53 protein-coding genes (1 of these 53 running past the window's edge) are annotated in these 54,929 nt (G+C 68.6%); 29 read left to right on the forward strand and 24 right to left on the reverse strand.

Annotated features, from left to right (window positions below):
- The coding region (locus LRH25_RS12605; protein ID WP_510591024.1) for an ABC transporter ATP-binding protein C-terminal domain-containing protein at positions 1–87 on the forward strand (87 nt) is incomplete at its 5' end.
- Between the two features lie 116 nt (positions 88–203).
- Here LRH25_RS12605 and LRH25_RS12610 read toward each other — a convergent pair.
- Complete coding sequence (locus LRH25_RS12610; protein ID WP_231011255.1) at positions 204–1,178, reverse strand: lipase secretion chaperone; 975 nt, start codon at positions 1,176–1,178, stop codon at positions 204–206.
- A 2-nt stretch (positions 1,179–1,180) separates the two neighbouring features.
- A complete protein-coding gene (locus LRH25_RS12615; protein WP_141291876.1) occupies positions 1,181–2,128 on the reverse strand; it encodes an esterase/lipase family protein in 948 nt (315 codons plus the stop codon).
- 378 nt (positions 2,129–2,506) lie between these two features.
- Between LRH25_RS12615 and imuA the strand changes: the two genes are divergently transcribed.
- Genes imuA through LRH25_RS12630 form a run of 3 tightly spaced genes read left to right on the forward strand, consistent with a single transcriptional unit; the run spans position 2,507 to position 7,997 of the window.
- A complete protein-coding gene (gene imuA, locus LRH25_RS12620; RefSeq protein ID WP_231011265.1) occupies positions 2,507–3,448 on the forward strand; it encodes a translesion DNA synthesis-associated protein ImuA in 942 nt (313 codons plus the stop codon).
- Positions 3,384–4,832 carry a Y-family DNA polymerase gene (locus LRH25_RS12625; RefSeq protein WP_231011267.1) on the forward strand — a complete coding sequence of 483 codons (1,449 nt, stop codon included), beginning with the start codon at positions 3,384–3,386 and terminating at the stop codon, positions 4,830–4,832. The genes imuA and LRH25_RS12625 overlap by 65 nt, the downstream gene beginning before the upstream one ends.
- 3 nt (positions 4,833–4,835) lie before the next feature.
- Positions 4,836–7,997: an error-prone DNA polymerase gene (locus LRH25_RS12630; RefSeq protein ID WP_141289102.1), complete on the forward strand. Its 3,162-nt coding sequence runs from the start codon at positions 4,836–4,838 to the stop codon at positions 7,995–7,997.
- A 276-nt stretch (positions 7,998–8,273) separates the two neighbouring features.
- Here the strand turns inward: LRH25_RS12630 and ftsH are convergent, their stop codons facing one another.
- The 6 genes from ftsH to LRH25_RS12660 form a co-directional block, all read right to left on the reverse strand.
- On the reverse strand, positions 8,274–10,100 hold the full coding sequence (ftsH, locus tag LRH25_RS12635; RefSeq protein WP_141289106.1) for an ATP-dependent zinc metalloprotease FtsH: 1,827 nt from the start codon (positions 10,098–10,100) through the stop codon (positions 8,274–8,276).
- A gap of 10 nt (positions 10,101–10,110) precedes the next feature.
- Positions 10,111–10,422 (reverse strand): chaperone modulator CbpM, encoded by a 312-nt coding sequence (locus LRH25_RS12640; protein ID WP_141289100.1) that lies wholly within the window; start codon positions 10,420–10,422, stop codon positions 10,111–10,113.
- Between the two features lie 15 nt (positions 10,423–10,437).
- Positions 10,438–11,385, reverse strand: a complete 948-nt coding sequence (locus LRH25_RS12645) for a DnaJ C-terminal domain-containing protein (protein WP_231011271.1) — start codon at positions 11,383–11,385, stop codon at positions 10,438–10,440.
- A gap of 96 nt (positions 11,386–11,481) precedes the next feature.
- Complete coding sequence (locus LRH25_RS12650) at positions 11,482–11,673, reverse strand: DUF2867 domain-containing protein (RefSeq protein WP_170201005.1); 192 nt, start codon at positions 11,671–11,673, stop codon at positions 11,482–11,484.
- Positions 11,673–12,056, reverse strand: coding sequence for a metalloregulator ArsR/SmtB family transcription factor (locus LRH25_RS12655; protein WP_231011274.1), 384 nt, complete (start codon positions 12,054–12,056; stop codon positions 11,673–11,675). The genes LRH25_RS12650 and LRH25_RS12655 overlap by 1 nt, the downstream gene beginning before the upstream one ends.
- Before the next feature lie 35 nt (positions 12,057–12,091).
- A complete protein-coding gene (locus LRH25_RS12660; RefSeq protein WP_141289799.1) occupies positions 12,092–13,138 on the reverse strand; it encodes a hypothetical protein in 1,047 nt (348 codons plus the stop codon).
- Positions 13,139–13,474: 336 nt separating this feature from the next.
- Here LRH25_RS12660 and LRH25_RS12665 point away from each other — a divergent pair, with 336 nt between their 5' ends.
- Positions 13,475–15,265, forward strand: a complete 1,791-nt coding sequence (locus LRH25_RS12665) for a serine hydrolase domain-containing protein (RefSeq protein ID WP_231011275.1) — start codon at positions 13,475–13,477, stop codon at positions 15,263–15,265.
- Between the two features lie 13 nt (positions 15,266–15,278).
- On the opposite strand, the gene LRH25_RS12670 is transcribed toward LRH25_RS12665, so the two are convergent.
- Positions 15,279–15,596: a bacteriocin gene (locus LRH25_RS12670; protein WP_231011278.1), complete on the reverse strand. Its 318-nt coding sequence runs from the start codon at positions 15,594–15,596 to the stop codon at positions 15,279–15,281.
- Positions 15,597–15,806: 210 nt separating this feature from the next.
- Between LRH25_RS12670 and LRH25_RS12675 the strand changes: the two genes are divergently transcribed.
- The gene (locus tag LRH25_RS12675) at positions 15,807–16,442 is read left to right on the forward strand and encodes an NAD(P)H-dependent oxidoreductase (RefSeq protein ID WP_141289589.1); all 636 of its coding nucleotides are present in this window, start codon (positions 15,807–15,809) and stop codon (positions 16,440–16,442) included.
- A 28-nt stretch (positions 16,443–16,470) separates the two neighbouring features.
- Here LRH25_RS12675 and LRH25_RS12680 read toward each other — a convergent pair whose 3' ends face one another.
- Both LRH25_RS12680 and LRH25_RS12685 read right to left on the reverse strand, forming a co-directional pair.
- Positions 16,471–17,904: a DUF2867 domain-containing protein gene (locus LRH25_RS12680; RefSeq protein WP_141289590.1), complete on the reverse strand. Its 1,434-nt coding sequence runs from the start codon at positions 17,902–17,904 to the stop codon at positions 16,471–16,473.
- Between the two features lie 56 nt (positions 17,905–17,960).
- Complete coding sequence (locus LRH25_RS12685) at positions 17,961–18,287, reverse strand: metalloregulator ArsR/SmtB family transcription factor (protein ID WP_141289591.1); 327 nt, start codon at positions 18,285–18,287, stop codon at positions 17,961–17,963.
- A 169-nt stretch (positions 18,288–18,456) separates the two neighbouring features.
- Here LRH25_RS12685 and LRH25_RS12690 point away from each other — a divergent pair, with 169 nt between their 5' ends.
- Genes LRH25_RS12690 through LRH25_RS12700 form a run of 3 tightly spaced genes read left to right on the forward strand, consistent with a single transcriptional unit; the run spans position 18,457 to position 21,639 of the window.
- Positions 18,457–19,572: an acyl-CoA dehydrogenase family protein gene (locus tag LRH25_RS12690; RefSeq protein WP_141289592.1), complete on the forward strand. Its 1,116-nt coding sequence runs from the start codon at positions 18,457–18,459 to the stop codon at positions 19,570–19,572.
- Between the two features lie 11 nt (positions 19,573–19,583).
- Positions 19,584–20,453, forward strand: a complete 870-nt coding sequence (locus LRH25_RS12695) for a phosphate/phosphite/phosphonate ABC transporter substrate-binding protein (RefSeq protein ID WP_141289593.1) — start codon at positions 19,584–19,586, stop codon at positions 20,451–20,453.
- Positions 20,419–21,639, forward strand: a complete 1,221-nt coding sequence (locus LRH25_RS12700) for a ferritin-like domain-containing protein (RefSeq protein WP_231011280.1) — start codon at positions 20,419–20,421, stop codon at positions 21,637–21,639. Before LRH25_RS12695 ends, LRH25_RS12700 begins: the two co-directional genes overlap by 35 nt.
- Positions 21,640–21,779: 140 nt before the next feature.
- On the opposite strand, the gene LRH25_RS12705 is transcribed toward LRH25_RS12700, so the two are convergent.
- Positions 21,780–22,085, reverse strand: a complete 306-nt coding sequence (locus tag LRH25_RS12705; protein ID WP_141286092.1) for a hypothetical protein — start codon at positions 22,083–22,085, stop codon at positions 21,780–21,782.
- Positions 22,086–22,284: 199 nt separating this feature from the next.
- On the opposite strand from LRH25_RS12705, the gene LRH25_RS12710 reads away from it, so the two are divergent.
- From LRH25_RS12710 to LRH25_RS12725, 4 genes are all read left to right on the forward strand, one after another.
- Positions 22,285–25,011: a TonB-dependent receptor gene (locus LRH25_RS12710; RefSeq protein ID WP_231011282.1), complete on the forward strand. Its 2,727-nt coding sequence runs from the start codon at positions 22,285–22,287 to the stop codon at positions 25,009–25,011.
- 73 nt (positions 25,012–25,084) lie between these two features.
- Positions 25,085–25,891 (forward strand): hypothetical protein, encoded by an 807-nt coding sequence (locus tag LRH25_RS12715; protein WP_141286096.1) that lies wholly within the window; start codon positions 25,085–25,087, stop codon positions 25,889–25,891.
- A 25-nt stretch (positions 25,892–25,916) separates the two neighbouring features.
- Entirely contained in the window at positions 25,917–26,975 is a 1,059-nt protein-coding gene (locus tag LRH25_RS12720) for a hypothetical protein (protein ID WP_141286098.1), read from the forward strand.
- 200 nt (positions 26,976–27,175) lie between these two features.
- Complete coding sequence (locus tag LRH25_RS12725; protein WP_141286100.1) at positions 27,176–29,080, forward strand: hypothetical protein; 1,905 nt, start codon at positions 27,176–27,178, stop codon at positions 29,078–29,080.
- Here the strand turns inward: LRH25_RS12725 and LRH25_RS12730 are convergent.
- Positions 29,073–29,987 (reverse strand): LysR family transcriptional regulator, encoded by a 915-nt coding sequence (locus tag LRH25_RS12730; RefSeq protein WP_141286102.1) that lies wholly within the window; start codon positions 29,985–29,987, stop codon positions 29,073–29,075. The two genes, LRH25_RS12725 and LRH25_RS12730, sit on opposite strands and share 8 nt — an antisense overlap.
- Before the next feature lie 117 nt (positions 29,988–30,104).
- Between LRH25_RS12730 and LRH25_RS12735 the strand changes: the two genes are divergently transcribed.
- Together LRH25_RS12735 and LRH25_RS12740 are read left to right on the forward strand one after the other, a co-directional pair.
- Complete coding sequence (locus tag LRH25_RS12735; protein ID WP_170200766.1) at positions 30,105–30,263, forward strand: hypothetical protein; 159 nt, start codon at positions 30,105–30,107, stop codon at positions 30,261–30,263.
- A 35-nt stretch (positions 30,264–30,298) separates the two neighbouring features.
- Positions 30,299–31,312 carry an aldo/keto reductase gene (locus LRH25_RS12740; RefSeq protein WP_141286104.1) on the forward strand — a complete coding sequence of 338 codons (1,014 nt, stop codon included), beginning with the start codon at positions 30,299–30,301 and terminating at the stop codon, positions 31,310–31,312.
- 63 nt (positions 31,313–31,375) lie between these two features.
- Here the strand turns inward: LRH25_RS12740 and LRH25_RS12745 are convergent, their stop codons facing one another.
- Together LRH25_RS12745 and LRH25_RS12750 are read right to left on the reverse strand one after the other, a co-directional pair.
- Positions 31,376–31,768 carry a response regulator gene (locus LRH25_RS12745; protein WP_259372427.1) on the reverse strand — a complete coding sequence of 131 codons (393 nt, stop codon included), beginning with the start codon at positions 31,766–31,768 and terminating at the stop codon, positions 31,376–31,378.
- A gap of 4 nt (positions 31,769–31,772) precedes the next feature.
- Complete coding sequence (locus tag LRH25_RS12750; protein ID WP_141286108.1) at positions 31,773–34,976, reverse strand: PAS domain S-box protein; 3,204 nt, start codon at positions 34,974–34,976, stop codon at positions 31,773–31,775.
- Between the two features lie 440 nt (positions 34,977–35,416).
- Between LRH25_RS12750 and LRH25_RS12755 the strand changes: the two genes are divergently transcribed.
- A complete protein-coding gene (locus LRH25_RS12755; RefSeq protein ID WP_170200767.1) occupies positions 35,417–36,445 on the forward strand; it encodes a hypothetical protein in 1,029 nt (342 codons plus the stop codon).
- Complete coding sequence (locus LRH25_RS12760) at positions 36,442–37,323, forward strand: aldo/keto reductase (protein WP_231011284.1); 882 nt, start codon at positions 36,442–36,444, stop codon at positions 37,321–37,323. The genes LRH25_RS12755 and LRH25_RS12760 overlap by 4 nt, the downstream gene beginning before the upstream one ends.
- Positions 37,324–37,341: 18 nt before the next feature.
- Here LRH25_RS12760 and LRH25_RS12765 read toward each other — a convergent pair whose 3' ends face one another.
- Positions 37,342–38,871, reverse strand: a complete 1,530-nt coding sequence (locus tag LRH25_RS12765) for an alpha/beta hydrolase (RefSeq protein ID WP_170201156.1) — start codon at positions 38,869–38,871, stop codon at positions 37,342–37,344.
- A gap of 167 nt (positions 38,872–39,038) precedes the next feature.
- Positions 39,039–39,839, reverse strand: a complete 801-nt coding sequence (locus LRH25_RS33090) for an AraC family transcriptional regulator (RefSeq protein ID WP_231011289.1) — start codon at positions 39,837–39,839, stop codon at positions 39,039–39,041.
- A 177-nt stretch (positions 39,840–40,016) separates the two neighbouring features.
- On the opposite strand from LRH25_RS33090, the gene LRH25_RS12775 reads away from it, so the two are divergent.
- The 4 genes from LRH25_RS12775 (at position 40,017) to LRH25_RS12790 (ending at position 42,498) form a co-directional block, all read left to right on the forward strand.
- Positions 40,017–40,412: a DUF3224 domain-containing protein gene (locus LRH25_RS12775; protein ID WP_141288016.1), complete on the forward strand. Its 396-nt coding sequence runs from the start codon at positions 40,017–40,019 to the stop codon at positions 40,410–40,412.
- An 84-nt stretch (positions 40,413–40,496) separates the two neighbouring features.
- On the forward strand, positions 40,497–41,153 hold the full coding sequence (locus LRH25_RS12780) for a PRC-barrel domain-containing protein (RefSeq protein WP_141288017.1): 657 nt from the start codon (positions 40,497–40,499) through the stop codon (positions 41,151–41,153).
- Between the two features lie 14 nt (positions 41,154–41,167).
- Entirely contained in the window at positions 41,168–42,130 is a 963-nt protein-coding gene (locus LRH25_RS12785; RefSeq protein WP_141288018.1) for a DnaJ C-terminal domain-containing protein, read from the forward strand.
- A 2-nt stretch (positions 42,131–42,132) separates the two neighbouring features.
- Positions 42,133–42,498, forward strand: coding sequence for a MerR family transcriptional regulator (locus tag LRH25_RS12790; protein ID WP_141288019.1), 366 nt, complete (start codon positions 42,133–42,135; stop codon positions 42,496–42,498).
- Here LRH25_RS12790 and LRH25_RS12795 read toward each other — a convergent pair.
- Genes LRH25_RS12795 through LRH25_RS12810 form a run of 4 tightly spaced genes read right to left on the reverse strand, consistent with a single transcriptional unit; the run spans position 42,435 to position 47,172 of the window.
- Positions 42,435–43,457 carry a GGDEF domain-containing protein gene (locus LRH25_RS12795; protein WP_141288020.1) on the reverse strand — a complete coding sequence of 341 codons (1,023 nt, stop codon included), beginning with the start codon at positions 43,455–43,457 and terminating at the stop codon, positions 42,435–42,437. The genes LRH25_RS12790 and LRH25_RS12795 overlap by 64 nt on opposite strands.
- Positions 43,458–43,494: 37 nt before the next feature.
- The gene (locus tag LRH25_RS12800) at positions 43,495–45,108 is read right to left on the reverse strand and encodes a diguanylate cyclase domain-containing protein (protein ID WP_211361402.1); all 1,614 of its coding nucleotides are present in this window, start codon (positions 45,106–45,108) and stop codon (positions 43,495–43,497) included.
- The gene (locus tag LRH25_RS12805) at positions 45,101–46,663 is read right to left on the reverse strand and encodes a DUF7125 family protein (protein ID WP_141288021.1); all 1,563 of its coding nucleotides are present in this window, start codon (positions 46,661–46,663) and stop codon (positions 45,101–45,103) included. The genes LRH25_RS12800 and LRH25_RS12805 overlap by 8 nt, the downstream gene beginning before the upstream one ends.
- Positions 46,660–47,172 (reverse strand): hypothetical protein, encoded by a 513-nt coding sequence (locus tag LRH25_RS12810; RefSeq protein ID WP_231011290.1) that lies wholly within the window; start codon positions 47,170–47,172, stop codon positions 46,660–46,662. The genes LRH25_RS12805 and LRH25_RS12810 overlap by 4 nt, the downstream gene beginning before the upstream one ends.
- A gap of 421 nt (positions 47,173–47,593) precedes the next feature.
- Here LRH25_RS12810 and LRH25_RS12815 point away from each other — a divergent pair, with 421 nt between their 5' ends.
- From LRH25_RS12815 to LRH25_RS12830, 4 genes are all read left to right on the forward strand, one after another.
- Entirely contained in the window at positions 47,594–47,815 is a 222-nt protein-coding gene (locus tag LRH25_RS12815; RefSeq protein ID WP_141288023.1) for a hypothetical protein, read from the forward strand.
- A gap of 154 nt (positions 47,816–47,969) precedes the next feature.
- Positions 47,970–48,275, forward strand: coding sequence for a CrpP-related protein (locus tag LRH25_RS12820; RefSeq protein WP_231011291.1), 306 nt, complete (start codon positions 47,970–47,972; stop codon positions 48,273–48,275).
- Entirely contained in the window at positions 48,259–48,495 is a 237-nt protein-coding gene (locus tag LRH25_RS12825; protein WP_141291986.1) for a hypothetical protein, read from the forward strand. The genes LRH25_RS12820 and LRH25_RS12825 overlap by 17 nt, the downstream gene beginning before the upstream one ends.
- Positions 48,496–48,593: 98 nt before the next feature.
- Complete coding sequence (locus LRH25_RS12830; RefSeq protein ID WP_141291985.1) at positions 48,594–49,361, forward strand: Crp/Fnr family transcriptional regulator; 768 nt, start codon at positions 48,594–48,596, stop codon at positions 49,359–49,361.
- Here LRH25_RS12830 and LRH25_RS12835 read toward each other — a convergent pair.
- Both LRH25_RS12835 and LRH25_RS12840 read right to left on the reverse strand, forming a co-directional pair.
- Entirely contained in the window at positions 49,336–50,427 is a 1,092-nt protein-coding gene (locus tag LRH25_RS12835; protein ID WP_231011292.1) for an extracellular catalytic domain type 1 short-chain-length polyhydroxyalkanoate depolymerase, read from the reverse strand. The two genes, LRH25_RS12830 and LRH25_RS12835, sit on opposite strands and share 26 nt — an antisense overlap.
- Positions 50,428–50,470: 43 nt before the next feature.
- Positions 50,471–50,899 (reverse strand): ribbon-helix-helix domain-containing protein, encoded by a 429-nt coding sequence (locus LRH25_RS12840; protein WP_141291665.1) that lies wholly within the window; start codon positions 50,897–50,899, stop codon positions 50,471–50,473.
- A 143-nt stretch (positions 50,900–51,042) separates the two neighbouring features.
- Between LRH25_RS12840 and LRH25_RS12845 the strand changes: the two genes are divergently transcribed.
- The 3 genes from LRH25_RS12845 to LRH25_RS12855 are packed head-to-tail and all read left to right on the forward strand — an operon-like array spanning position 51,043 to position 53,401.
- Positions 51,043–51,402 (forward strand): hypothetical protein, encoded by a 360-nt coding sequence (locus tag LRH25_RS12845; protein WP_141291667.1) that lies wholly within the window; start codon positions 51,043–51,045, stop codon positions 51,400–51,402.
- 41 nt (positions 51,403–51,443) lie between these two features.
- Positions 51,444–52,664: a helix-turn-helix domain-containing protein gene (locus LRH25_RS12850; protein ID WP_231011294.1), complete on the forward strand. Its 1,221-nt coding sequence runs from the start codon at positions 51,444–51,446 to the stop codon at positions 52,662–52,664.
- A 47-nt stretch (positions 52,665–52,711) separates the two neighbouring features.
- Positions 52,712–53,401, forward strand: coding sequence for a Vgb family protein (locus tag LRH25_RS12855; RefSeq protein ID WP_141290549.1), 690 nt, complete (start codon positions 52,712–52,714; stop codon positions 53,399–53,401).
- A 22-nt stretch (positions 53,402–53,423) separates the two neighbouring features.
- Here the strand turns inward: LRH25_RS12855 and LRH25_RS12860 are convergent, their stop codons facing one another.
- The gene (locus LRH25_RS12860) at positions 53,424–54,398 is read right to left on the reverse strand and encodes an alpha/beta fold hydrolase (RefSeq protein ID WP_375140616.1); all 975 of its coding nucleotides are present in this window, start codon (positions 54,396–54,398) and stop codon (positions 53,424–53,426) included.
- Between the two features lie 184 nt (positions 54,399–54,582).
- Between LRH25_RS12860 and LRH25_RS12865 the strand changes: the two genes are divergently transcribed.
- Positions 54,583–54,929: the 5' portion of a helix-turn-helix domain-containing protein gene (locus LRH25_RS12865; protein WP_141290551.1), read on the forward strand. 181 nt of this gene lie beyond the right edge of the window; the window shows 347 of its 528 coding nt (coding positions 1–347); it begins with the start codon at positions 54,583–54,585; its stop codon lies beyond the right edge, outside the window.

A 54,929-nucleotide genomic window follows, 5' to 3' on the forward strand; every position in this document is an offset into this window, starting at 1 on the left:
ATGGAGAGCGGCGAGGTGACGATGGATGGGCCGGCCAGTCAGCTCTTGAATGATCCGAAGGTTCGGGCTGCTTACCTCGGCGAGTGAATGGCGCACCCGGCTTCGCGAGTATGCGAAGCCACCCGCCGGGCGGGTTGCGCAGGCCGCTTGGGAGCGGCCCGGCGCTGGCCTGCGGGAGTGGGGGCCCGGCTTCGCGGCCCGGTTCAGCGTACCGGATTCAGGCCCAGCACCGCCTGCGCCCGCAGGCGTTCGTCCGCGCTGAAGTTGCTTTCCACATAACGCGCAATCGCCTCGCTGCGCTGTGGTGCCGAAAGCTCCGGCGCCTGGCTCAGGCTTTGCACCTGCGCCCGCGCCTGGGCAATGCGGCTGGCCCAGCGGGTTTCCTCTTCGTCCAGCTGCTGCAGGCGTTGCGCCGCTTCCAGGCCCAGTGCGGCCTGGCGGCGCTGGAACACCAGCTGCGGGTCTTCGCCGGGCCTGGGCGGGCGGGCCACGTCGGGCACGCGCAGGTCCGCGGGTGAGTCGTTGTCCGCCACGCTGCCGGGCTGGCCCGTGCGCGAGGCGATGTGGCTGCGCAGTTGGGCTTCTTCGTCGGCGTAGAACGCATCGGCCCAGGCGGGGCCCAGCAGCTCGCGGCGCACGCGCATGCGCTCGTCCAGCGCGGGCTGCCAGGTGCTCACGTCGCGCAGGTCGGCGTTGTGGGCAAAGCTGCGCTGCTGCAGGTCCAGGTAGCGCTGCCACAGGCGCATGACCTCGGCCACCGCGGCGGGCGGCAGCTCGCGGCCGGCCTGGTCCTGCAGCAGCAGGCCCAGCTCGGGCAGCGAGGCATCGCCCATCGCGCTGAGCAGGTGGTCGAAGCGGCGGCGCAGGCCGATGTCGGGCTTCAGCGTGCCGCCGCCGTCCACTGTCCAGCCGCCATCGGGCTGGCTGTTGCGCAGCGGGCCCTGTACGTACAAGGCCTGCTGCAAGGCCTCGATGCTGCGCGGCGCGCCGCTGGCGGCGTCGGCCAGCGGCACGGGCGAGTTCGGCGCCACGCGCAGCGGCGCCGTGCTGTCCTGCCGCGTGCCGGCCAACACGGCGCCCGCACCGTCCTGGCCGGCATGCAGCGCGAGCACCAGGGCCGCGCCAGCCCCGGCGGCCAGCAGCCCTGCGACCAGCGGCCGGCGCAGCGTCGAAGCCATGCTCACAGCCCTGCGGTCTTCAGCCGGTTGGCCTGGCCGCGGTAGAAGGCCACCGGGTCTTGCGAGAACAGGCCGCGCAGGCCGAAGGCCTGGTTGATCTCGTCCAGGTGGTTCCAGCTGTAGTTGTCCTTCAGCACCGTGCCCCAGTGCGAGGAACACTGGCCGACCAGGCCGTCGCTGGCGCTGCCCTTGAAGCTGACGGAGGTCAGCGCCAGCAGCGCGTCGCTGATGTCCAGCGGGTTGGTCAGCACCCAGTTGCCGCCCACCGAGTAGTAGCGCACGCCGTTCACCAGCTCAGGGCCTGAGCCACAGCTGCTGGTGGGCTGGCCGGCCGGGTACTTGGCGTTGAAGGCGGCGCTGCCGGCGGTGGTCAGTGAGTTCATCGCCGCTTCCGAGTCCTGCGGCATGCCCGGGTTGCCCGAGAGCAGGCTGATGACGGCGGCAAAAGCGTCGAACACCGCAGCCACCCATGCCGTGGTGCCGGTGGCGGTGGTGCCGGCCTTGATGTCGTCGGCCACCGGGCTACCGGTGTGCGGGCCGCCCACGCTGGTGATGGAGGCGACCAGGCTGGGCGCGACGGCGGCCACGTAGCGCACCGTCGGGCCGCCATGGCTGTGGCCGATCAGGTTGAACTTCTGGTAGCCGTAGCTGGCCTGGTAGCGCTTGATTTCGGACAGCAGTTGCTCGCCACGCACCTCGGTCGAATTGGCCGCCGAGACCTGCGAGACGATGACCTTGGCACCGCCAGACTGCAGCGGCGAGACGATGCCGTACCAGTAGTCGATCGGGCCGATGGCGTCGAAGCCGAACAGGCCGTGCACCAGCACGATGGGGTACTTGGTCTGGGTGTAGGTGTCGGCGGCCTGTACCGTGTTCGGCAGCACGGTGGTGGCCAGGCAGGCGGCGGCGATCAGGCTTTTGGCAAGGGCAGGGGCGAGGCGTTTGGTCATGCGTGTCTCCAACTGGGTTTGAGATTCCACGCTCTGAAGTCAGGTCCGAGGGACCGCTGGACGCTGCGCTTGCCGACGTGGTGGGGCGCATTACAGAACGACCGTGCTATTTCTCTTCCAGGTGTCTTCCCGAGGGATGTGCCCAGTCGCAACTCGTGCTCCGGGGGCATGGTTTTGCCCTGGCGGAGACGCAGCTGGCGGGCCTGGCAAGCCGCTCACTGACCCACCCGGTCAGGCGCTTGGCCGTGCGATCCATCACCGCCGCCGAGGTCGGGAATTCGCTTCTTGATACTGGATGCGTGTACAGTGTTTTGACACCGCCTGCCGTTCGCGGGTGTTTCCAGCCTTCCCCGCCCAAGCCCCTCCGGTTTTTCCCTGATGCCAGCCGCCGCCATCGAAGAATTTGTCCTGCGGGCCTTGCCCGAGCCGGAAGACGATGGCCCTTCGGCGGCCGCGCGACCGGCCGCAAGCGACAAGCCCAACCCGCTGGACACCCTCTGGCGCGGCAGCGAATGGGCCCGCGCACCGGCCAGCAATTGGCCCAGCGGCCATGCCGCGCTGGACGGCGAGCTGCCCGGTGGCGGCTGGCCAGGCCATGGCTTGACCGAGCTGCTGCAACCGCTAGAAGGCGTGCTGGAGTGCCGGCTGCTGGCGCCTGCGCTGCAGCGCATCATGGCTGCGGGCAAGCCGGTGGTGCTGGTCGGCACGCCGGTGCAGGGCCGCCTTGCGTTGGCTCCGCACCTGGCCGGCTGGCGCCAGGCCGGGCTGGATGAGCGGCAACTGGTCTGGATACAGGCCGAGACCAGCGCCGAGCGCCTGTGGTGCGCCGAGCAGCTGCTCAAGGCCAATGCCTGTGGCGCGCTGCTGGCCTGGCTGCCGCAGGCCAGGCCGGAGCAGATGCGCCGCCTGCAGGTGGCTGCGCTGGGCCACGAAGGCCCGGCTTTCCTGTGTCGCCATGAGCGGGCGGCCGAGCAGGCTTCGGCCGCGCCGCTGCGGCTGCTGGTGCGGCCGGGTGAGGACTGGTCGCTGGCGGTGCGGGTGCTCAAGCGCCGCGGTCCGCAGCACGAGGGCTGGCTCTCGCTGCCTGCCGTGCCGGCCGCGATGGCCGGGCTGCTCACGCCGCGGTTGCGGCAGCCGCATCTGCTGTGGCCGCAGCGCCCGGGCAGCGTGCCGGCCGGCGTGGCCGCGGCCGGTGTGCTGGCTGAGCCCGGTGTGCTGTCCGCCGCTTCGCTGTTGTGTGACGAGGAGCCTGCCGATGCGCATGTCCATGCTCTGGGCCGCGCTGCTGTTGCCGCCGCCGCAGGCGTTCGAGGCGAATGAGCCGGGGGGCGGGGAGGCGCTCGCGCCCACGCCGCCGCTGCTGAGCCTGCCGCGCGGGCTGGCGCCGTCGCGCTCGCGCGAGCCCGTTGGCACGCCCATTCCCGCGGAGGAACAACTGCGCCGCCAAGCTGAAGCGCTGCAGGGCTTGGCGCAGTGGGCGCTGCAGTTCACGCCGCGCGTGGCGCTGGCCGATGGCGAGGCGGTGCTGATGGAAGTGGCCGGCAGCCTGCGCCTGTTTGGTGGCCAGCGGGCGCTGCGCTTGCGCGTTCGAGCGGGTGCGCGCGAAATGGGCGCGCAGGCCGTGGGCTGGGCCGGAACCGGACTGGCCGCGCTGGCGCTGGCTCGCGCCGGCGTGCAGCAAACCACTGCGCAGCCGCTGGCCGAACGGCTGGACCCGCTGCCGGTGGCCACGCTCAGCGCGCTGCGCCCGCATGCGCTGACGCTGGCGCAGATCGGCTGCCCGCGCCTGGGGGATGTGCGTCGCCTGCCGCGCAGCGGCCTGGCCCGCCGGTTCGATGCGGCCATGCTGCAGGCGCTGGACCAGGCCTACGGCGTGCAGCCCGAGGTGCATGCCTGGCAGGCGCTGCCGGCCAGCTTCCGCGCCCGCATCGAGTTGATGCAGCGGGTGGACCAGGCCCCTGCGCTGATGGGTGGCGCGCGCCGCCTGCTGCTGCAGCTCTGCGGCTGGCTGGCCGCGCGCCACCTGGGCGTGAGCGCCTGCACGCTGCACTGGTCGCACGACTCGATGCGCGCGCGCGACGTCGAGGCCCATGGCGAGCTGCAGCTGCGCACCGCCCAGCCCACGCGCGACCCGAACCACCTCACCCGCCTGCTGGCCGAGCACCTGCAGCACCTCACGCTGGCCGCACCGGTGTCCGACCTCGCGCTCAGCGTGCAGACGCTGGCGCCCATCGCCCCGCCCAGCGGCTCGCTGTTGCCGGATGCCGTGCAGCAGGCCGAGGCCCTCACGCCCGTACTGGAACGGCTGGCCGCACGCCTGGGCGAAGAGCGTGTCAGCCGGCCGCTGCTGCGCGAGGACCACCGGCCCGAATGCACGCAGCAATGGGTCAGCGCAGTGGCGCCCCTGCCGCGCGGCCGGGCCCGCATCTCGCCGCTGCCGCAACCGGCCTGGCTGCTGGCCGCGCCGCTGCCGCTGGCCATGCATCACAACAAGCCCACCTACCAGGGCCCGTTGTTGTTGCTGATGGGCCCCAACCGCGTGGATGCCGGCTGGTGGGACCGCACCGGCCAGGGCGACGCGGCCCACACCCGCCAGGCCAGGCGCGACTACTGGGTTGCCTGGAGCGACCGCGCCGGCCTGCTGTGGCTGTTCCAGACGCGGCAGCAAGGCGAGTTCAACTGGTTCCTCCATGGCTTCTTCTAAACCATGAGCACCCGGCAACTCCCTGCCTACGCCGAGCTGCAGTGCGCGACCAGCTTCAGCTTCCTGCGCGGCGCGAGCCAGCCCAAGGAGATGGTGGCGCGCGCCCACCAGTTGGGCTATGCGGCGCTGGCCATCACCGATGAATGCTCGGTGGCTGGCGTTGTTCGGGCGCATGAGCAGGCCAAGGAGCTCGAATTCAGGCACCTCATCATCGGCAGCCAGTTCCAGTTTGGTGGCCCTTGGCCTTTCACGCTGGTGGTGCTGGCCTGCAACCTGCGCGGCTACGGCAACCTCACCCAGTACATCACCCGGCTGCGCCGCAGCAGCCCCAAGGGCCACTACCGCGCCGTCCCGGAGGACTTGAAACGCGGCGAGCTAGCGGACTGCGTGGTGCTGGCCGCGCCGGCGCGCGACAGCACGCCCGAGCAAGGCCTGGCCATCGGCCGCTGGCTGCTGCGCCACTTCACCGGCAACTGCTGGTTCGCGGTGCACCTGCTGCGCCTGGCAGACGATGAAAGCTGGCTGCTGAAGATGCGCGAATGGTCCGCGCAGACCGAGATCCCGCTGGTGGCCGCCGGTGACGTGCACATGCACGTGCGCTCGCGCAAGCCGCTGCAGGATGTCCTCACCGCCATCCGCCTGAACACGCCGCTGACCGAGTGCGGCCTGGACCTGCAGCCCAATGCCGAGCGCCACCTGCGCTCGCGCACCCGGCTGGGCCTGAGCTGCCCGCCAGACCTTTTGGCGCAGACGCTGGTGGTGGCGGCCAAGTGCGAATTCGAACTCACCGAATTGAAGTACACCTATCCCGATGAGTTCATTCCCAAGGCCCTCACCGCGGCACAGTACCTGCGGCAACTCACCTATGAAGGCGTCGCCCGGCGGTTCCCGGAAGGACTGAAGAACGAGCACCGCAAGCTCATCGAACACGAGCTGAAGCTGATCGCCGAACTCCAGTACGAGCACTACTTCCTGACCGTGGGCGAGATCGTCGCCTTCGCCCGCAGCAAAGGCATCCTTTGCCAGGGCCGCGGCAGCGCCGCCAACAGCATGGTCTGCTTCTGCCTGGGCATCACCGAAGCCAACCCGGCCGACCTGAAGATGCTGTTCGAGCGCTTCATCAGCCGGGAGCGTGGCGAGCCGCCGGACATCGACGTGGACTTCGAGCACCAGCGCCGCGAAGAGGTCATGCAGCACCTCTACGAGAAGTACGGCCGCGACCGCGCCGCACTCACCGCCACGGTGATCAGCTACCGCCCGCGCAGCGCGCTGCGCGACGTGGGCAAGGCCGTGGGCATTCCGCTGGCCACCATCGAGAAGCTCACCAGCAACCTGCACCACTGGGACGACTGGCAAAGCGACGACGGCAGCGCCCAGGCCCAGACCCAGCGCGCCCGCCTGCAGGAAGCCGGCATCGACACCACCGATCTGGCGGTGCGCCAGTGGCTGCAGCTCAGCACCCAGGTCATGGGCTTCCCGCGCCACCTCTCGCAGCACACCGGCGGCTTCGTGCTGACCAGTGGCGCGCTCTCGCGCCTGGTGCCGATCGAAAACGCGGCCATGAAGGACCGCACCGTCGTCCAATGGGACAAGGACGACCTCGACGCGCTGGGCCTGATGAAGGTCGACGTGCTGGCCCTGGGCATGCTCAGCGCCATCCGCCGCACGCTGGACATGGTGAGCCGGCGCCTCGGCGAAACGCTGGAGATCTACAAGATCCCGCAAGGCGACCAGCCCACCTACGAGATGATCTGCAAGGCCGACACCGTCGGCGTCTTCCAGATCGAAAGCCGCGCGCAGATGAGCATGCTGCCGCGCCTGCGGCCGGAGAACTTCTACGACCTGGTGGTGGAGGTGGCGCTGGTGCGGCCGGGGCCGATCCAGGGCGGCGCGGTGCACCCGTATCTGAAGCGCCGCCAGCAGCGGCGCGAAGACTCCTCGCTGAGCTTCGAGACGCCGGGCGGCGACCTGCTGAAAGACGCGCTGCACCGCACGCTGGGCATCCCGATCTTCCAGGAGCAGTGCATGCAGATCGCCATCCTCGGCGCCGGCTTCAGCCCCGGCGAGGCCGATGGCCTGCGCCGCGCGATGGCTGCCTGGAAGCGTCATGGCGACGTCGGGAAATACAGGGACCGCCTGATCGGCGGCATGCTGGCCAAGGGCCTGCCGCTGGACTTTGCCGAAGGCGTCTTCGAGCAGATCAAGGGCTTCAGCTCCTACGGCTTCCCGGAGAGCCACGCGGTGTCGTTTGCGCTGCTGGTCTATGCCAGCAGCTGGCTCAAATGCCATTACCCGGCGGAGTTCCTGACCGGCCTGCTGAACTCCCAGCCCATGGGTTTTTATTCCGCGTCACAACTGGTGCAGGACGCGCGCCGACACGACGTGAAGGTCTTGCCTGTGGACGTGCAGCACAGCGGCTTCGAAACCCGGCTGGAGGGCGACATCCAGGCGCCTGCGGTGCGCATGGGGCTGCACCGCGTCGGGGGCCTGCCGGAAGAGGTGGCGCTCCGCATCGAGCAATCCCGCCTGCAGGACGGCCCGTTCACCAGCACCGGCGACCTCGCGCGCCGCGCCGCGCTCGAGCAGGGCGAACTGCGCCTGCTGGCTGGTGCCGACGCGCTCGCCTCGCTCGCCGGCCATCGCCGCCAGCAGGTCTGGGACGCTGCCGCGCTGCGCCGCCCACCGGCCCTGCTGCAGCCCGCACCCGTCGAAGAAGAAAAGCTGGAATTGCCCGCTGCGCCGGAGGGCGAAGACATCGTCTTCGACTACGCCAGCACCGGCCTCACGCTGCGCCGTCACCCACTGGAACTGCTGCGCCCCCAGCTCAACAAGCGCCGCCTGCTGACCGCCGAAATGCTGAGCCACAAGGTCGACGGCGACGCAGTGCGCTACGCCGGCATCGTCACCACCCGCCAGCAGCCGCCCACCGCCCACGGCACCATCTTCGTCTCCCTGGAAGACGAAACCGGCGTCGTGCAGGCCATCTGCTGGCAACGCCAACGGGAACGCTTCCGCATCCCGCTGCTGCGCGCCCGCCTGCTGATGCTCTATGGCCACTGGCAGCGCGAGGGCGATGTCTGCAACCTGATCATTGCCTACGCCGAGGACCTGAGCCCGATGCTGGGGAGGCTGGCGGAGAGCACGGTAAGCCGGGATTTCAGGTAGGGGTGTTTGTGAACGACCCTGAGCGGACATTCACAACGGCGAATCACCGTACGACTGGGAGACCAGGACGACCCGAATGAGTACATCGACTCGTTGACGATTCGAACAATTCCACTCGCGCTCTCAACGGCGCCAGTGGGTGTGAACGATGAAAAGCAGGTCACCTTCGTATTCAACTGCACAACCCACGCTTGATTCTCAAGAGATTCCTCGCCGGTATCGCCAGTCCTGCAAACGGGAGCTCTCAGCAAATTCCCACGAAGGAATCCTTCGACTTCAGTCCAGTTCTTGCCCCTCACCGAGCCCGGCGGTGAGGCTGCGCAGCGCCGCCTCGTCCAGCGTCTCGCGTTCGAGCAGTTGTTGCGCACCTCGCTCAAGCAGGTCGCGGTGGGTGGTCAGCAGCTGCGCCGCCTGCGTGAGACCGGCGCCGACGAGCTGTGCCACCGCTGCGTCGATGCGGCGCAGCGTGTCCTCCGAAAGCGTCCGGCCGTTGCCTGGCCAAGCCATGGCCTCGCCTGCCGGCGCGCGTGGCGCTTCGTAGGCCACCGGGCCGAGGCCTTCGTCCATGCCGTAGCGGGTGACCATCTCGCGCGCGATGTCGGTCGCCTTTGCGAGATCGTCCGCGGCGCCGGTGGAGATCTCGCCGAGCGCCAGCATCTCGGCCGCGCGGCCGCCGAGCAGCACGGCGATCTTGCGTTCGAGTTCGCCGCGTGTCATCAGGTAGCGGTCCTCGGTGGGGCGCTGGATCGTATAGCCGAGCGCGCCGATGCCGCGCGGGATGATCGAGACCTTGTGCACCGCGTCCGAGCCCGGCTGTGAGAGCGCGACCAGCGCATGGCCCATCTCGTGGTAAGCGACGGCGCGGCGTTCGTGCAGGTTCAGCACGCGGCTCTTGCGCTCAAGCCCGGCGACGATGCGCTCGACCGCGACGGTGAAGTCCGCCAGCGTCACCTCGTCGGCATGGCGACGCGTCGCGGCGAGTGCCGCCTCATTGACCAGGTTGGCCAGGTCCGCGCCGCTGAAGCCGGGCGTGATGGCGGCCACCTCGTCGAGCTTCGTGCCGGCGGCCAGCCGCACCTTGCGCACATGCACCTGCAGAATCTGCAAACGGCCGATCTTGTCGGGCCGGTCCACGAGCACCTGGCGGTCGAAGCGGCCGGCGCGCAGCAGCGCGGTGTCGAGGATCTCGGGCCGGTTCGTCGCGGCCAGGATGATCAGGCCTGCCGAGGTGTCGAAGCCATCCATCTCGACGAGCAACTGGTTCAGCGTCTGCTCCTTCTCGTCGTGGCCGCCCAGTCCCGGGAAGGCGCCGCGCGCGCGGCCGAGCGCATCGAGCTCGTCGATGAAGATGATCGCGGGCGCCTTCGAGCGTGCCTGCTCGAACAGGTCGCGCACACGCGCTGCGCCGACGCCAACGAACATCTCCACGAACTCGCTGCCCGAGATCGAGAAGAAGGGCACGCCGGCCTCGCCGGCCACCGCCTTGGCCAGCAGCGTCTTGCCGGTGCCGGGCGGGCCAACGAGCAGCACACCCTTGGGGATGTGCGCGCCGAGCCGGCTGTGCTCCTGCGGCTGCTTCAGGAAGTCAACCACCTCCTTGAGCTCCTCCTTGGCCTCGTCGACGCCGGCAACGTCGGCAAAGCTGACCCCGGTGTGGTTCTCGACGTAGACCTTGGCGCGGCTCTTGCCGATCGCCATGAAGCCGCCCATGCCCTGCTTGTCGGTGAAGCGGCGGATCACGAAGAACCACAGGCCGAAGAAGATCAGCGCGGGCAGGATCCAGGACAGCAGGTCGCGCAGCCACGGGCTCTCAATCACGCGCTTGTAGGGCACGCCATACTTCTCCAGCCGGGCGGCGAGCTCGGGCTCGACGCGCGTGGCAACGAGCAGCGTCTTGCCTGCTTCGGGCGACTTGAGCGTGCCGATGAGGGTGCTGTCGGAGATCGTGATCTCGGTGATGCGGCCATCGGCCAGCGCCTTTTCAAACGCGCTGTACGGCACGGCCTCGATCTGCGTGGCGCTCTGCCAGAAGCTCTGCGCGAGCATCAGCACCAGCAGCGCAACAATCCAGTAGCCGACGTTCCAGGTCTGGCGTTTGTCCATGGGCATGTGTTCAGGCCTCAATGCCGGCGCGGCGCAACGCCGCGCGCAGGCGCTTGATCTCGTCCGTCAGGTCCAGCATCACCGCGACGCTGTCCAGGTTGGCCTCGAAGTCGCGCTGCAGGCGGCGAATGCGCCGCACGCGGGCGAGTTCCTCGCCACCGAAGCGCCACACGGGCTGTTCGACCGCCGGGCGCAGCAGGCCCGCATCGATGAACTCCCTGATCTCGTCGGCGGCCGTGCCGCAGGCTTGCGCGAACATCTCAAGATCGAGCGCATGCTCGTCGCTCAGGCAAACCCCGATCAACATGGTTTCGCTGTGCATGGGCCAGCCTCCAGTTCATTCACCAAGGTGGCCGCGCGGGTCGAAGGCGAGGTCTTGCGCCATCTGCCGGTACAGCGCCCGCGCCTTGTCTGTGTCGGCCGGCGGCAGCGCGACTTCGAGCGTGACGTAGAAGTCTCCTGGCGGCGAGTTCGGCCCGCTGCCCGGAATGCCGCGTCCGCGCAGGCGCAGCTTGCGGCCGGCCTGCGAGCCGGCCGGCACGTTCATCTCGATCGCGCCCTCGGGCGTCGGCACGCGCACTGCGGCGCCGAGCGCGGCCTCCCAGGGTGCGACGGGCAGCGTGAGATAGAGATCGTGCCCGTCAACGCGGTACAGCGCGTGCGGCGCGAACTCGATCTCAAGGTAGAGGTCACCGGTCGGCCCGCCGCCGAACCCGGGCGAGCCCTGGCCGGCCAGACGGATCTGCTGGCCGGCACGAATGCCCTTCGGGATTCCGACTTGCAGCGTGCGCTCGTGCAGCACCATCTGGCCGCTGGCGTCCAGCGTCGGGCTGTGCAGGCTCAGCTCGCGCGTCGCGCCGCGGAAGCTGTCTTCGAGCGGCACCACGATCTTTGCGTGGTGGTCCTGTCCGCGTTCGCTGTGGCGCGCACGGGCACCGCGGCGCGCGGCGCCAAAGAGCGATTCGAAGAAGTCGCTGTGGCTGCCGTCGCCGAAGCCGTCCGGCGGGCCGCCGCTGAACTCGAAGCCCGCGTCCCAGCCCGGGGGCGGGCGGAACTCCTCGCCGCCTTGCCGGCCCTGGCCGATGTTGTCGTAGGCGGCGCGCCTCTCCGGGTCGCGAAGCACCTCGTGGGCCTCGTTCAGTTCCTGCATGCGCGCCTGCGCATCCGGCACCTTGCTGACGTCCGGATGGTACTTGCGGGCGAGGCGCCGGAAAGCCTTCTTGATGTCCTCCGCGCTCGCCGTGCGCTCGACACCGAGTAGCTTGTAGTAGTCCTTGAACTCCATGGGGGCGGCCTTCGTACCGGCTCTTGCCGGGCGAAGGCGATCGTGCCACCGATGCGCGCGTCGTGCTTGATGTGCATCAGATCGGCGGGATGGCCGTCACCTGAACGCCGTCTCCACTGCCCCCATCGCATGCGCCAGCATCGTTGGCGCGATGTACTTCCGGTGCGTCGCGGAGATGGCGGCCATGTACAGGCGGCCGAACAGGTTCTTGCATGCGACGCGGGTCGACAGCGCGAATTCGATGGCGCCTTGGTCCAGCAGGCGCACGCTGGCGCAGGTGCGGAACATCAGGTGCCTGTCGTCTGCGCCGAGGATGACCTGGGCCAATCGCTCGTCGGCTTCGATCTGTGGCGCGCGGACTGGGTGGCAGTGCGCTTCCTGGCCTTGGCCGGCGCAGCGCTTTCCTTTTTGAGCGGCCCGTCGACAGGGCAGAAGGCCGCGACGAAGTTGTGTAGCGTGCCGAGCATGTTGTCGTCGACCAGGCTGTAGTGCACGAACTGGCCGCGCTTCTCGCGCTTCACCAAGCCCGCCTGTTCGAGGACGCGCAAATGCTTGGAAAGCGATGGCTTGGTCATCTCGAAACACTCGGCGATCCCGCCCACGGTCAAGGGTGCCTCTGACAGGTAGGCCCGGATCTTCCGGTGCGGCGTGGACGCCGGCACCGAGAACACGTTAGCCAATTATTCGCATGGTGACACCGTGGGCTTCACATTTCACCGACTCGCCCCGCGGCCCTCGGCAGCTTCACCACGAAGGGCCGCATTTCTGCCGTGCCGGCGCGGAACGCGGCGCCGGTGACCAGGCCTGCGGCGTTGATGCCGGTGGCATAGCTGAGGTACCAGCCGTCGGCGCGGGCCTCGTCATCCAGGAAGTCGTTCAGGTCCACGGCCACGTCGTCCTGCCAGTAGACGGCGTGGAACAGCGTGTCGCTGGGAATGCTGGCCCAGCCGGCGATCTGGCCGGCGTTGTTGACGGCCGCGCCGCTGCTGAAGCTGCCGCCCAGCGTGCCGAGCAAAACCCGCGTGCCATCTGGCAGCCAGCGAACAGCCCGGCTGGCATCGTCCATGCCCACGATGTGGCCGCTGTCGTTGATCTGGTTGGCATAGCCGGGTCCGAGGTCCAGCATGTTGCCGTCTCGCCAGAGCACGGCGTGGATGGCGCTGTTGTTTGCCGTGGCGCTGGCGCCCACCACCTGGCCGGCGCGGTTCAGCCCGTAGGCGCTGCTGAAGCTGCCGCCCAGCGTGCCCAGGTCTACCGCCTGGCCGCCTGCGGGCCAGAGGGTGGCGCGGGCGTCCAGCGTGTTGGTCACCACGAAGGTGCTGTAGCCGGCCACCAGGCCGCTGGCGTTGACGGCCACCGCCGTGCTGTAGCGGCCGGTGCCTTGCGTGCCCAGGTCTTGCGCGTGGTAGCCGATGCTGCCGCGGCGCCACAGCGTGGCATGCGGGTCGCCGTTGGCCGCGACGCTGACGCCCACCACCCAGCCGCGCTCGTTGGCATCGTTGGCCGTCGCGTAGCCCTGGTTGCTGAGACCGGGCAGCACGATGGACACGCCGTGCTGCCAGAGCGTGGCATGCACAGGCGAAGCGCCGCCCGCGCCGCTGGTGCCCGCCACCAGCCCCCAGTCGTTCAAGCCCACGCCGCTGCCCTGGAGCGCACCTGCCGGCAGCGGGAGCAGGGTCACCTGGCCGGCCGGGAACTCTGCCGCCAGCGCCTGCATGCCCAGGCACAGGCCCGTGACCAGGAGACCGTGCACCACAGCGCGCGCAGGGCGAGGCGCAGAAAGTTGCGAGAGAACAGCTGCTGCAATGCGACCCATGGCCTTGTCTCCTGCCGTGGCGAGCCGGGCGGGCTCGCATGATGAGCTGGCCAGCATAGGCCTGTGCCGGAGGGGCACAAGCGAGGGACAACGCCACTCCCCAAGCGTGATCCCGGGCAATCGCCCGCGCTGCAGCCGATGTTGATCGCACGCCGCTGCAGCTGGTCCGCCCATGCGGCCGTTCGTCGCAAGCGCGCCTGTACGCCAGGGGGTGTCGCTAAGCTCGTCCAGATCAACACCAACCCCTCGCGCAACATGCCTGCAACGCCCCCGATGACCTTGCCCCGCCTGTCGGCCGCCTTGTTGAGCGCCGTGTTCGCGGCCGGTGCCCACCCGGTCTGGGCCGCCGAGGATGTGGCGGCCAAGGTGGCTGCCGTCGAAAACGGCCTGCGTCCGCCGGTGAGCTTCGAGGGAGACAAGCCGTGGTCGCTGGCCGAACGCATGCGGCACTACGGCGTGCCGGGCGTCACCCTCACGGTGGTCAACAACGGCAGCATCGCCTGGACCCGCACCTACGGCCTGGCGGACCGGGAGGCCGGCATACCGATGACGGCCAGCACTCTGCTGCTGGCCGGCTCGGTCAGCAAACCGGTGGCGGCCTACGGGGCGCTCAGCATGGTGCAAACCGGTGAACTGAGCCTGCAGCAGCCGGTCAATGCGCGGCTGAAATCCTGGCAGATCCCGGCCAACGAATTCACCGACAAGGTGCCGGTGACGCTGGCCCACCTGCTCAGCCACACCGGCGGGCTCACGGTGCATGGCTTCAACGGCTACACGGCGGGCACCCCGTTCCCGGACACCGTGGCCATCCTCAACGGCGCGCCGCCTGCCAACTCTGCCCCGGTGAGGGTCGACCAGCTGCCCGGCAGCGCCTGGCGCTATTCCGGCGGCGGCTACACCGTGGCCCAGCTGCTGATGGCCGACGTGGCCCGGCAGAGCTTCCCGGTGCTGATGCAGCAACGCGTGCTGGGCCCGCTGGGCATGGTGGACAGCAGCTTCAGCAATCCCCTGCCGGCCGCGCTGCTGCCGCGTGCCGCCGCAGGCGTGCTGCCCGACGGCAGCGCGCTGACCGGCAAGCGCAACACCTATCCCGAAATGGCCGCGGCCGGACTGTGGACCACCTCACAAGACCTGGCCAGGTTCGTGATCGAAATCCAGCAGGCGCTCAAGGGCCAGAGCCCTCGGGTGTCTGCCGCGCTGGCGCAGGACATGCTCACGCCGCGCCTGGGCAGCGGCTACGGCCTGGGCCTGGGCATGCCGGATTTCGACGGCCAGAAATACTTCGCCCACGGCGGCTGGGACGAAGGCTTCTGCACGATGCTCATCGGCAGCCAGACCAGTGGCCAGGGCGTGGTGGTGATGATCAACGCCAACCAGCCCGCCTTGATGAGCGAGCTGCAGCAAGCCGTCGCCTTTGCCTATGGCTGGCCCGGCGTGAAAGCCCATGCAGCCCTGTCCACCAGCGCCCAGGCGCTGGCCAGCGCGCCCGGGCGTTACCGCGTCAACGGTGAGCAGGTGGCCGTGGTGACCCGTGACGGCAACCGCCTGCAACTGGGCTTTGCCGGCCTGCCGAGCAGCGAGCTGGTGACCATTGGCGCCAACCGCTACCTGCAGCGCGAGCAGCCGCGCGAACGCAGCTTCGAGCTGGGCACCGATGGCGCGCAAGCCCTGCTGCTGCATGGCCCGGAAGGAAAGACCGAGCGGCTGCCGCGCCTGCGCGACGGCGAACGCCTGCCGCGCGAGCTGCTGCTGGCCGGTGAATACGAGCCCGCGCTGAAGGCCTACCAGGCGCTGCGGGATGCCAGGGATGATGCCGGCAAAGAGAGCTACCTCAATGAGGTCGGCATGAACCTGGTCACGCAGCGTCAATTGGAGACCGGCCTGGCCGTGCTCAAGATCAATACCGCGCTCTACCCGAACGCCGCCAACACCTGGGACAGCCTTGGCGCTGCCTACCTGGCCCAGGGCAACAAGGCCCTGGCCCGCGAAAGCTACCAGCACGCGCTGCGCATCGACCCCGTCTTCCCGTCCGCCAAGGAAGCGCTGCTGCGCCTGGCGGAGTGAGGCGCGCGGCGGCTCAAACGTCGGCTTCCCGTTCGGCGCCAGCGGCGGCGCCACCCAGCGCGCCGGCCACGGCGCCAAGCGTTGCCCCGGCCACCACCCCTACCGGGCCAGCCACTGCGACGCCGACGGCAGCGCCCGCGGCCATGCCGGCCACCACACCTCCCGCGACCAGCACCGACTTGGCCTCGCGCGCCGCCTCCTGCGGCCCCAGTGGCATCTGCGCGGAGGGATCTGGGTCCTGAGACGGAATGCCGTGGCCGGGGCGAGCCTGCTCGGCAAGGTCTTTGTCGGCGCCTGCGCTGTCGGGCGCCGCGGTGGCGGATGGCTTCATGTGTCTCTCCTGAGTGAGTGGACGATGGCGCGAGCTCCAGGCCTGCGCCCCAAGCGGTTCCCTGACCTTATGCCCGCGGGAGTGGGCCCGTCCGTGCGGCAGCGAACGTCGCCGGGTACCGAGGCCCTAGCACAGCCCGGGCATTCGTGCTGCCAACGGCTCTTTCCCGGAGGGCGGAGAATTCAAAAACACCACTCTCCTCTTCAGGCCATGAACCTCATCGAACTGCTCACCTGGCGCTATGCCTCCAAGAAGATGGACCCGTCCCGCGCCGTGCCGCAGGACAAGGTCGATCGCATCATCGAAGCCGCGCGCCTGGCGCCGACCTCCAGCGGTCTGCAGCCGTTCGAAATCATCTCGGTGACCAATCCCGAGGTTCGCGCCCGCATCCGCGAGATCGCCTGGAACCAGGCGCAGATCACCGACGGCTCGCACCTGCTGGTGTTCGCCGCCTGGGACAACTACACCGCCGACCGCATCAACCACATGTTCGACCTGACGAACGAGGTCCGCGGCGCCCGCAACGAAGGCTGGGAGAACTACCGCCAGCAGTTGCTCAACACCTACCCGCAGCGCCCCGCGGAAGTCAACTTCCAGCACGCCGCGCGCCAGGCTTACATCGCCTTCAGCGCCGCGGTGATCGCCGCTGCCGAGGAAAAGGTGGACGCCACGCCGATGGAAGGTTTCGACCCCGACAAGCTCGACGAGATCCTCGGCCTGCGCGCGCGCGGCCTGCGCAGCGCGGTGATCCTGCCGCTGGGCTACCGCCAGGCTGAAGGCGACTGGCTGGTCAACCTGACCAAGGTTCGCCGGCCGCTCGATCAGTTCGTCACCGAAGTGCGCTGAACGGCGCCGGCGGGGCTTCAGCGGGGTGTCAGCCAGGGGCCGGATGCGTCCGCTGCCCCAGCGCTGATGTCACCGCATGCGCCAGCATCGTTGGCGCAATGTATTGGCGATGCGTGGCCGCGATGGCGGCCATGTAGAGCCTGCCGAACAGGTTCTTGCAGGCCACGCGCGTCGCCAGCGAAAACTCGATGGCGCCGTTGTCCAGCAGGCGCACGCTCGCACAGGTGCGGAACATCAGGTGCCTGTCGTCGGCCCCGAGGATGACCTGTGCCAGCCGCCCGTCAGGGCTGATCTCTTGTGCGCGGACTGGAAAGCGTTCGGCGAAGCGCGCATGCGTCGTGGGTGCCAGCAGTGACGAGACCGGGCAGCCCAGCGGCGAGGTCCTCAGCTTGAGAGGGCGGACCAGGGCGTTTCGGATTGTCATCAACCGGGACACCCCGAGCGGCGGGTTGTCCAGGAAGCCATCGAGTAAGGCGGCCAGCCATTGGCTGGCATCGAAGGCCGCCGGCTCAGGTGCAGGCACGAGCATCGAGAAGCTGTCCTGGTGATGGACGGTTCGGTCGGTGAGTTCGTGGCGCAACAGGGAATGGCTGGCGAGCTCTTGGGCCTCCAACACCCGCGCAGGATGCAGCGTGCTGACGAAACCGGGTCGGGTCCAGAAGCCCGCGCGCAACCGGTGCAGGTGGCCGACCCCGGAGCGGTAGCGCTTGCATGCTGCCTCCAGCAGGCTGCCGGGCCTGTCGTGCAGGGACAGGGCTGTGGTGGGCACTTCGCCCGGCTTGGGTTGTGCTGCGTTCAGCAACTGCGCGATCGCTGCCGGCAGCAGTTCGGTCAGCGACGGAATGTCGCCCTGGTCTGCCAGCACCTGCTGCCGCATCGCGTCCGACAGCGCTCCGCCCAGTTCATTGGTGTGCGTGGACAGCGCGAAGAATGCGGGGTGGCCCAGGTGGGCATGCAGCGGCGCGAACTGGTGCCAGGTCTCACCGGAGAACCGAACCGTGAACAGGCAATCCGGCGGCACGTTCACATGGCGCAAGGCGCGCAAGAAGCTTTCCGGGTCTTGCGCCAGCTCCGCAGGTGTCGCGCTTGAAAATCGGAGCTGGGCGCCGCCACTGCCGGAGATGGCAGTGAACACGCGATGGCCTGCATGCCGATGGAAAGGATGGCCGCCGTGACCGACGCCAAACGAGTAGAGCGCCGTGGCGTCGCCTTTGGCGAAGTCTGTGCTGCCCAGCTTGGCCGAAGGTTCGTCCAGTTCGTCGACAAACCTGGCATGCCGTTGCTGTCGGGCCAGTGCCTGGAAAAACAGCTTGGTGCCAGCACCATGACCGAGCTGGGCGACCAGGCTCACCTCGACCGGAACTCGGCCGGGGCCGGTGGGCAAGGTCACGGAGGGAAACGTTGCCGTCTGCACAGTTTTCCTGCGGGCGGCGCCGGGCGGCAGTGCAAGCGATGCGGTCATGGCTTCTTCCTCCAATGCGGTGTTCGCTCAGTTTTCACGACGGCAGCGTCGGGTTGTCAGGTGGCGGTGCGCTTCCTGGCCTTGGCCAGCGCAGCGCTTTCCTTCTTGAGCGGCCCGCCGACAGGGCAGAAGGCCGCGACGAAGTCGTGCAGCTTGCCCAGCATGTTGTCGTCGGCCAGGCTGTAGTGAACGAACTGGCCGCGCTTTTCGCTCTTCACCAGGCCTGCGTGCTCGAGGATGCGCAAGTGCTTGGAAAGCGACGGCTTGGTCATCTCGAAACGCTCGGCGATTTCGCCGGCGGTCAACGAAGCTTCTGAAAGGTAAGCCAGGATCTTCCTGCGCGGCGTGGACGCCAGCGCCGCAAACACGTTCTCTTCCTGCATGACTTTGTTATTTCGCTAATTGGCTAATTAACTACATCGTAGCAGCCTCTGGACCGATGCACCAGCGGCATCCACCGCAGCGTCCTGTTCACCCTTTGCACGAAGGAATTTCCCGCAGTGGTGGGTCCCGTCATTGACGACAATGCGGGCTCCACTTCTTCCGCTCACCATGACCTTCGTCGAAACCCTCACCCCCATCGTCACTGGCATCATCGAGCCGCGCGCTGTGCAGACCGACCGAGAGGGACGTTTCCCGCGAGAGGCGATCAGTGCGTTGGGCGAGGCAGGCCTGTTGGGGCTGGTCTCGGCCACCGAGGTGGGCGGGCTGGGCCTGGGGCTGCGGGAAGCGGCCGAGGTGGTGAGCCGCATCGCGCAGGCCTGCCCGTCCACCGCCATGGTGGTGTGCATGCACTACTGCGGCGCGGTGGTGCTGGAATCCTTCGGCAAGCTGCCGGTGCGTCAGGCCATTGCGCAGGGCAAGCACCTGACCACGCTGGCCTTCTCCGAGGCCGATTCGCGCAGCCATTTCTGGGCCCCCACCGGCACCGCCCGGGCCAATGGCGCTCAGGTGATCCTGGACGCGCGCAAGAGCTGGGTCACCTCGGCCTTCGAGGCCGACAGCTACGTCTGGTCCAGCAAGCCGCTGGCGGCCGAGGGTGCCAGCACGCTGTGGCTGGTGGGCGCCAAGCTGGCGGCCTTAAGCCAGCAGTCCGGCTACGACGGCCTGGGCCTGCGCGGCAACGCCTCTACCCCAATCACCGCCACCGGCGTGGCCGTCTCGGCAGACGACCAACTGGGCGAAGACGGCAAGGGCTTCGACGCGATGATGGGCGTGGTGCTGCCCTGGTTCTCCACGCTCAGCGCCGCCTGCTCCACCGGTCTGATGGAAGGCGCCCTGTCGCGCGCCATCACCCATGTGAGCGGCACCCGCCATCTGCACCTGGACAGCTCGCTGGCCGACCTGCCGACCATTCGCGCCTACCTGGCCCGCGCCCGCATCAAGACCGACATGGCCCAGGCGCTGCTGAAGGACACGCTGGACGCGATTGCCACCAGCCGGCCCGACACCATGCTGCGCGTGCTGGAGGTGAAGGCCGCTACCGCCGAAACCGCGCTGGAGGTGACCGACATCGCGATGCGCGTGTGCGGCGGTGCGGCCTTCCGCAAGGAAGCCGGCATCGAGCGCCTGTTCCGCGACGCTCGGGCCGCCAGCGTGATGGGCCCCACGTCCGACGTGGCCTATGACTTCATCGGCAAGGCCATCACCGGCCTGCCGCTGTTCTGAGGAGCGCTGGCATGAGTGAGCCGACAACACAAACCTTGGTCATGGGCGCCGTGGCCTATGCCCCCAAGGTGGTCACCATCTGGGAAGGCTTCAAGGCCTTCTTCGCGCAGCACGGCCTCAGCTTCGACTACGTGCTGTATTCGAACTACGAGCGCCAGGTCGAGGCCCAGTTTGACGGCAGCATCCACCTGGCCTGGAACTCGCCGCTGGCCTGGGTGCGGGCCCACCGCATCGCCGCCAGCCGCGGGCTGGATGTGCAGGCCATTGCCATGCGCGACACCGATTGCGACTTGCGTTCGGTCATCGTCGTGAAGGCCGACAGCCCGCTGCAGCAACTGGCCGATCTGCGCGGCAAGACGCTGGGCGTGGGCGCCATCGATTCGCCGCAGGCCACGCTGATCCCGCTGGACCACCTGCGCCAGGCCGGCCTGGTGGGCGGGCGCGACTTCACGGTGCGCCGCTTCGACGTGCTGGGCGGCAAGCATGGCGACCACATCGGCGGCGAGCGCGACGCCGCCAGGGCCTTGATGGCCGGCGAGGTGGACGCCTGCTGCCTGATCGACGGCAACCACCTGGCCTTCGGGCTGGACGGCACCTTACCTTCCGGCAGCACCCGCGTGCTGGCCCGCACTGGCCTCTACGACCATTGCAACTTCACCACCAGCCCGGGCGCACCGGCCGAGCTGATCGCCCGCTTCACCTCGCTGCTGCTGGCCATGCGCTGGGACGACCCGCAGGTGCGCCCGCTGCTGGAGCTGGAAGGCCTGCGCGAGTGGCGGGTCGGCCGCACCAGCGGCTACGAGCTGCTGGCGCGGGGTGTGGATGACGAACAGTTCTACAGTGCCGATGGCCGAATCCTGCCCGCTGACTATCGATATTGAGGCGCTGGGCCTGGACCAGGGCGCGCTGCTGCTGTTGCGGCGCGCGCTGGCCCGGGTGCCGCTGGGCGGCGAGCTGCGCGTGCAAGGCAATGCGCCCGAGTGGGACCTGCACCTGGCCGCCTGGTGCCGCAGCGTGGGCCATGCCCTGCGCTTCGAGACCACGGGCAGCGGTGCCGTTGCCTCCGCAGTGCTCACCCGCAACGTGCAGGCCGAAGGCCGCTGGCGCGATGCGCAGCACACCGGCCACGCGCAGCTGTTGCCGGGCCAGATGCTCGCAGCCGAAGCCTCGGCCGGCTGGGGCTTGGCTGCGCGCGGTGCCCAGGTGGAAGCCGGCAGTCCGCCCTTCGATTTCGCCCTTCGCCAGCGCGACGAGCTCTGGGCCGCCAGCGCCGGCGAGCTCTACCGGCAAGCGGCGGCGGCGCAGTGGGACCCCGAGACCGCCGTCGACTGGCAGGCCGAATTCAGCCTGGCCCCCGAGCTGGAAGCCGCGGTCGTGCAGGTCATGACCTACCTGATCGAGAACGAGAACGCGGCCCTGCTGGTGCCCGCGCGCTACCTCGGCCAGATCCACCCGCATTACCGTGAGGTGATGCAGCTGCTGGCGCTGCAGTGCGCAGACGAAGCCCGGCACGTGGAAGTGTTCAACCGCCGCGCCACGCTGCGTGGCGCAGAGCCCGGGCTGTCCACCGCCGGCAGCCAGGCTTCGCTGCAAACGCTGTTTGGGGTGCCTGATTTCTCGATTGCCAGCTTCCTGCTGGCTGTGCTCGGCGAGGGCAGCTTCGTCAACCTGCTGAACTTCCTGCACGAACACGCACCCGACCCTGTGACCCGCCAGATCGCCCGCCTGGCCGCGCGCGACGAGGCCCGCCACGTCGCGTTTGGCATGGCCCACCTGGAACACCGCCTTGCCGCGCAGCCCGAGTTTCTCAACAGCCTGCGCAACGCCGTGGAGCAGCGCTACGAGGCGCTGGCCAACACCACTGGCCTGAACGAAGAGGTCTTCGACTCGCTGGTCGTGATCGCTTCCGGCGGCCTCACACCCGCCGCCGTCGCCCGCGGCCACCAGGCCGTCTCGCGCCTGCAGGCCGACATGGCCACCGGCCGCCGCGCCCGGCTGACCCGCCTGGGCTTCGCCAACGAAGAGGCCGAGCGGCTGGCGGCGCTGCACACGCGCAATTTCATGTGAACCTGGGGTCCAGTGCCGGTCGATGACGAAAGCCGGTGCCTCACGGTGCCGTTGGTTTGGCATCTTGGCCGCGGCCGCTCCGCAGCGATTGCCGTCACTGGTCGCCGGCGATCGAACTCACGGTCTCTGCCACATGCCGGTCATGTGGCCCCCCGCACCATCGCCACTGCGATATCGGCTTCCGCCGCGTTCCCGGAATCGCCAACTCGCCAACGCTCGACAGCGCCCTGTGTCTGTGAGGCCGCATTCTGGCGGTCGCCTTGATGCACGCGGCCATCGCGTTCATCAGGATGGCGTTCGACATCTCTCCGTGCGCTCGGCACGTGCTCTTGCTCGCGCACTGCGTGCGCCGGAAAAAGCTGCACTCGCAGGCTCAGGAAGCCCGTAGGGAATCCACCGACCAGTGAGCGGGAAATTTTCCCAATGCTTTCTGTGTACTGGCTCATATCGTTGCATCAAGGCGGCAATGCAAAGCAATGCCTGTCGTGAAATCAGGACGCGATCACAACGAGGTTCGAGGAGGCAATACGGCTCGCCTCAAGCTCTGCCATGGCCGCAACGCGGTCGCGAACACGCCATCGAAATGGGTTCATTCACATGCACGTTCAGAGCGGTGCTTTACCGTATCGGCCTGTCCAGAAGTTGGTGGCGGTTGGACTCATTGCCGGGTGCAGCATCGCGGTCGCGCAGCAGACAGCTGCTCCGCCGGACGCGGCTGCTTCTGCGACCCCCGCGCAAATCGTCCTGATCCGCGGCCAGCGCCCGGTCGACATTGGCCCTCTGCCTGGCTCAGGCGTCTCCAAGGACCAGATTCCGGCCAACGTTCAAAGTGCCACCCGCACCGAGATCCGTGAGTCGCGTGCGCTGAACATTGGCGACTACATGAACCGGGAGATGCAGGGCGTCAACATCAACGACTACGCCGGCAACCCCTTCCAGATGGACGTGAACTACCGCGGCTTCACGGCCAGCCCGCAGATTGGCACACCGCAAGGCCTCTCGGTATTCTTCGACGGTGTCCGCGTCAACGAACCCTTCGGAGATGTCGTCAACTGGGATCTGATCCCGCTCAACGCCATCGAACGCTTCGACCTCTTTCCAGGCTCGAATCCGCTCTTCGGCCTGAACACGCTGGGCGGCGCGATTGCGGTGCACAGCAAGAGCGGCTACTCCGCGCCCGGCGTGGAAGCCTCGTTGCTTGGCGGCTCGTGGGGCCGCCGGCAGATGCAGCTTTCGGGTGGCGCCAACGATGACGGCCTCGCCGGCTTCGCTGCACTCAACCTGTTTCACGAAGACGGCTGGCGGGACGCGTCGCCTTCGCGCGTGGCGCAGTTGTTCGGTCGCGGCGACGTTTCCGTGCCGTCGGGCACCCTGACCGGGACTGTGCTCGCATCGAACAACACCCTGGTGGGCAATGGCCTGATCCCCTCCGAGCTCTATCGCCAACGCCCCGAGAGCGTCTACACCTCGCCCGACGAAGCGCGGAACAAGCTGCTGCAACTCACCGTCTCGGGCATCTACGACCTCTCTGACACGACCAGCCTCACCGGCCGCGTCTACCGGCGCACCAGCAGCCGCCACGGCTTCAACGGCGATGTCTACGAAGGCTTCGAGGACATGAGCATCACCTACGACAAGGTGGCAGCCCCTCCCGGCAGCGAGGCCATCGTCGTCGGCCGCAACGGTGCGAGTGACCCGTTCAGTGCCGGCAGCGGCGTGATCGTGGGCACACCCATCGGGCTGATCAGCAGGACGCATCTCGACCAGACCACGACGGGTGCCGCCGGTCAGCTCAACTGGAACCTCAAGACCCACGCCGCGATGGTCGGGGCTTCGGTCGACCACAACAGCACCCGTTACGAGTTGACACAGCGCCTGGGGCTGATCGACGCCTCCCACAACGTTTACTCCGATCCCGACGCGATTGGCGACCAGTACTACGCCGCAGCCAACGACGTGCCGGGCAACGACTTCTCCGGGCATTCCACCACCGGCAGCCTCTACTTCAGCGACACCTGGACACCAGCCCCCGAGTTCACGCTGACCTCGTCGGCCCGCTACAACTTCACCCGCGTCAGCAACCAATTGCTGGTGAGATCGTCCGAGGGCGACGTCGCGCTGCACGAGCTGCGTGTGAACAACAAGAACCTGGACAAGTACGTCTTCTCGACCAGCAACACCGAAGAGAGCTTCGACTACCGCTCGTTCAACCCCGCACTGGGCATGAACTGGCGTCCTGCTGCCGGCCTGAACATGTTCGCCAACCTCAGCCGCGGGGCACGCGTGCCCTCAGTGGTGGAGCTGGGTTGCGCCTTCGACGACACGCCCGTGCCCATAGACCCCACTCACCCGGAAGGCGGCACGATTGCGCGCAGCCTGCGCGGGCCGGGCTGCAACCTGCCGACCACGCTGTCCGGCGACCCGTACCTGCCGCAGATCCGCTCGCTCTCGGGCGAACTGGGCGCGCGTGGCCAGTTCAGCCAGGCCACCGCCAACCTGCAGTGGAACTTCAGCCTGTTCCGCACCGACCTGCACGACGACATCTACTACGTCGGCGTGGCCGATGGCCGCAGCTTCTTCGACACCATCGGCAAGACCCGCCGGCAAGGCGCGGAGCTGGGGCTCAAGGGCAGCGCAGGGCCTTTTGAGCTGAGCGTCGACTACGCCCATACCGAGGCCACTTTCCAGAGCCCGTTCTACGTCACCAGCCCGCACAACAGCAGCGCCGACTTCAACCAGAACTCGCAGGGCATCGCCAGCGGCGGCATCGTCTACCTGCCCTCGCCGACAGCCGGTGACAACAGCGGCCTCGGCACCTACCGCACGATTTTGGTCAAGCCGGGCGACCGCATGCCCGGCATCCCGTTGCACACGCTGAACCTGCAGTCCCGCTGGCGCGCCGGCGAGGGTCTGAAGCTGGGCCTCGGCATGCAGTTTCGTTCGTCGACCTATGTGCGAGGCAACGAAAACAACCGGCATCAAGCCAGCGGCAGCGACCAGGAGACCGGCCTGTTTTCCTGCCAGCCGGCGCAGTGCGCTGCGACCGGTTTCCAACAGGACCTGGTGCCGGTCGGCCGGCCCTTTGCCAACTCGGGCCGGCTGGGCGGCTACGCGGTGTTCAACCTCGACGCCAGCTACCAGATCAACCGCCGCACCAGCGTGTTCCTGCAGGTCACCAACCTCTTCGACCGCGGCTATGCCTCGGCCGGCCGGCTGGGCGTGAACCCCTTCGCCCCCTCGGTGAACGGCGCCATCGGCGCCAGCGGCTGGAACTACAACTCCAGCGAATGGCAGAACAGCACCTTCGTCGGGCCAGGCGCGCCGCGCGGCATCTTCGTCGGGCTGAACTACGACTTCGACGCCCGACCATGAGGCGCGCGCACCCCTCTCCAAATCGCTTCATCAACGCGCGGGAAGTTCCCGCGCACAACACGAAGGAGACACCATGACATCTCGATTCCTGCTCTCTGCCATTGCCGCCGCCGGCCTGCTCTGCCATGCGGGCGCGCAGGCCGGCTGGGTCACCGTCAGCGACTCTGGCAGCCCCGTGCTCTCGACCTGCAATCCGAAGAGCGCGAGCGGCACCCAATCGGCCACGCTGGCCACCTGCAAGATCACCGCGCTGCCGAGCTACGCAGCAGACGGCTACATCGTCGCGACCTCGGTACCGCAGCGCACGACCAACATCTCGGTCACCGGCGACACGGGCACCGCCGTGGTCGGCAAGCTTTACGAACGGGTCTGGTGCCACAGCACCAACGGCAGCACTTGCGACGCCACCAACAAGTTCATCTTCGGCATGCGAGCGAACCTGAACACGACATCGACCTGGAACTCGGATGGCGAGACCTTCGAGATCAACGACATGTTCCATGCCGTGCCCACCGGCGCGACGGTGGAGATCGCCTACTTCATGGGAACGGTCGCTGGCGGCACCAATGTGGACACGGCCCAGGCCAACAAGTACCTCGAGTATTCGGGCCGCACGAAGAAGGGCCTGGGGGAGTACGCGGGCTCGCCGAGCGGCCTGAACCCGACGCGCGACAACACCTGGATCAACTTCCGGGCCGACACCAACGCGCTGGACCCCGATGGCATCAGCAGCCCGTGGTCGCCGTGGGTCTTCGCGCGCCTGACCTGCGCCACCGGCATCGACACGGTGGCCCACACCTCCAAGCTGCGGTTGCATGAAGGTGGCGAAGAAGGCCAGTCGGACATCGAGGTCCTGATGTCGGGCTACGTCTGCCAGTGACACGCTGCCGCAGCCGGAACAGGCGATGAGCGCGACCGCGATGCAAGGCTCCGGGCGGGCAGGTGGGCTGGCCATCGCCCGGTTGGCAGTTGCCGGGTTGGCAGTCGCCGGCCTGGCGCTGCTGCTTGCCTGGTGGTGGATGGTCGGGGCGGACGATTCGCCCCGGCCTTCGCCGCAGCCCGCCGCCGCGGTGCGTTCCGAGGCGACGCCATTCGTGGCGCTCACTGCCTCGCTCGCCGAAGCAGCGCCGTTGGCACGCGCACGCGCTCCCTCGGACTCGTCACCTGCCTGCGCGGCCCAAAGCATCAGGCTGGCGCTTGGCGCCATGCCGCCTGAACCTCGATGCGCCACGCCGACCAGCACACGGCGCAGCGGCGAAACCCTGATCCACGAGGTCCAGACCATCGGCGGCACCTCCGGCTGGACGCTGCGTGCAGAGACCATCGGCCCCGTCGTGCATCGGCTCACCTTGACGAGTGCACAAGGCGCGCGCTACGGCTGCAGCGAGAACGAGGCCGGCTGTGCAGGCGTGAGCTTCGATCAGAACCAGCCGAACTCGACCCATCGCATCGTGCTCGCCGACACGCTGTTGCGGGTACTGCCACCGCAGCGCCCAAAAGGCATGCGTGCTGCCGACTTCGCGCCGGCGATGGTCGATGCCGATGCCACAGCGGCCCCGATCCGGGTGAGCGCAGCGCTGGCCGTCCCAGCCGTGGACGAGTCGGCCTGCGCTGGGGAGGCGCTCGCGCTGGTTGCCAGCAGCGGCCAGGTGAGCAAGTTCTGCGCTGATGCCGGCAACGAGCAGGGCAGCCTGCCGGGCGGCGGTGAACAAATCGGCTACCTGCCGTACGCAGGACCGGCGCTGCGCATTCGCGTTGACGAGCACGGGCGGGTCTCGCGCGTCGAGATGGGCTCGCTCGCCTGCGAAGGCGGCGCCTGCACAGGTGTTGCCATCGAGGACGCCGAGCACGGCGCACCCCCAGGACTGCGCAGCATCGCGTTTGCCGGCACGACGCTGATGCCGAGCGGCAGCGGAGGCTCGGCCGAATCCATGGTTGTGAACGGCCGGCTGCCCCTGCCGTGAACACCCTGCCAACCCAACCGAGTCGTCGTCGCGTGAAACCTCAGCTCAACGCCAACCCTGTCGCAACCAGCCCTCGATCAGCGGCTCTACCTCGCTCGATGGCGCGCAGCGCGGCGTGCGTGATCGCGCTGGCACTGTGCGGCTGCGGAGGCGGCGGTGAGGGCAGCAGCGAGGCGCCCTCTGCGACCGTCCCGCCCTCGATGAGCGGCACGGTGAGCGACGGCGTGGTGATGGACATGGGCAACTTTCGCGGCCTGGACGTCGGTGTGAAAGGCAGCGCAGGCATCGCGCGCGAAACGAGCGCCGTCACGGTCACCACCCACTACAACGTGACCTTGGATCAGTTGGCGCCGCCTTACCTGTTGTCGGCCAATGTGCTGGACGGCATTCGCCTTCTCGCCCCGGCAACCAGGGACGGCACGGCCAACCTGACGCCACTGACGACGCTGACAACCGCCTGGCTGCTCGGGACCGACCCTGCCGCCTACTTCGACAACACCCTCGCAGGGCAAGGTGGCGTGCCGGCGTTCACTGACGCCGAGGTGGCGACCGCTCAGGCCGAGGTGACGCGTTACCTGGCACGCGTGAGCCAGGTCGAGCTGAACTCGTCCATCGCAAGCCAGAACTGGGTCACCACGCCGATGCAGAACGCACCCGGCGATGCGATGTTCGACCAGATCGTCGTGCTCAACAACGCGCTCACCGCGGCCACTTCGAGCCTGGCGCAGTTGGCCGGCGAGGTCGCTGCCCAGAAGCAGCGCTGCAGTCGCACCCGTGTGGCGGTGACGGGCGGCATTGCTGCCAACCACTTCTGCCAGAAGGACAGCAGCTCGCAGTTCATGAGCGGCAATCTCGTCCGCGTTTTCAACTTCGCCGACATCGAGGGATCGACGCTGGCCCTGAGGGTGAAAAACGGGGCCGTCATCCGGATCGCCTACGTCACCCGAGAAGGCAGTTTTGGCTGCGACAGCCAGACCGCATGCGCCGGTGCCACGGTCGGCGCGTTGACCGCGGACGACACGGTGCCGATCACGCTGGCCGGCGTCCAACTCCGCGCGCAGGCTGGCACCAAGGTCGCCCTTGACGGTGCACTGGCCGGCGCGGGAGCCTTGCCCACCTTGCCTTGCGACAACGACAAGTTCTACCTGCTCGATCCCGCTGGCGGCGTACGAGGCCTTTGCATGTACGAGGCCGGCGCCAACAAACGAGCGTCTCAGGCCGACTACAACTGGGGCAGCCAGGACGGCGACCAACCTTACTACCTGGAACTGGTGAGCGACGGTACGAGCGTTGCCAGCATCGACGTGTGGTGGTACGACCCCGAGACTGGCAACCCCCTGACGCTGTACCGCTGCGAGCAAGCGGCCTGCACCGGCGTCACCATCAGCGAACCGTTGGACAGCGTGGACGAATATGGCGACCCACTGCGCGCGCGCAACTTCGCGCTGCACAACGTGCCGATGTCGGCAGTTGACAGCGAAGGCCGTCTCGGCAGCGCCGTGGCAATGACCGTCACTGCAACACTGAGCAACCGGGTGCCCGGCGCGGGATTCACCCCGGACTGCAGCACCAGCATCGAGCACAACACCGTCAGCTTCAGTGACAGCACGCCGGCACTGGACGTCTGCCCACCGCCGCCCAGCTCCGACGATTACTACACCTTCAAGAGCGCCTACCCGTATTACGTCCCCGGCATCGATGATGCGGTCGACTTCAGCGTCTCGACCTACGTGGTCCCGATCGACGGCAGCGTGTCCCCACTCAACACCATCCACGTGGTCCTGTCCGGCAACACCGTGCTGAAGATCTTCCTGCAAACCGCGGGAGACACGCGCAGCTTCTCGTGCCTGGCGGATGCCTGCGCGGGTGTCACGGTCTCGGCGCTCGATGATCAGGGCCAGCGGACCATCGGGTTCAACGGGACGGTGCTGCTGGAGGACCCGGTCCGCCAGATCCCCGGCGCGGGCACCACGGCGGTCATCACTGGTGGATTCCTCTCGGTGTCGGATCCGTATTTCGTTCCCTTGTCGGTGGGTGGGCGGCGCGCCGTGACAGCACTGCCATCGCGTCCCCGCCAGGCGAGGGCAGCGCCGGGCTTCAGGTAGGCGCCTGCGAGACCTCGGTCGCCACCTCGGCAATGACCCCGCGCAGCCAGCGGTGCGCCGGGTCGTTGCGCCAGCGCACGTGCCAGGCCATCTCGACCGGAAACGTGCCCAGGTCCACCGGCGTGGGCAGCACCTTCAGCCGCGTGTCGCTGGCCAGGCGACGGCAGATCAGGCCGGGCAGCGTGGCGCAGCAGTCGGTCACCGCCACCATTTCGGGCACCGAGAGGAAGTGCGTGACCGAGACGGCCACCTCGCGCTTGAGCCCTTCGCGCTGCAGCGCCTGGAACAGCCCGGCGCGCAGCCGGCCAGGCGGCAGCACGTTCACATGCTTGAGCTGCTCGTATTGCTTCTTGCTGATCTTCTGGCCGGTCACCAGCGGATGGTCCGCGCGCACCACGCAGGCCAGGCCGTCGTCCATCAGGTGCTGCACGATCAGGTTGTCCGGCGGGTCCACGAAGCGGCCCATCACCAGCGCGGTGCTGCCCGAGATCACGCCGGTCTCGGCCAGGTCCGTGCCGAAAGGCGCCAGGCGCAGGCTGATGCCCGGCGCCTGCGCGCGCAGCCGCGCAACGATGGCCGGCATCAGCGTGTATTCCACATAGCTGTTCGGCGCCAGGATCAGCTGCAGCCGGGCCTTGGCCGGGTCGAAGGCCTGCTGGCCGAGGATCAGGTCGTCCAGGCTGGCCAGCGCGGCGGCCATCACGGGGGCCAGTTCCTCGGCCTTCTGCGTAGGCTGCATGCCATAGCGCTCGCGGATGAACAGAGGGTCCTGCAGCAGCGTGCGCAGCCGCGTCAGCGCGTTGGACAGCGCCGGCTGCGTGATGCCCAGGCGCTCGGCTGCGCGGGTCACGCTGCGCTCCTCCATCAGGGTCAGGAACACCGGCAGCAGGTTCAGGTCGTAGCGCATCCAGATATATTGCTTTGTGAATGTCTGGAATTCAACAGATAAATTGGATGAATTGAGACGGAGTCTTCATCATTCGTTCCAAGCCAACGAGTCCTCCAGTTGCACAGAGCGCCCGCCATGTCGACCGACATTCTGTTCACCCCCACCCGCCTGCGAGAGAACACTCCCCTGTTCGAGGCACCCGTGGCTGCCTTCTTCGGTGGTGGTGCCGAGGGCCATGCCCGATTTAGCCTTGCCCATCCGCTCACGCAAGCGACCGAGACCGCGGCCGCCTGAGCACTTCAACCCGCTTTGACAAAAGGAAACACACCATGGCATTCAAGGACCTTTTCCCCGGCAAGCTCGGCTTTGGCACCGCGCCGCTGGGCAACATGTTCCGCGACATTCCCGAAGCCGAGGCGCAGGCCACGGTGGAAGCGGCCTGGAACGACGGCATCCGCTACTTCGACAACGCGCCGCTCTACGGTGCCGGCCTGGCCGAGATTCGCATGGGCCAGGCGCTGGAAGGCAAGCCGCGCAGCGAATACGTCATCAGCACCAAGGTCGGCCGGCTGATCCTTGACGAAGTCGAGGACGTGAACGCGCGCGACATGGGCGAGAAGGGCGGCGTCTTCAAGCACGGCCGGCCCAACAAGATCGTCAACGACTACTCGGCCGACGCCACGCTGCGCTCGATCGAAGACAGCCTGAAGCGCCTGAAGACCGACCACATCGAGATCGCCTTTGTGCACGACCTGGCGCAGGACTTCTACGGCGACGAATGGCTGGCCGCCTTCGAGAGCGCGCGCAAGGGCGCCTTCAAGGCGCTGGACCGGCTGCGCGACGAAGGCGTCATCAAGGCCTGGGGCCTGGGCGTCAACAAGGTGGAGGCCATCGAGCTGCTGCTGGACCTCGAAGCCCCGCGGCCCGATGGTTTTCTGCTCGCGGGCCGCTACACGCTGCTGGACCACGAGCTCGCGCTGCAGCGTGTGATGCCCAAGGTCACCGAAGGCGGCCTGGGCATCGTCGTCGGCGGTCCCTACAGCTCGGGCGCACTGGTCGGCGGTCCGAACTTCGAATACGCCCCGGCCAAGCCCGCCATCCTCGCCAAGGTCGCGAAGATCAAGGCCATCGCGGACCGATACGGTGTCAGCATGAAGGCCGCCGGCCTGCAGTTCTCGCTTGCCAACCCGGCGGTGGCCGCCGTCATCCCCGGCGCCAGCCAGCCCAGCCGCATCGCCGAAGACCGCGCTGCGCTGAACGAGGTGGTGCCGGCCGACTTCTGGCGCGAGCTGCGCCAGGCGGGGCTGGTGCATCCTGCGGCGCCGCTGCCGGGTGGTGCCTGAGTTCGGGTTCGCCAGGGCCACGAAGAGGGCGACGGAGCGCCAGGTGCACGCTCGCGGTGCGAGTCAGACTGCGCGGGGCGTCCTTGACGCTGCCAGGCAGGCCAGCACCTGCGAGCCGAACTGCTTGACGTCGATCGGCTTGGACAGATAGCCATCGCAGCCAGCGGCGCGCATCCTGGCCTCGTCTCCCTGCATCGCAAAGGCGGTGAAGGCCACGATGCAGATGTGCCGCGTGGCCGGGTCCGCCTTCAGTTCCCGTGTCACCTCCAGCCCGTCCTTGCCTGGCATCTGGATGTCCATCAGGATCAGGTCCGGCCTGAAAGACGCTGCCTTCTGAATCGCTTGCGCACCGTCGGCAGCGGTGTCTACCTCGAACTTCGCGGCCAGCAACACGAACTGGGCGATGGCGATGTTCATCGCGTTGTCGTCGACGATCAGCACGCGGGGCTTGCTCACGGCTTCACCCCGCATGCGTCGCAGCGGGCTGGCCCCAGCGTCGCACGCTTTCCAGCACCGCCGCCATGGCGCCGCCGCCCTTGACCAGGATCGCGCGCGCCGACCGGGCCAGGATCGCATATTCGTCGTCGGTCAGCATCATGCTGGTCCAGATGAACACCGGCACCTCGCGCCAGGCCGGCATGCGTTGCAAGGCGTCGAGCACCTGGAAGCCGTCGAACTCCGGCATCATCAGGTCGAGCAGGATGGCATCTGGGCGGCAGTGGTCGATCTCCTGCATCGCCTGGCGGCCATCCTGGAAGCAGACGGCGTCGATGCCGATGCTCTTCAGCGTCGCGCACATCAAGTCGAGCGACGCCGTGTCGTCGTCGATCACCATGACATTGGCGCGTCCCGGTGCCGGCAACCTGAAGCGCATCATGGCCGACGTGATTTCGTCGCCGCGGATGGGCTTGCACAGGACGTTGGCAATGGCGAAGGTGGCACTCATTGCCAGGTCCGCCGGCATGGTCACGCCAACCACTGGCGACGCCTGGCTTGCCCCCCGGCTGCGGATGTCGCCCAGCAGTTCCAGCCCGCGCATGCCCGGCAGGCTCAGGTCCAGCGTCAGCGCCGCATAGGCCGTTTCACGTGCCCGGCGCAACGCATACGGGCCGTCCGCAGCGGCATCCACCTCGAAGCCTGCCTGCGAGAGCGCGTCGACCAGCAGTGCCTGGTCGCGCTGGTCGTCCTCTATCACCAGCACGCGGCCGGCCTCCCGTTCCTGCACCCTCCGCGCCGCGGCTTCGGCGCGCTGGGTGTCTTGTCCATGCACCCTGTTCAGCACGACATGGAACACGCTGCCCACCCCCACCGTGCTGCGCACGCCGACCTGGCCACCCTGCGCCTCGACCAGCCGGCGCGTCAGCGCCAGGCCCAGGCCGGTGCCCTGGTGCTGCTTGCTGTAGCCCGCGTCCAGTTGCTGGAATTCGGTGAACAGGCGTGGCAGGTCGGCCGGCGAAATGCCGATGCCCGAGTCTTCGACTTCGACCCGGAAGTGTTCGGCTCCCTCGGCCATGACCCGCACCACGACATGCCCGCCCGATGCGGAGAACTTGATGGCGTTCGAGAGGTAGTTGTAGAGCACCTGCTTCAGTCGTGCCGGGTCCAGCCTCAGGTCGGTCAGGCCGGCATCGATGGCCATCGAGATGACGATGTCCTTGCGGCTGGTCGCCGAGTGCAGAACGGCTTGTGCCTCCTTCAGGATCGAGGCCAGGTCCAAGGGCTCCGGGAAGAACTCGAACTTGCCCGACTCGACCTTGGACAGATCCAGCACGTCGTTGATCAACTGCAGCAGGTTCCGTCCGCTGTTGGCGATGTGGCCGAGGAATTCCTGGTGCTTGGGCGAATCGGGCTTGACGAAGCCCGACTGCATCAGTTCCGCAAAGCCGATCACCGCGTTGAGCGGCGTGCGAAGTTCGTGCGACATGTTGGCCAGGAACTGGCTCTTGAGCCGGGTGGCCTCCTGGATCTGCCGGTTCTCGGCCTCCAGCCGCTGCACCTCCAGCCGCGCGCGCTCTGCCTCACGCTGCTCGGTGATGTCGATCACGATGCCAGGCATGTGCGTGGCCCTGCCGCCTTCGCGCTGGACGCTGCCGTGCTGGCTGATCCAGTGCAGGGACCCATCGGGCCAGACCACACGGCACTGGACGCGCCAGTCGCGCAGCTCGGTGATGGCCACCTGCAGGCTCTGCTCGACCTCGGCCCGGTCTTCCGGATGCACGTGCTGGAAGAATGTGTCGAGATGCCAGTCCGGCTGCTGTTCGCCGTAGCCGAAGCATTGGTCATGGCGTGTGGAATGCTGCATGGCGCCGGTCGCGAGGTCGAGGTTCCAGGCACCGACGCGGGCGGCGTCTAGTGTGAAGCGTAGGCGCGCCTCGCTGTCGCGCAGGGCGGCCTCTGCCCGTCGCTGGCGCGAGACGTCGCGGGCGATTTTCGAAGCGCCGATCACGCGGCCCGCAGCATCCTTGATCGGCGAGATGGTGACGGAAACATCGATCTGTTCTCCGTTTTGCCGCAGGCGAACCGTGTCGAAGGCCGGCACGGACTTGCCCAGTGCCAACTCCGCGAGGATGCGCATCTCCTCGTCCTGCCGGTGTGTCGGGATCAACATCTGAACCGGCTGCCCGATGGCCTCCTCGGCGGAATAGCCGAAGATGGTCTGGGCCGCCCGGTTCCAGCTCGCGATGCGCCCGTCCAGCGCCTTGCTGACAATGGCGTCATTGGATGATTCGACGATGGCAGCCAGTCGCTGCGTCTCTGCCTCTGCCTGCTTGCGATCGCTGATGTCCAGCACGAAGGCGGTCCCTTCCCGGAGTTCGCCGTCGCGGCTCGCCGACCCGATCAGGATCGGAATGCGTGTGCCGTCCTTGTGGATGAACTCCTTTTCGTAGGGCGTGCCCACGCCCTCGGCATTCAACTGGCGCAGCGCCGCCTGGTCGCGCAATCCGTACTCGGGCGGCGTCAAGGCCGACCAGCTCAGCTTTCCGGCCAGCAGCTCGCCGCGCGTGTAGCCAACCATCCGCAGGAACTTGTCGTTGGCATCGGTGATCCCGCCTTCGAGTTCCCAGTAGAACAAGCCGATCATTTCGGAGTGGAAGAGTTGGCCGAGACGCTCTTTGCTGATGCGCAGGGCTTCGGTGGCGCGCACCTGGGGCGAAATATTCCGGATGGTGATGAAGGAGGCATTCACCTTGCCCTCCGCATCGTGGAGCGCCGAGCCGTTGTAGCTTGCCCAGAACTCCTTGCCGGTGTCGCGGCGGACGGCCCGCAGCACCTGATCCTGCACCTGTTCGCCGCGCAGCACACGCGATGCAGGCCAGTCTCCGATCTCGAGTCGTCGCGCAGAGGGGTCCCATCCCTCCCACAGGACCGGCAGCGCTGCGCGGCCCATCTCGCCGCGCTCTGTTTCGTCGAAACCATGGAGGCGCAACGAGGCGCGGTTCTGGAAGACCACATTGCCTTCAACGTCGAAGACCATCAGGCCCTCGGACATTTCCTCGACAACGCGGCGAAACTGCAACTCGTCGTGGCGCAGCAGGTCCACCAGTCCGCCGCCCCTCGGAGCGCGTTCATGTTCGGCGACCTTTGCACGCAGCACTTCCAGCTCGCTCGGGACCGTCACCACCGCGTCGGCGCTGCTGGCCGCATAAGCATCAGGTTCCTGCATCTGGGCCACTCGCTGGAGCGCTTGTGCTCGCTGTCGCAGCCCGCATCGACGAGAAGTCCAGGGCTGTCCCCGACAACGACCGCAATGTGTTCATGCTCGACAGAGCTCCGCATCAGTGACTGTGCGGCGTTGCCATCGGCGAAGGATCTGCGCCAATCAGGTGCCTATTCTGATCCTTTTGCGCAGCTCGTCTCCAAATGTTTTGTTTTGAAGGATTTGGCGGCCGCGTGAAGTGTCGGGCAGCAATCGCAGCGAAGCTGGGCCAGGCCGAGCTGTGTGCAGGCTGCGCTTGGCCACATCGACGCTGCAGCGCAGCATGGCCGGCCGGCACGGTGCGTCTTTCGCATCCCGCGTTCGTCAGCTTGTCGGCCCTCGCGTGGCGGCCCATACTGGCCTGCTCGGCCACCTGTGATGCGTGGTCTGCATCTGAAGGAGCCCCCATGAGCCGACACCTCGCTGTCACCGCCTCGCTGTTGTTGGCCACCGCCCTGGCGGGCGCGCAAGCCCAGGCCCAGCAGCGCTACAGCTTCAGCTTGCTGGCACCGCTGGCGGGCGGCGTGCAAAGCGGGGCCAATGGCCTGAACGATTTGGGGCAGGTCGTCGGTTCCACCGGCTTCGCGGACGACGGCCCGGCGCAGGCCACGCGCTGGAAGCAGGCCACGCCGGCGGCGCTGCCTGGCCTGGGCGGCCCGGGCGCTTCGGTGGCGCAAGGCGTGAACCTGCGCGGCTGGGCGGCCGGCAAGAGCTTGACGGTGCAGGGCGACACCCACGCCACCTTGTGGAAAAACGGCGTGGCGACCGACCTGGGCACGCTGGGCGGCCGCACCAGCATCGCCTACGCCATCAACACAAAGGGCGTGGTGGTGGGCTTCAGCAACTTCAGCCCCAGCGACCCGAACAACAGCCACGCCACCGTGTGGCAGGGCAGCAGCAAGACCGACCTGGGCACGCTGGGCGGCAGCTACAGCGGCGCCTATGCGGTGAACACCAGCGGCCAGGTGGCCGGCCAAAGCGCGGTGACAGGCAACGTGGCCGTGCACGCGGTGCGCTGGACCGGCGGCGTGCCGACCGACCTGGGCCCGGGCTACGGCTACGGCATCAATGACGCAGGTGAGGTGGTCGGCTCCAACGGCCAGACGGCCACCTGGTGGCAGAACGACAGCCCCGTGGACCTGGGCACGCTGGGCGGCTCGCTGAGCCTGGCCACGGACATCAACAACGCCGGCCAGATCGTCGGCTACAGCCTCACCCTGGCCAACGCCGCTTCGCACGCGGTGCTGTGGCAGGATGGCGTGGCGACCGACCTCAACAGCGTGCTCTCGCTGGCCACGCGCCAGGCTGGCTGGGTGCTGGCCAACGCGGCGGCCATCAATGAAAACGGCTGGATCACCGGCACCGCGTTCAACACGCTCACTGCGGCGCAGTCGGCCTACCTGCTCAAACCCAAACCAACGCCCGCATCACGATGAATCCTGTTCGCACCGTTTCACTGCCCACCGGCGAGCGGGTGCCGGCCCTCGGGCTGGGCACCTGGAAGATGGGCGAATCCACGCGCGCAGCGGCGCTGGAGGTCGCCGCCATCCGCCACGCCATCGCGCTGGGCTACCGGCTGTTCGACACCGCCGAGATGTACGGCGAAGGCGGCGCCGAGACGGTGCTCGGCAAGGCGCTGGCCGAGGCGCTTCGTGCGGGCGAGGTCCGCCGCGAGGAGCTGACCATCGTCAGCAAGGTCTACCCGCACAACGCCAGCCGCAAGGGCGTGCCGGCGGCCTGTGACCGCAGCCGCCAGCGGCTGGGGCTGGATGTGATCGACGTCTACCTGCTGCACTGGCGCGGCGGCGTGCCGCTGGCCGAAACAGTGGATGCCTTCGAGGCCGAAAAAGCCCGCGGTGCGATCCGCGAATGGGGCGTGTCCAACTTCGATGTGCACGACCTGGTCGAACTCGAAGGCCTGCCCGCCGCCAGCAGTGCCGACGGCCTGCTGCGCTGCGCCACCAACCAGGTCTGCTACGCGCTGGACGAACGCGGCCCGGACTTCGGCCTGCGCGCCTGGCACCAGGCCCGGCAGATGCCGCTGATGGCCTACTGCCCGCTGGGCCAGGGCAGCCTCGCCGGCAGCGCCGCGCTGGCCGAAATTGCCGCCGCCCGCGGCGCCACCGCGGCGCAGATCGCGCTGGCCTGGACGCTGCGCGACGGCGACGTGATCGCCATCCCCAAGGCCGTCAGGCATGCCCACCTGGCCGAGAACCTGGCCGCCTTGCACCTCATGCTGACCGAGGCCGAACTCGCCGCCATCGACGCCGCCTTCCCGCCCCCCACGCGCAAGACGCCGCTGGCGATGGTGTGAGGCCCAGGGCCGAGCGAGTCAGCTCTGCGGCGCGCTCGGTGGGGCAAAGCCGGGCTTCACGAATCGCACCGGGTCCAGCGCGATCTCGGCCGGCAGGCCCTGCGTTTCGCCGGTGCGCAGGAAGGCCTGGACCTTCGCCGCCATCTCCGGCCGGCTGCGCAGCAGCGCGAAGGGGCCGTTGTGCTGCGCGCGGTGCACGATCACCGTGCGGCTGTTGGGGAAGTAAGGCCCCATGGCCAGGGTGTTCTCCATCGGCGTGGAAAGGTCCCAGTCGCCCTGCACGAAGAGCACGGGCGTGGTGTCCAGCACTGGGTGGCGGAAGGCGTCGCCCGCGTCCGGCGTGGCCCACTCGCCCTGGGTGGCCAGGTAGGCCGCGAAATTCCAGGCGCCGATGATGGGCAGGGCCGGGTCGCTCCACAGCAGGCGCTTGCGCTCGGCGCTCATGTCCAGCCCGATGTTGACCAGGGGGTTGATGAGCGCACGCTCGCCGGCCCGGCGCCAATCCAGCGCCTCGCGCGCCCAGCCTTCATGCCGACCGTGGTAGGCCGAAATCACGAATTCAGGAAAGCGGCTGGCATCGCCTGCGCGCTCCACCAGTGCCTGCTGGTAGTCGCCTCGGCCCAGCGTAATGTCTTGCGCCCCACCGTCTTCGCTGCGCAGGTTCACCACCACCGTCTGCCCGGGCGCAAAGCGTTGGGCCAGCGTGGCCTGGATCGCGGCGATCAGGCCACCTGGCGGCAGGTAAGGCTTCAGCGCCGGGTCTTCGTCGGCCTCCAGTGCGATGCGCTGCATCGCGGCGAACACATGCGAAGGCAGGTCGTAGCCGTGGTCCAGCGGCTCGGCGGCAGAGATCACGGCCCGCGCCGCCAGGCCCGGGTGCCGCTTCATCACCGCAAAAGCCCACTGCGATCCGAAACTGGCCGCCACCAGGCTGATCTGCCGGTAACCCAGCGCCTGGCGCAGGTCGTTCACGTCGTCTGCCATCTGCGTGATGCTGTAGCCCGAGAGATCCGCCTGCGGATAGGCCGCCTGCGCGCCGCGGGCGAGCGCACGCGTGGCCTCGATGTCCCGCTCGATGGTGGCAGGTTGGTCCAGCGGCTCTGGCGGCGTGGTCAGGTTCATCAGGTCGCCCCGCAGCGTGTAGCCGCGCTGCTCGATCACGACCAGATCGGCCACCTCCGCATAGGCCTGCCAGGCCTTCACTCGCCGTTTGGCCGCATCGTCCTGGTCGAGCACGATGTCCAGCATCGTCACGCCGGGCCCGCCTGCGAGCAGGAAGATGGGCGGGGCCTGCGTGGGCCGCGAGGCCTTCACCCGCGCGAAGCCGATCGAGATCAGCCGCGAGCCGGGCTTGTCGCGGTTCTCCGGCACGTGCAGCGTGCCGATTTCGTAAGGCATGGCCGAGCCATCGTTGGCCGTTGCCACACCGGGGCTGAGCAGGATTTCGCCCGCGTGGCGTTCAGGCGCAGCCGCAGCCGCCAGGCACAGCGGCGGCATGGTCAGGCCAACAAGCAAGGCGAGCAGCCGCCAAGGCGCAAGCTGAGGCATGGACGAACCCATCGAATTGAAGCGCCACGGCCCATGGCTGCAAGGCCAGTCGGAAACGGGCTCGATGAAGGCAGTCTAGCCTGCACGGCGACCGACCCGGCATGCACCGTGTGCGCATTGCCCCGCCGAACCCGACGCCGCTGGCGATGGTGCGAGTGGTCATCCGCTCAGGCCTGCGTCTTCACATAGGCGGCCGGTGCCTGGCCGACCATGCGCTTGAAGTCGCGCACGAAGTGGGCCTGGTCGAAGTAGCCCAGGCGCAGCGCCAGCTCGGCGTCCGGCCTGGCCTGGCCGCCTTGCAGCAGCGCCAGCGCCTCGTGCAACCGGTAGCGGGCAATCACCCACTTGGGGCCGATGCCGACGTGGAGGCCGAACAGGCGCTGCAACTGGCGCACGCCGATGCCGGCGATGTCAGCGAGCTGGTCCACGGTGGTCAGCCCCGGGTCTGCGGCAATGCGCTCGACCAGTTCGCCCATGGCCTGCGCGCGGGCGTCCGGCGGCGGCAACTGCGCGGCCAGCAGCGCCTCGGCCTGCGCACACAGCACGGCCATGCCCGGAAATTCGGCGTGCGCGGCGAGGGCATCGGCAGCAGGCCCGAAGACCTCCGCGGCCGGGATGGAACGGTCGGTCAGGCGGCTCACCGGCTGGCCCCAGAACGGCCCGAAGGCGGCGGCGCGGAACTTGATGCCGAAGGCCCAGCCGCGGCCCGCCAGCAGCTTGTTGAAGCGCGCCCGGTGCACGCCCCACAGGCGTGCCTGGCCGTCTTCCACCACCAGGTGCACATTCGGGTGTGGCAGGGTTTGCTGCTGCTGGTCGGGCAGGCCGCGCAGGTCCCAACCCACGTGCCAGAAGTGGTCGACCCAGGGTGCCAACTCGGCCGAGGGCGCTTCGCGCAGATGGACGAAGCGGGCCGGGTCCAGGCGCTGGTTCAGCACGCCGCGGGCGGGGCCGGGAACGGTGCGGGACACGGCAGGTCGCGTTTTTCCAATCATCGGTGGCGGTGCCGCGGTGCAATGCGGCGCATGGAGGTGAACATGAACCCGTCGATCGATCGCCGATGCTTGCTGCGGGCCGTGGCCGCAGGCAGCATCGGCTTGAGCGTGGCAGCACCCAGTGTCGCCCAGACCAGCCGAACAGGAGCACAGATGCAAGCCAAGGGAACATTCGAAGTCACGCTGCCCAGCCAGCCGGTTGCCCCCGGCACCGAGGCGGCGCAGTTGGGCCGCAAGGCCATCCACAAGACCTTCCAGGGCGACCTGCAGGCCACCAGCCTGGGCGAGATGCTGGCCGCCGGCACGGCCACGCCGGGCTCGGCCGGCTATGTGGCGATGGAGCGGGTGGAAGGCACGCTTGCCGGGCGCCGCGGCAGCTTCGTGCTGATGCACTTCGGCGTGATGGACAAGGGCCAGCCTTCGCTGACCATCCGCGTGGTGCCCGACTCTGGCACCGGCGAGCTGGCGGGCCTGAGCGGCACGATGAACATCGACATCCGCGACGGCCAGCATTTCTACCAGCTGGACTGGCAGTTGTCGCCGCCTTGAGTCGCCAACGTGCGCGTGCGCACGGACGGGACGCTGCCCAGGCGCCACCATGGAGGTGCACCCCATCCGAGTCAGGAGCCCACCATGTTGAACAGCATCCGCCACATCACCGGCGCCATCATGTACGGCGAGGACGGCAGGATAGGCACCGTCAGCGGGGTGCTGTTTGACACCCGCACCTGGGTCATCCGCTACCTGGCCGTCGATCTGGAGCACGAGCAGCGCGGTCGCAGCATCCTGGTCTCGCCACGCTTCATCCGGCGCTCGTTTGACCGCTCGAACGAAATCGAAGTCACGCTGACCCATGCGCAGGCCGCGGGCAGCCCTTCGGCCCGGCAGACCCGGACGCTGGCGGAGCCGAACGAGCGGGACATGCTGCCCCGCATCGAGCCAGGGGACCGGCCACGCAGCGCGGGCCCGGCCGCTGCAGCGCAGCCGGCTGCCGCGCTGGACGCGCATGTCTGCAACAGCCTGGAGGTGAACGGCTGCGAGGTGCATGCCCTGGATGACACGGTGGGCGAAGTGCGGGACTTCTTCTTCGAAACCGAGACCTGGCGCATTGCCTTCCTGCTGGTCGACACCAATGGCCGGGGGCCAGGCGGGCGCAAGGTCCTGCTGGCCCCGGCCTCGGTCGACAAGCTCGACCTGGTGCGAGGCACCGTGCACGTGGCCCTGACCAGCGAGCAGGTCAGGGGGGCGCCGGAGTACCACGAGATGCTCCCGGACAAGGTGGTCGCGTGATCCGGAGATAGGGCATGGAGTTCAAGGACTACTACAGGATCCTCGGCGTGCCGCGGGACGCGACGCCCGAGCAGGTCAAGAAGGCCTACCGCAAGCTGGCGCGCAAGTACCACCCGGACGTCAGCAAGGAGGCCGACGCGACCGCGCGCATGGTCGAACTCAACGAGGCCAACGAGGTGCTGGGCTCGCCTGGACGACGGGCCGCGTATGACCAGCTGCAAAGCCAGCCGCATGCACATGACGGGCAGGACTTCCGGCCCCCGCCGAACTGGGACGAAGGCTTCGCCTTTGCCGATTCGATGGGCAGCGAGGCGGACCACAGCGACTTCTTCGAGCAGCTTTTCGGCCGGGCGGCGCGCAGCCGCCGCGCGAGTGCCCGCCATGGCAGCTTCGAGGCGCAGCCGGCGCACAGGGGCAGCGACCATCACGCCAGCATCGAGCTGGACCTGCTGGACGCCTACCAGGGCGGCGAGCGCACGATTGCCTTGCGCAGCAGCCGGCTCGATGACGCCGGCAGGGTGGTGGCCGACGAGCGCAAGCTGGCCGTGAAGATCCCCAAAGGCGTTCGCGAAGGCCAGCACATCCGCCTGGCCGGACACGGCAGCCAGGGCTCGGGCGGTGGTGCGGCAGGGGACCTGCTGCTGGAAATCCGGTTCAAGCCGGACGCACGCTGGCGCGCCGAGGGCCGCGACGTCTACCAGCGCGTGCCGCTGTCCCCGTGGGAAGCGGAGCTGGGCTGCACGTCCACCTTGCGCACACCGGGCGGCGAAGCCGAGGTCAGTTTTCCGGCGGGCTGGAAACGTGGGCGCAAGCTGCGGCTCAAGGGCCGCGGCATTCCGGGCCAGTCGCCCGGCGATCTCTACCTTGAGCTGGACCTGGTGCTGCCGCCCGCCACGACCGATGCCCAGCGCGCCGCCTACGCGGCCATGGCCCAGGCCTTTCCCGCATTTGATCCGCGAGCCTGGACGGGAGCCTGAGCATGCACCACGCACCACGCAGGCCTGCACTGCAGCACGAGCTGCTGGGCGAGGCGGCTTTCACCGCCGAGGACATTGCCCGTGCCTGCGGCATGGCGCTGGCATGGGTGCATGAGCACGTGGCAGCCGGCGTGCTCCGGGTGGACGCGGTCGAGGACGACGGGCTTGCTGCCTCGCGCCGGTTCGGCAGCATCACGCTGCTGCGGGCCAGGCGCATCGCCCAGCTGGAGCTCGTCTTCGACGCCGACCCGCAGCTGGCGGCACTCACCACAGACCTGATCGAGGACGTGGCGCAGCTGCGCCGTCAGCTGCTGCTGTCTCGCGGCGGGGATGGCGGCGAGGGCGACGGGGGCGGGAACGGCAACTGAGCCGGGCTGGCATGCCCGTGGGCAGACCAGGGTGGCCCTGGCCACGCAGGCAGCAGGTTGAGCTCGGTTTCACGCGCCGCGCTCATGGCCAGCGCAGACAGCACCAACTGCTCGTTCGCGCTCCGCAGCAATGCCATCGCGTTGCGCGTGCTGGCGTGCAGCAGTGCCGCCGAGAGCGGGGCTGTGTCAGGCGGCGCATGTGCCTGCTGCAGGGCAGCCTGGGCGAAGCGAAAGCCGTTGCCGCCGGCATGCTTGACCCGGTACATCGCCGCGTCCGCGGCGTCCAGCAGCGTCTGCGCGTCGGTGCCGTCGTCAGGGTAGAGGCCGATGCCGATGCTCGCGGCCAGCGCCACCTCGTGCTGACCGACGTGGGTCAGCGAGCTGACCGCGGCGAGCATCTTGCGGGCCACCAGCATCGGGTCGCCCGGCTCGCTCACCTCGGCCAGCAGGATCACGAATTCGTCGCCTCCCAGGCGGCACACGGTGTCCGTCTCGCGCACGCAGGCCGTCAGGCGCTCGCCGATCTCCACCAGGATGCGGTCGCCAATGGCGTGGCCCAGCGAGTCGTTGTGCCACTTGAAGTGGTCCAGGTCCAGGAACAGCAGCGCCAGCCTGGCTTCGTGCCGCTTCGCCCCGGCGATGGCCTGCACCAGCCGGTCGGCCAGCAGCGTGCGGTTCGGCAGCCGGGTCAGCGGATCCAGCTCGACCGAGCGGGTGGCTTCGCCCAGCGCAATGGTGCTGCTCTCGACGTCGCTCCGCAGGCGCAAGGCCTCCAGCACCAGCTGCTCGTTGGCCTGCAGCAGTTGCATCATGCGGTGCCCGCCCAGCTCGGCCTGGGCATCGCGCAGGTCGGCCAGCGTGCGCGCCAGCGCCAGGTAGGCCTGGTCGATTTGCCGATTCAGGTGGCTCAATTCGGCGACGGCGTCGGCATGCAAGTGTTGGCCCGGCGCATTGATCATGGTCTGTTTCCAGTCAAGCGCGTCGCGGGGTGCCGGCTCAACCGGGGATCAGCGGCAAGGTGACGGTGAACTGGCTGCCGTGGCCTTTGCCGGCGCTGGTGGCTTCGACCTGGCCGCCATGCGCGCCCACCAGTTCCCGCACCACGGTGAGGCCAATGCCCAGCCCCGCGCCGTTGAAGCCGATGGCATGCGGGTCCTGCACAAAGGGCTCGAAGACCCTGGGCAGGGCCTCGGCGGTGATGCCGATGCCGTTGTCGGCCACCGTCAAGACCAGGGTCGTGTCGCTTGCCGTTGCCGTCAGCAGGATCTCCCCGCCGATGGGCGTGTACTTGGAGGCGTTGTCCAGCAGGTTGCACAGCACCTGCATCAGGCGCACCGGATCGCCGTCCACGTCCAGCGGGCACTCAGGCACCGTCACCACCAGCAGCTGCGTTCGCGCGTCCATCGCCGGCCGGCAGCATTCCACGGCCTCCTTGATCAGGGTGGCCACGTGCACCGTCTGCCGTTCGATGCGCAGTTTGCCGGTGTGCAGGCGCGAGACGTCCAGCAGGTCGCCGATCAGCCGGGTCATGTGGGCCACCTGGCGCTGGATGATGGCCTGCAGCTGCTGCAGGCGGGCGTCGTCCGCGTGCCCCTTGAGCATCAGCGTTGCCGCGATGCGCAGCGGGCCCAGCGGGTTGCGCAACTCATGCGCCACCACGGTCAGCACCTCCATCTGCCGGGTCCGTGCCTGTTCGGCCGCCGCCTGCAGCGCCTGGGCCGCCAGCGCAGCCAGCACCAGGTGCTCGTTGGCTTCGTGCAGCTGTTCGCGCCAGGCCTCGCGCTCGCGCCGGACGCGGTCGTCATTGACCAGGTGCAGGCCGGGCAGCACCACGGCGCGGGCCGCGGCCTGCAGCGCCAGCAGCGGATCCTCGGGCGGGAACGCAAAGTGGCGCAAGCCTTGTCGCCTGGCCTCATCGAGGGCGGCTTGCGCGCGCTCGATGAGCGTGCCTGCACTCTGGCCGTCGTCCGGGTAGAGGCTGATGCCAATGCTGGCGGCCAGCGTGATCAGGTGCTCGCCGATCTGCTGGGGCATGGCCGTGGTGGTGGCCAGCGCGTCCGCCAGCACCATCACGTCTTCTCGTTGGCGCACATCGGTCAACAGCACCAGGAACGCGTCGCCGCTGTGGCGGCTCACGCTGTCGCCTGCATCCACCAAGGAGGCCAGGCGCTGGGCCGCGCGCTGCAGCACCTTGTCGCCTGTCGCATGGCCGAAGTGGCTGTTGATCTGGCGGAAGTCCTTCAGGTCCACCAGCAGCAGCGCGACCTGCTGGCCGTGCCGGTTCGCGTTGCCAATGGCCTGCGTCAGGCGGTCGCGCAGCAGCGAGGGATTCGGCAGCCCGGTCAGCAGGTCCCGGTCGCTGGGCGCGGAGGCGTACCGCAGGGCGTGTTCGGCGGCCAGCGCGGCCCGGTCGGCCTCCTTCTGGATGCGCAGTGCCGACAGCAGCAACTGCTCGTTGGCCGCCCGCAGGTCCGGCGGGGGCGCTTCGGCCGGCGGATGGGCCAGGGCAATCGCAGCCTGCAGATGGGCCAGCTCTGCACGCGCACGGTCCACCTGCTGCTGCAGGTCAGCCAGCTGAGCGCTGGCCTGGACCGTGGCGGGCTCAACCACTGCCTGCCCCTGCCGACTGCACCTGCCGCTCGCCTCCTGCCTTCTGCGTGGGGCTGCCGCCCAGCAGGCCCTCGTAGGCGCCCAGCCGGTGGCCGATCTGGATGCCGTCGTCGTTGATGCTGAACAGGCGCAGCTCGTCGGAATGGGCGCTGGCGCGCACCTTGACCACCGCCATCACGCGCAGCAGCCGGCTGTCGACCTCGATGTAGCGCTGCACGATGATGGCGTCCGTCAGGAAGGCGGTGCCGTAGGGGCTGAAGCGCAGGTCGGTGTAGCGGTCTTCCAGCTCGGAGGTCATCATCACCGTGACGCCGGCGCTGACCAGCGTGGTCACCAGGCGCGACAGCGAGGCGCGGAAGTCCTCCTGGAAGGTGGGCGCGATGGCCAGCTCGAAGCCCGACAGCGAATCGATCACGACCCGCTGCGCACCGAGCCGCTGGATGGCCTCCAGCACGCGCTGCACCATCTCGTCGATCGACAAGTCCGGCGCGTGGCTCTGGACCAGCGCCACCTGCCCGCTGTCGATCAGTTCGGCCAGCCGGCGCTTGCGCGAGCGCAGCGGGTGCTGCTCGAAGGCGGCGATCACGCCCGTCTGGCCGCAGCGCACGCCTTCGGCCAGGAACGTGGCTGCCAGGATGCTCTTGCCCGAACCCGAGGGACCGGCCACCAGCACCGAGTAGCCGCGCGGCACGCCGCCGCCCAGCATCTCGTCCAGCCCCGGCACGCCGGTGAGCAGGCGGGCCGGTTCGTCCGATGAGTCCGCAGAGGCTGCCTTGGGTGGCCCTGCGGCAGGGCCGGCGGGGGCGAAGACCTCCAGCCCGGCGCTGCCAATGCGGAAAGTGTGCAGGCCGGGCAGCGTGGCCTGGCCGCGCATCTTCTTGATCTCCAGCTTGCGCACCATGGAGTTGCGATGCACGCTTTGCTGCAGCCAGATCAGACCATCGGCCACCGTGAACACCGGATTGGCGTCGATCTCGGTGAAGTATTCGCCAATCAGGAAGGTGGTGGCCTGCCAGCTGGTCATCAACATCCCCAGCCGCTGCAGGAACTGCTGCAGTTCGGCCGCGGCGTTGCCGCTTGCACTGGTGGCGATGGCCACCGAGCGGAACGAATCCACCACCACCAGCCCCGGCGAGCTCTCCTCCACTTCGGCGGCAATGCGGCGAAGCACCTTGTCCAGGTCGCCCTCGTGGGCCGCCTCGGCGAGGCTGACGAAGCGCACCGAGCGGTTCACCGCTTCGCTGTCGAAGAAGTCGAACTGCTGCTGGTAGCGCAGCATCTTCAGCGGCGGCTCGCCCAGCACGGTGAAGTACAGCGCACTGCGGGCCGGCGTGGCCATCGCGAACATCATCTGGTGCGCCAGCGTGGTCTTGCCGCAGCCCGGCGGCCCGGCGATGAGGTTGAAGGACAGATCGGGCAGGCCGCCGCCCAGCACGGCGTCCAGCCCGGGCACGCCGGTGGGCAGGCGGTTGATCTTGACCCGGCCGCGCGCAGGCGGCACTTCCGGCGGCAGTGCGGGCGGCGTTCCGCCTTTGGGATGGTCCGGTGCGCTCATCGGTGCTGCACCTCGCGCTGCGCATCCTCGTTGCCAGGCTCCCACAGAGGGCCCAGCAGGCGCCGCGCGAGCGGATCGCCGATCAGGCTGCCCAGCAGCTCGCAGAAGGTGTGCAGCAAGGTGCTGCCGCCACGCAAGGCTTCCGTGCTGGCCTGCTGGGCCACGACGGATTGCAGCGCCGACAGGTCGATGCTCTGCGGCGCTTCATGAGGCACCGGCAGCCAGGGGTGCGAAGTGGCCGTGAGGTAGAGGCTGCGCTCGTAGAGTGCCGCCATGCCGCGGTGGCCGATCACCGGCGCCAGCGAAGCCTCGATCTCCAGCCAGATCGACACCATGGCTTCGGCGACCTGCGCCGCATCGGCGTCGTGATCGACCTTGCCCGCCAGCGGCAGCGCGCCACGCCTGCCCGGCACAGCCTGCCTCGGCGGCGAGCCGGCACTCGCTGCAGCGTCTGCCGTGCCTGCAGCGGCTGGAGGAGGGGTGTCCGTCAATCGAAGCGTTGCAGGCATGGCATGCTCGTGGCCGATCTTGCTCATCGAATGGCCGAACCGGTCAGGCCGACGGCACCCGGCGCTGACGGTGCCAGGGCGGCAGTGGGGTGGGGCATGAGAAGTCCTCCGAGGCTGGGTGCTTGCCAAGTGATGTCTGAACGTGTTGGGCAGGACCCCAAGGGGCTGTGCGGAGAGGTTGAAGGGCAACGGACATGCCAAAGCGAAGCGCTCTTGCTAAGGAGAACTGCGCAACTGGGTACACGCTAACCGCGCCTGCCGGGAACGTCTGTGCGCTGTCGCACCCTCGGGTGCCTGCAGCATTTGCGTTGTGTCGCACCTTTGACAGCCCGGGCGGCAGCGCAGGGCCTGGCGAGGGTTTGCAGTTCAGCGCCAGAGGCACATGAAAGCGCAGAATCGTCGGGTTGAAAGGATGGTCCCCATGGAACAAGTCTTCACGATGGCAGCGCTGGACGCCCGAATACAGCAGATCGAGGTCCACATCGACCAGCTGCAGCTGCACCTGGCCACGGTGAGCCTGCATGCCGACCGGCGCGAGGCGCTGAGCCGGCTGCTGGTGCTCAAACGCTCGCTGGTGGCCTGGCAGACGCAGCGCATCCTGTTGCGCATCCGGCGCCAGGCCGCGCCATTTGCTGGGGGCTAGCGCCCGCTGTGTGCGTTGGCAGACAGACCGGGAACGCCGCTGTCACGCATGCTGCTGAAGCATGCACTGGAACTTGCGCCGCAAGTTTCGGGTGGAAAAGCGGCAAGCGCCCTCCGAGGCGCCGTCGCTCAAGGCTGTCGGGACAGGAGTTGCGATGAAGAAGCGCCATGGGGGCGGATTGCTGCTGGCAGGCCTGCCCTGGCCTGCCGAAGGGCAGTTGCTGCCGGCCAGCGAGCGGGCCGAGCTGGCGCGCCAGGGCGCCAAGGCGGCGGCGCGCGGCGAGACCAGCGAGGTCAATCCGATGGCGGGCCTGATGAACCTGCCGGCGGCGACCGGCGAGCCGCGGGCCCGCTGGGCCATGCGGTACGAGGCCTGGCAGGCCGGCCACGACGCCCATCGCTCAGGCAAGCCGGACGCGCCGTCGTCAGGCCCGGAAGCAGGGCATGACACCCATCAGTGAGGTTCGCGCCGGTGTGGCCACTGCCTGTTTCGAGTTGCTTTACGAGTCGCTGCATGGCGGACGGGGCTTTTCCTTCCCTTGCAATGCGGGCGGCGAAGTCGAGATCGACCAGCTGAGCGACAACGGCAGGAGGTTCTACCTGGTGGCCAGGGCGCTGGTGGGCTCGGAATACGCGATACCGCGCGTCCGGCCCGTGCTGCCCAGGGATCCCAACGCATAGCGATGCGGCCCCCCGGCGTGTGCTGCCATACTGCCTGACCAGTCCGGCCCGGGTTGCCGCCCCGGCACCCGTCGGCACTGGCCCCTGCGGGAGGCGCCATGGCGAGCAGTCCAGATCCGAAGCAAAACCGCCTGCTCGCGGCCTTGCCTGCCGACGAATGGGCCAACTGGTTGCCCATGCTGGAGCCGGTGGAGTGGCCATTGGGCGAGGTGCTCTACGAGTCCGGCATGGGCATGACCCATGTCTACTTCCCCACCACCGCCATCGTTTCGCTGCTGTATGTGATGGAAGACGGCGACTCGGCCGAGATCGCCGTGGTGGGCAATGAAGGCATCGTCGGGATTTCGCTGTTCATGGGCGGCGAGACCACCACCAGCCGCTCGGTGGTGCAAAGCGCGGGGGCCGGTTTTCGCATGCGCGGCCCCTTGCTGAAGGCCGAATTCAGCCGCTCGGTCGCGGTCATGCACCTGCTGCTGCGCTACACCCAGGCGCTGATCACGCAGATGGCGCAGACGGCCGTCTGCAACCGCCACCATTCGCTGGACCAGCAGCTGTGCCGCTGGTTGCTGCTCAGCCTGGACCGCCTGCAGGGCAACGAGCTGGTGATGACGCAGGAGCTGATCGCCAACATGCTGGGCGTGCGCCGCGAGGGTGTGACCGAGGCGGCGGCCAACCTGCAGCGCGCCGGGCTCATCCAGTACCGCCGCGGCCACATCACCGTGCTGGACCGTCCCGGGCTGGAGCGGCGCACCTGCGAGTGTTATGCCGTGGTCCGGGCGGAGTACGAGCGCCTGCTGCCCAGGGGCGGCAGCAATGCCGCCAGCGGCAGCGGCCGCGAGCTCACGGCGTGCGATGGTGCTGCATGAAAAACCGCAGCATGGCCTCGGTGGCGTCCGGTCCGCGAGGGTCGGTGTAGGAGCCTGCCGGCCGGCCGCCTGACCAGGCGTGGCCAGCGCCGTGCACCAGCCAGTGTTCGGCGAGCGCGCGGCCGTCGGGCCGGCGGTAGACGCTGCGGGTGCAGTGGCGCCCCGAGACATCGTTGACCAGCTGCTGTTCGGCCACGGCCCCGGCGCCCACGCAGGCGGCGATCACCGCGGCGCCGTTGCTGGGGTGCACCGTGGTGTCGGCGTCGCCATGGAAGACGATGGTGGGCACGGCGATGGGCGCTGCGCGGCTGGCACCACCCTGGCCCTTCATCGCCGCCAGTGCGGAGGGCAGGTCGGCCGCGGCACCCGGTGCCAGTCCGGAATGCACACCCACCGCAGCAAACAGCTCGGGATAAAGCGCGCCGAGGATGGCCGCCATCGCGCCGCCGGCCGACAGCCCGGCCACGTAGACCCGGCTCGCATCGATGCCGTGTTCGGCAATGAGCTGCTGCGTCATGCTGGCCAGCAGCGCCGGCTCGCCGCGGCCGCGCTGCTGGTGGTTGTGCTTGAACCAGCTCCAGCAGCGCTGCGGGTTGGCCTGGGTGGACTGCGCCGGGTACAGCACCGCGAAGCCCTGCGCCAGCGCCGCCGCGTTCATGGCGGTGCCGGCGGCGAAGTCGTCCGGGTTCTGGGTGCAGCCGTGCAGCATCACGACCAGCGGCATTGGCCCTTCGCCAGCGCCGGGTGGCACGAACAGCTTGTAGTCCCGCTGGCCGGCTGCGCATTCGTGCGTGCCGGAGAGAAAGCCTGCGATGCCGCCGGCGGTCGGTCGTGCGGTGCTGGCTTCGGCCCGTGCTGCGGCAGGTTCGCGCGGCAGCTCGGTGGCCTGCACGTCGATCACGTCCGGCGGCGCGGCGGTGGGCGTGGCTGCCGATGAAGAGGGCGAGCGCCAGGGCTGGCCCATTGGGCCCATGGCGTTGCGCAGCAGCTCGGTGGCCGCCTGCAGCTGGCCTGAGCGGGTCAGCCGTGTGGCTTGCGCCAGCGTGTTCTGGAAAGGCAGGGGCATGGGGGCTTTCGGGGGAGGATCGGGGAGGAGGAAGGCATGGGCGTCAGCTGTAGCGGATGCGCCCGGCCAGCGCGTGTTTGACTTCGCTGCTGGCGCGCAGCGCGCCCAGCACGGTGAGGGATTCGATGGTCGCCAGCGCCAGCTCGGGCGTCACGTCGGCCGCCAGCGAGGCCAGTCCCAGCACACGGATCTGCAGCTGCTGGCCCGCCGCCTGCACCGCCTGCAGGTCGGCCGCGCTGTAGTGCTGGATGCCCAGCACCAGCGTCTTGCGCAACACCACCTGGCGCACCGCCTCGGCGTGGCTGCCCAGGTGCTGGCGAATGGCGGTGCGGATGAAGTCGCTGCGGTTGGCGTAGAAGCCTTCCTGCACCAGCAGGTCGATCTGGCCCAGGTCCACATAGCCCAGGTTCAGCGTGATCTTCTCGTCCGTGGGTGTGAGGGCCGGTGCGGCATGGGCAGTTCGTCTGGGCATGGTTGCATCATACGACCATCCACTTGGATGGTATTCGCATCACCGGATCACCATCATGGCATTGGCCGGCAGACGTTGCCCAGCGCACAGACAGCCCGCGCCGACCGCGGCTCAATGCCGTTTTGCCTCGCCAAGGAGCCGCCATGTCAGATCCCACCCAAGCCATGCAATCCGCCATCCAGCCGCTGGTCAAGCTGACCCAGGCCAACATGGCGCTGCTGACCCAGTTTTCGACCTCGCCCGAGGTCAGCTCGCTGTCCCAGGTCAACACGCAGGACCTGCTGCAGCAATGGCAGAAGTCCTCCGGCAGCCTGATGCAGTCCAATGCCTTTGCGCAGCTCGGCCAGGGCCTGATGAAGAACTACACCGAGTTCTTTGCCGAGCTGGGCCAGAACGCGATGAGCGCGATGGCCCAGGGCCAGGCCGAGATGAGCCGGCGCGTGCAGGAGGCCGGCGACAACGTGATCGACGCCACCAGCGAACGCAGCAAGCGGGCGCGCTGATCGACCGGGGGGCCGCGCGCCCGGCGAGGTAGTCTCTCGCCATGGACTCGCTGATCGCCGCCTCGGCGCGCGCCCTGGCTGCCGGTGACGCGCTTGGCGCCCTCAAGCACGTGGCGCTGCGCGACGACCCGCCGGCGCTGGCGCTGCGTGGCATTGCCATGGCTCAGCTCGGCGAGCACCCGCGTGCCCGCGAGTTGCTGCGTCGCGCGGCCAGAGGTTTTGGCACGCACGAGGCGCTGGCGCATGCGCGTTGTGTGGTGGCCGATGCCGAGGTGGCGCTGGCGATGCGCGAGCTGGGCGGTTCGCCGCGTGCGCTGGCCGCCGCAGCCGCCACGCTGGAAGCGCGGGCTGACCGGGCCAACGCGCTGCAGGCGCGGCTGATCGCCGTGCGCCGGTTGCTGTTGCTCGGCCGGCTGGGCCAGGCCTCGGCGGCGCTGGCCTTGCTCGACGCAAGCGGCGGCCCGCCGGCCCTGGTCGCACTGGCCGAATTGACGGCTGCCGAGCTGGCGCTGCGTTCGCTGCGCGTCGCACCGGCCCAGGCCGCCTTGGCCCGCGCGCATGAGGCGGCCCTTCAGGCCCGTGTGCCTGCGCTGCTGGCCGAGGTGGTGGAGGCCAGGGCGGCGCTGGAACGGCCTGCCGCGCGGCGTCTTCTCGCGGGCCACGAGCAGCCCTTGCGACTGGACGAGGTTGCCGTGCTGCTGGCCTCCGGAGCGCTGGTGGTGGATGCTTGCCACCGCGGTCTGCGCGCCGGTGACACATGGTTGCCGCTGGCACGCCGGCCGGTGCTGTTCGCACTGGCCCGCGCACTGGCCGAGGCCTGGCCGGGGGATGTGGACAGGGAAGCGCTGATCGCCCAGGCCTTCCGCCTGCACGCGCCCGACGAAACCCATCGCGCCCGCCTGCGCGTCGAGATCGGCCGGCTGCGCGCGCTGGCCGCCCCTCTGGCGCAGGTCGAGGCCACCGCGCGCGGCTTTGTGCTGCAGCCGCGCAGCGGGCGCGCCGTGGCCGTGCTGGCTCCGCCCATCGACGGTGAACAGGGCGCGCTGGTGGCCTTGCTGTCCGACGGTGCGCCCTGGTCCACCTCGGCCCTCTCGCTCGCGCTGGGTGCCAGCCAGCGCACCGTGCAGCGCGCGCTGGCCGAGCTGGAAGCGGCGGGGCGGGTGAGGTCGATTGGCCGGGCCCGCGCGCAGCGCTGGCTGGCGCCGCCGCTGGCCGGATTCACGACGATCTTGTTACTCCCCACCGCGCTGCCGCCTGAGTAGAGTGACTTCCATGGCGCCGGAACCGCGGCGCTTCAAGGAGCAAAGCGATGAGCCAGGACACCCTCACCCAAGCCGCTGCCACCCCCACCACAGTGGCCGTGCAGCCCGCCGAGATCGTGCGCGAATACGGGCCCTTCCCGGGTGCGGACCGCGTCGGCGGCGTGACCCATGATGGCCGGCAGGTGTGGGCCGCCACCGGCCCCCGGCTGCTGGCCTTCGACCCCGCAGGCGGCGAGCCCACCCGCACGCTGGAACTGCCAGCCGATGCCGGCACCGCGTTCGACGGCAAGCACCTCTACCAGATTGCCGAGTCCCGCATCGACAAGATCGACCCCGCCACCGGCCAGGTCGTCGCGTCCATCCCCGCGCCCGGCAAGGGCGGCGACTCCGGCCTCACCTGGGCCGAAGGCAGCCTGTGGGTGGGCCAGTACCGTGACCGCAAGATCCACCAGATCGACCCCGCCACCGGCGCCATCCGCCGCACCATCGAATCCAACCGCTTTGTCACCGGCGTGACCTGGGTGGACGGCGACATGTGGCACGGCACCTGGGAAGGCGACGAGAGCGAATTGCGCCGCATCGACCCGCAAAACGGCGCCGTGCTGGAACGGCTGGAAATGCCACCGGGCACGGCCGTCAGCGGCCTGGAATCCGACGGGGCGGATCTGTTCTATTGCGGCGGTGGCGGCAGCGGCAAGGTCCGCGCCGTGCGGCGCCCGAAACGTGTCGTCGCCTGAACGCGCCGCGGCGCGCCCGGGTTCACTTGTTCAGGAACGCCACCAGCTTGGGCACGACCTGGTCGGTGGCCTCTTCCATCAGCCAGTGGCCCGAGTTCGGCACGATCACGCCTTCGACATTGGTGTTGACCAGCCTGGCCTGGGTGATCAGCGTCTGGCCGGAGGCCTTCTCGCCGGTCAGCACCAGCATCGGCATCGTCAGCGGGGTCTTGGCGAACTGCGCGAAGTCGACCGCGTCCTGCGCGAAGGCGTGGAACACCTCGAAGCCGGCGCGCATGCGGCCGGGCTTGCCGTAGGCCTTGGCGTAGAACACGCGGTCCGCCTCGGGGATCGAGTGCGCCGGATCCGCCGCGAAGTCGTTCCAGAAGTGCTCGAAGTAGATGCGTTCGCGGCCTTCCACCAGCGCCAGCGGCGTCTTGCCGTAGAAGTGGAAGTGCCACAGGTCGCGCAGCAGCCAGACGGATTGCCAGTCGCCCACGCCCGGCAGGAAGGCATCCATCAGCGCGATGCGGTCGACCTCGTTCGGATACTGGGCAGCGTAGGCATAGGCCACCATCAGGCCAATGTCGTGGCCGACGATGCGCACGCGGCCCAGCTTCAGCGTTTCGGCCAGGCCGTGAATGTCGCGTGCCATCTGGGCCTTGGTGTAGTCTGTCTCCGGCATGCTGGATTCGCCGAAGCCGCGCAGGTCCGGCGCGATCACCAGGTGGTTCTTCTGCAGCGCCTTGATCAGCGGCAGCCACATGTGGCTGGTCTCGGCATAGCCATGCATGAGGATGATGGGGTCGCCCGAACCCGCGACCAGGTAGTGCAGCCTGACGCCATTGACCTCGGCGAATTTGCTCTGTGGCGCCTGTGCAAGTGCGGGCGATGCGGCGGCCATCGACAACACAGCGGCCAGGATGGCGAAGACGCTGCGGACCCTGGATGCGATGCCGGAGAACTCGCGGCCGGGCTGGCCTGGCATGCCTGGATGGCGGTTCGTGATGCTTGTCATGGAAAGACCTTTGCGGTGGACATTGCGGATTTGCGAGGGTCCATGTTGCGCAAGGCACCGGCCCTTGGCATCTCGCGTTCGCGAGGGACAACTGCGGCTCTGTCCAGGCATGAAAAGCTCGGCCGAAAGGGGCAGGGCCTGTTCAGCGTTGCCTTAAAGTCGCCGCAGCACCGGGTGCCCACCAATGCCGCGAAACACCGCTTCCGAAGACCTGCCCGCGCCGCACGGCGAGGCGCCTGCCCACCAGGACCCTGCGCTGCTGCGCCGGCTGCTGCGTGCGAAGGACCGCATGGATGCCGCTTCGCACGAGGCCTGGCCGGTGCAGCGGCTGGCGGAGGTGAGCGGGGTGTCCGAGGCGCACTTCGCGCGCTCGTTCAAGCAGGCCTTCGGCCTGCCACCGCACCGCTACCTGCTGACGCGGCGCATCGAGCGCGCCACCGCGCTGCTGCGCGACACCGATTGGCCCGTCACCGAGATTGCGTTCCACACCGGCTGGGAAAGCCTGGGCACGTTTGGCCGCACCTTCCGGGA

This window comes from Ideonella azotifigens, assembly GCF_021043325.1.
GTDB classification, from domain to species: Bacteria; Pseudomonadota; Gammaproteobacteria; order Burkholderiales; family Burkholderiaceae_C; genus Ideonella; species Ideonella azotifigens.

Coding starts and splice junctions, on each gene's coding strand:
- LRH25_RS12640 (WP_141289100.1), bottom strand. CDS start 10,422: ATGCACAGCGAAACCATGTTGATCGGGGTTTGCCTGAGCGACGAGCAT.
- LRH25_RS12695 (WP_141289593.1), top strand. CDS start 19,584: ATGAGTGAGCCGACAACACAAACCTTGGTCATGGGCGCCGTGGCCTAT.
- ftsH (WP_141289106.1), bottom strand. CDS start 10,100: ATGGACAAACGCCAGACCTGGAACGTCGGCTACTGGATTGTTGCGCTG.
- LRH25_RS12860 (WP_375140616.1), bottom strand. CDS start 54,398: ATGACAAGCATCACGAACCGCCATCCAGGCATGCCAGGCCAGCCCGGC.
- LRH25_RS12850 (WP_231011294.1), top strand. CDS start 51,444: ATGGACTCGCTGATCGCCGCCTCGGCGCGCGCCCTGGCTGCCGGTGAC.
- LRH25_RS12750 (WP_141286108.1), bottom strand. CDS start 34,976: ATGCAGGAACCTGATGCTTATGCGGCCAGCAGCGCCGACGCGGTGGTG.
- LRH25_RS12650 (WP_170201005.1), bottom strand. CDS start 11,673: ATGTTCCGCACCTGCGCCAGCGTGCGCCTGCTGGACCAAGGCGCCATC.
- LRH25_RS12690 (WP_141289592.1), top strand. CDS start 18,457: ATGACCTTCGTCGAAACCCTCACCCCCATCGTCACTGGCATCATCGAG.
- LRH25_RS12775 (WP_141288016.1), top strand. CDS start 40,017: ATGCAAGCCAAGGGAACATTCGAAGTCACGCTGCCCAGCCAGCCGGTT.
- LRH25_RS12825 (WP_141291986.1), top strand. CDS start 48,259: ATGACACCCATCAGTGAGGTTCGCGCCGGTGTGGCCACTGCCTGTTTC.
- LRH25_RS12615 (WP_141291876.1), bottom strand. CDS start 2,128: ATGACCAAACGCCTCGCCCCTGCCCTTGCCAAAAGCCTGATCGCCGCC.
- LRH25_RS12765 (WP_170201156.1), bottom strand. CDS start 38,871: ATGCCTCAGCTTGCGCCTTGGCGGCTGCTCGCCTTGCTTGTTGGCCTG.
- LRH25_RS12840 (WP_141291665.1), bottom strand. CDS start 50,899: ATGCCCAGACGAACTGCCCATGCCGCACCGGCCCTCACACCCACGGAC.
- LRH25_RS12760 (WP_231011284.1), top strand. CDS start 36,442: ATGAATCCTGTTCGCACCGTTTCACTGCCCACCGGCGAGCGGGTGCCG.
- LRH25_RS12780 (WP_141288017.1), top strand. CDS start 40,497: ATGTTGAACAGCATCCGCCACATCACCGGCGCCATCATGTACGGCGAG.
- LRH25_RS12735 (WP_170200766.1), top strand. CDS start 30,105: ATGTCGACCGACATTCTGTTCACCCCCACCCGCCTGCGAGAGAACACT.
- LRH25_RS12625 (WP_231011267.1), top strand. CDS start 3,384: ATGCGCATGTCCATGCTCTGGGCCGCGCTGCTGTTGCCGCCGCCGCAG.
- LRH25_RS12740 (WP_141286104.1), top strand. CDS start 30,299: ATGGCATTCAAGGACCTTTTCCCCGGCAAGCTCGGCTTTGGCACCGCG.
- LRH25_RS12815 (WP_141288023.1), top strand. CDS start 47,594: ATGGAACAAGTCTTCACGATGGCAGCGCTGGACGCCCGAATACAGCAG.
- LRH25_RS12845 (WP_141291667.1), top strand. CDS start 51,043: ATGTCAGATCCCACCCAAGCCATGCAATCCGCCATCCAGCCGCTGGTC.
- LRH25_RS12790 (WP_141288019.1), top strand. CDS start 42,133: ATGCACCACGCACCACGCAGGCCTGCACTGCAGCACGAGCTGCTGGGC.
- LRH25_RS12805 (WP_141288021.1), bottom strand. CDS start 46,663: ATGAGCGCACCGGACCATCCCAAAGGCGGAACGCCGCCCGCACTGCCG.
- LRH25_RS12810 (WP_231011290.1), bottom strand. CDS start 47,172: ATGCCTGCAACGCTTCGATTGACGGACACCCCTCCTCCAGCCGCTGCA.
- LRH25_RS12670 (WP_231011278.1), bottom strand. CDS start 15,596: ATGAAGCCATCCGCCACCGCGGCGCCCGACAGCGCAGGCGCCGACAAA.
- LRH25_RS12785 (WP_141288018.1), top strand. CDS start 41,168: ATGGAGTTCAAGGACTACTACAGGATCCTCGGCGTGCCGCGGGACGCG.
- LRH25_RS12680 (WP_141289590.1), bottom strand. CDS start 17,904: ATGACCGCATCGCTTGCACTGCCGCCCGGCGCCGCCCGCAGGAAAACT.
- LRH25_RS12730 (WP_141286102.1), bottom strand. CDS start 29,987: ATGCGCTACGACCTGAACCTGCTGCCGGTGTTCCTGACCCTGATGGAG.
- LRH25_RS12675 (WP_141289589.1), top strand. CDS start 15,807: ATGAACCTCATCGAACTGCTCACCTGGCGCTATGCCTCCAAGAAGATG.
- LRH25_RS12715 (WP_141286096.1), top strand. CDS start 25,085: ATGACATCTCGATTCCTGCTCTCTGCCATTGCCGCCGCCGGCCTGCTC.
- LRH25_RS12830 (WP_141291985.1), top strand. CDS start 48,594: ATGGCGAGCAGTCCAGATCCGAAGCAAAACCGCCTGCTCGCGGCCTTG.
- LRH25_RS12665 (WP_231011275.1), top strand. CDS start 13,475: ATGACCTTGCCCCGCCTGTCGGCCGCCTTGTTGAGCGCCGTGTTCGCG.
- imuA (WP_231011265.1), top strand. CDS start 2,507: ATGCCAGCCGCCGCCATCGAAGAATTTGTCCTGCGGGCCTTGCCCGAG.
- LRH25_RS12720 (WP_141286098.1), top strand. CDS start 25,917: ATGAGCGCGACCGCGATGCAAGGCTCCGGGCGGGCAGGTGGGCTGGCC.
- LRH25_RS12700 (WP_231011280.1), top strand. CDS start 20,419: ATGGCCGAATCCTGCCCGCTGACTATCGATATTGAGGCGCTGGGCCTG.
- LRH25_RS12725 (WP_141286100.1), top strand. CDS start 27,176: ATGAGCGGCACGGTGAGCGACGGCGTGGTGATGGACATGGGCAACTTT.
- LRH25_RS12645 (WP_231011271.1), bottom strand. CDS start 11,385: ATGGAGTTCAAGGACTACTACAAGCTACTCGGTGTCGAGCGCACGGCG.
- LRH25_RS12685 (WP_141289591.1), bottom strand. CDS start 18,287: ATGCAGGAAGAGAACGTGTTTGCGGCGCTGGCGTCCACGCCGCGCAGG.
- LRH25_RS12755 (WP_170200767.1), top strand. CDS start 35,417: ATGAGCCGACACCTCGCTGTCACCGCCTCGCTGTTGTTGGCCACCGCC.
- LRH25_RS12705 (WP_141286092.1), bottom strand. CDS start 22,085: ATGAGCCAGTACACAGAAAGCATTGGGAAAATTTCCCGCTCACTGGTC.
- LRH25_RS12630 (WP_141289102.1), top strand. CDS start 4,836: ATGAGCACCCGGCAACTCCCTGCCTACGCCGAGCTGCAGTGCGCGACC.
- LRH25_RS12610 (WP_231011255.1), bottom strand. CDS start 1,178: ATGGCTTCGACGCTGCGCCGGCCGCTGGTCGCAGGGCTGCTGGCCGCC.
- LRH25_RS12795 (WP_141288020.1), bottom strand. CDS start 43,457: ATGATCAATGCGCCGGGCCAACACTTGCATGCCGACGCCGTCGCCGAA.
- LRH25_RS12855 (WP_141290549.1), top strand. CDS start 52,712: ATGAGCCAGGACACCCTCACCCAAGCCGCTGCCACCCCCACCACAGTG.
- LRH25_RS12835 (WP_231011292.1), bottom strand. CDS start 50,427: ATGCCCCTGCCTTTCCAGAACACGCTGGCGCAAGCCACACGGCTGACC.
- LRH25_RS12820 (WP_231011291.1), top strand. CDS start 47,970: ATGAAGAAGCGCCATGGGGGCGGATTGCTGCTGGCAGGCCTGCCCTGG.